Below are 57,671 nucleotides of genomic sequence, written 5' to 3'. Positions count from 1 at the left end.
CAGCCTCGTGGACTTCATCCGCGCTGGATTCATCTCCTCCGAGCCGGTGCTCAAGCGATATGCCGCCCAGTACGGGCCCACGTTTCGCCTGAAGTCGCCGAACGGGATGCTGACGATCACGGGCGATCCGGAGGCGATCCGCGCGATCTACACGGCGGATCCGGACGTGTTCGACGTCTGGGCCGTCGAGCTCACGGAGCCGGTCTTCGGGAGGTCGTCGGTGGTGGTGACCACGGGCGCGAGGCACCGGCGCGACCGCAAGCTGCTCGGGCCGCCGTTCAGCGCGGGCGCGATGCGGGCGCATGGCGCGACGATCGCGGACATCGCCCTGGACGTCGCGTCGCGGTGGCGGCCGGGTCGCTCGTTCTCGATGCTCGCGGCGACCCAGGCGATCGCGCTCGACGTCATCGTCCGCGTCGTCTTCGGCGTGCGGGGCGACGAGCGCGTCGGCAGGACTCGCGCGGCGGTGCTCCGGCTCGTCGAGTCGCTGAGCCCGAGCTTCATCGTGATCCCCGCGCTCCGGCGCGAGCTCGGCGGGTTCGGCCCCTACGCGCGCAACCAGCGCGCGGCCAGGGCGCTCGACGCGCTGCTCGTCGAGGAGATCCGGGCGAGGCGCGCGTCGGGGGACGACGCGCAGGACATCCTCGGGCTCATGATGAGCGCTCGCCATGACGACGGTGGGGGCATGAGCGACGCGGAGATCGCGGAGCAGCTCCGCGCGATCCTGTTCGCCGGCCACGAGACGACGGCGATGTCGCTCGCGTGGGCGATGTACTGGCTGCACCGCGAGCCGGCCGTCCGCGCGCGGGTCGTCGACGAGATCGACGCTCTCGGCCCGGCGCCCGCGCCGGAGGCGCTCGCGTCGCTCCCCTACCTGGAGGCGGTGTGTCTCGAGGCGCTCCGCATCCACCCGCCGGTCGTGGACGTCGCGCGCGTCGTGAAGAGGCCGTTCGAGCTCAAGGGCTACACGATCCCGGCCGGCGAAGCGGTCGCGGCCTCTCCGCTGCTCGTGCTCGGCCGCGAGGATCTCTACCCGTCGCCCGAGCGATTCCAGCCTTCCCGCTTCCTCGAGCGGAGGTTCTCGCCCTTCGAGTTCATCGCCTTCGGCGGCGGCGCCCGCCGGTGCCTGGGCGCGGCGTTCGCGATGGTCGAGATGAAGGTCGTCCTCGGCACGATCCTCGGCAGATACCGGCTCCGGCTCGAGCGGAATGCGCCCCTCCGGCACGTGCGCCGGGGGCTCACCATGGGGCCGCGCGGGGGAGTCGCGATGATCCTGGAGGGAGAGCGGGAGAGGCGCGCCGTGGGCGAGCGGGCTGCAGCGGCCCAGGGCAGCCAGGCGGAACCGGCGATAGAGCACGTCGCTCCTGGGCCTGCGGCGCGGTGCCCCATGGGCTTCTCCTGAGCGCCGTTCGCCGCCGCGCCGCCAGCCGGGAGCGCGCCTCGATCCTCACCCGGCTGCCGCGTGATCCCGGGGGCGTCGATCCGTCTTGCTGCGCCGCTCGACGAGGATCGGCAATCCATCGCGCGGCACGAGCGGCCGCCGGCCGCCCACCCCCGCCTCGTAGCCCGCGGGCAGCTCGAACCGGAAATCGCGCACCAGCGCGGCCAGCATCAGCTTCATCTGCAGCACGGCCGTCCGCTCGCCGATGCACTTGCGCATCCCGAGCCCGAACGGGATGAACGCCGCCGACGGGCGCTCCTCGTGCCAGGGGGAGCCCGGCAGGAAGCGCTCGGGGAGGAACTCCTCCGGTCGCTTCCAGTACCGCGGAAGCCGCTGCATGACATAGGGGCTCACGAGCACCTCGTTCCCAGCGCTCACCGTGTGCGGCCCGTGGCAAAACTCCCGCCGCGCCTCGCGTGCCAGCACCCACACCGGCGGGTGGAGACGCAATGTCTCCATCACGACGGCGGATAGCACCGCGGCGCGCTCCACCGCCGCTCCCTGCGCGCCGAGCGCGTCGAGCTCCTCCTCGAGGCGCGTCCGCACCTCCGGGCGCTGCGCGAGCTCGTGGAGCGCCCAGGCCGACGCCGCGGCCGTCGGCACGTGCGTGACGAGCATCATGACGACCTCGTCGATCATGGCCTGCTCGTCCATCAGCCCGGCATCGACAGCGCGCACGAGCGGATCCAGCAGATCGGTCGCGCCGCGGCTCCCGGCGGCCCTGCGGTGCTCCGCCGCCGCCACGATGGACGCCGCGAGCGCCTCCCTCGCCTTGTCATAGGCCGCCTCGTCGTCGGCGGCGTGTCCCAGCCACGCCTCCACGCGGGGCAGCTCGGTCGCGATGCGCTCCACGACCCGCTCCCCCGCGTCGCCGAGGAGCAGCATCGACGCGCTCCGCAGGGCCACGTCCTCGAGCACCGGCAGCACCGCGCGCGCCTCGCCGGTGCGCAGCCGCCCGAGCCCCTCGCGCACCACGCGCTCGGCGGCTTCGACACGCGCGAAGACCGCCTCCCGCTGGAACGCCGGCGCGAGCGCCCTCCGGCGCTCGAGGTGCTCGGCCCCCTCGAGGCGGGCGACGCTCCGCGGATAGGCGTCCTGCATCCGGTGCGGCGGCGTCCTGTCCGTGAAGCCTTCCCGGTCCGAGAACACCTCGAGGATCGCAGCCGGATCCGAGACGGCGAAGCACTGCTGGAGCCCCAGCCGGAACCGGAAGAAATCCCCGTACGCGAGCGTGCCGTCGAGCAGGAACGCGAGGGGATCCGCACGGAACTCCGGCCAGGAGCCGTGCAAGGGGTGCCCTTTCGGACCGGGCGATCGGATCATGACTGTCCTCCTGAGCGCGCAGAGCGCTCGACGTGGTTCAGGAAGACAGCAGATAGCTCGCGTCCGAGGGCGCGCGGAGGCTCAGGTACACCGCCGCGTGGCTCAGGTCCGAGGGCGCGCGGAGGCTCAGGTAGACGATCGGATGCCCGAAGTCGTAGGCCGAGCCGCCGGGCTCCGCGCGCACGTGCTCCTCGTACGCCCTCACGAGCTCCTGCGCGGTGCACGAATAGCCCGCCTCGGCGGCGATCGCGAGGATGCGGGTCATGTCCCCGTCGGCCTCCGCCATCTTCTCCGCGAGCTGCTCGTCCGCCTCGGCCCGCGCCAGGAACGCACGCGCGTCGCTCCTCTTCACATCTCCTGCGCTCGTTCCCTCGGCCATACGAGAGACACCGGTCGTCGCGAGTTGTCCGTTCATGGGGATGAGACCTCCTTCATGGGGCCACCGGGGGCGTACGGGCCGCCGCCGGCGACATGCCGCGCGCTGCCCGCCGCCTCCCGGTGACTCATCGCACTCGCGCGCCGTCAGAGCAGATCCCGCGCCAACGCCGCGAGCGCGCGAGATCGCCGGCGATCGCCGCGCTCGGGGCACGTGCCAGGCGCGAGATCGCGCGAGCTGAGCGAGATCCTGCGCAATCTGAGCAACCGGCGCATCCGCTCCTGCTGGACCGGCTGGGCCGGCCGCGGTACTGCCGGCGCGTGCTCACCGACGAGGGAAGAGGATGAAGACCGAGAAAGAAAAGATGCTGGCGGGCGAGCCCTACGACTTCCGCGATCCGCAGCTCTGCGCCGAGCGGCGCCGCGCGCGCGATCTATGTCAGGCGCTCAACGCGACCCGCGACGAGCAGCAGGACGAGCGCGCCCGCCTGATCCAGGAGCTGTTCGGCGCCCCCGTCGTCGCCTGGATCGAGCCGCCGTTCCACTGCGATTACGGCACCAACATCTCGCTGGGCGAGCGGGTGTTCTTCAACTTCAACTGCGTCGTCCTCGACGTCGGGCCGGTGCGCATCGGCAACAACGTCCTGTTTGGCCCCACGGTGCAGATCTACACCGTGAACCACCCGATGTCCGCGGCGGAGCGGCGCACAGGGGTGGAGTTCTCCCGCCCGGTGGACATCGGCGATGACGTGTGGGTCGGCGGCGGCGCGATCCTCTGCCCGGGCGTGCGGATCGGCGCCGGCACGGTGATCGGCGCCGGCAGCGTCGTCACAAGGGACATCCCGGGCGGCGTGTTCGCCGCCGGCAACCCGTGCCGGGTGGTGCGCCAGCTCGACCCACAAGGGGCGTGAGCCGAGCCGCAGGACGCTGATCCGGCGCCGCGGATGCCCGCCGCGCCGGAGGCCGAGCGGGGCGCGTCAGTCGTCGTGCGGGTCGCGGGGATCGAACTCGTCCTCCTCGACGTCGAGGTCGAGCTCGTCCGCGATGTCCTCCCAGCCGAGGAGCTTGAACTGCGTCGAGCCGTCGTACTCGAACCCGTTGACCGGATCCTCCGAGGACGGCCCGCTGGCCTGCCCGTTCTGAACCACGAAGAGCCCGTACGGGAAATCGCTGCCCGCGCGCACGTTCACGACGTCGTGACCGTCGGTCTCGCCCGTGCCCTCGATCTGGAAAGCGGCGATATGGTCCGTCGGGTCTTCGCGATCGTACACGTGAAACGTGTCGTCGCCCTGGCTCGACACGAGCAGATATCCCTCCTCGTCCTCGCCGTGATAGATCGCCAGCCCCTCGACGTCCCTCTCGAGGTGCAGCCCTCCCGCCGAGAGGTTGCCGGGCGCCGCGATCGTCCCGGCGACCGGGGCCCCCGGCGCCGAATCCTCGCACGCGTACTCGCCGTCGTCGGGGACAGCCCACCACGGCTCCCCGAACGAGCGGACCTTCTCGATCAGCCGGCTCGCCGGCACGTTGACGGTCGCCGGCAGCGCGTCGCTCAGCGGCACGCGCCAGATGCCGACCACCTCCTGCGCGGCGAAGAGCACGCCCTCCTGCTGGTCGACGACCAGCCCCTCGAGCTGCGGATCGCGTTCGGGCACCTCGCGGCAAGGCGTCCACTGGATCGACGGGCTCCCGCCGCTCGTCCCGGGGACGGTGAAGACCGGGTTGAACCGGAGCTCGCGCACCCTCGTGTAGGAGACGTGGCCGCCGCCGGCGGCGTACAGCTCGAGCTCGGCGACGACGCTGCGGCTCTGCTGCGTCACGAAGGCGCGGTATCCGTCGTCGCCCTCCAGCCGGTGGAGCGCGAGCCCATAGGCGGTGTTCTGGTCGTCCAGATCGTTGTCGTGGACCCCGGGCGACGCGCCGGTCGGCTGGAGCGAGGACGGCTGCACGAACCGGGTCGGGAAGACGCGCGGCGCGCTCGGCGCCGTGATGTCGATGAGGGGGCCGCTCGAGCTCTGCGGCTTGATGGCATAGATCCGGAGCCGATCGCAGCCCCGATCGGTCACCACGGCGATGTCGACCTTCTCTTTCGAGCCGTTCGCCTTGATCAGCTCGAAGCCGTACTGCACATCGACGTTGTTGAAGCGGCTGTAGGTCTCACCCGATTCGCTCTCGGGGCACGCGCCCGTGCCGCTCTCGGGCTGCGCGCCGGGCACGGGCGGGTCCGCTGCCGTGACCGCCGGCCGGTACGGGGGGAGGATCGTCTGCACGACGTTTCCTTCCAGGTCGTGGACGTGGAGCCCGGCGTTCTTCAGCACGCCGATGACCAGGCCTTCGCCGGAGGCGCTCGGGTTCACCCAGATCGCCGGGTCGTCCGCGTCCGGCGTGCGGGGCGCGTCGTCATAGCCGTGCAGCGCCGCCGTCTCGAAGCGCGCCTCGATCACCGGCGCGGAGGTCGCGCGGCTCTGCGCGCTCACGTGTTCGTTCAGGTGCTGCGAGCAACCGAGGGCAAAGGGCAGCGCCCAGGCGGACAGGATGGCGGATCGAACGGCTCTCATCGAGGGGGCTCCTTTCGGGCAGCCACGGGCGTTGGCGTGCCCGCCGGCGCACCGCTGTTACCGTGCGCCCTCCGAGCTCGCGCCACGGCCGCATGAACTTTGGGTGAGCTTCCCGTGAAGCGCCAGCATCGCTGCGACACGGCGAGGAGGACCAGGCCCCCTGCTCGCCGCGCGTCGGGGCGACGTGGGGACGCTCGCCAGCAGCGACCCGCCGACACAGGTTCAGTCAGGCTCGCTTCGCGCGAATCCGCGAGCGGGCGGCGGTCTTCGCGCCCGTGTCCTTCGAGCAGCCCCCGACCCGCGCGGAGCCCGTCAGCTCGCTTCGACCCGAGCCGACAGCGGGTTGCACGAGCACGCCGCCTTGAGCACCTCGGTGCTTTGTCAACCGCAGCCGTCAACTCGTGTCAATCGCCGGTTGACGGTTCTCCTGGATGTCCCTGCGGCGAGCTCCCGGGCTCGTCCCCCTCCGAGCCGACCGGCGTCTCACCGGCCGGCCACCTCGCATGGCGATGGATCGTCGTGTGCATGGATGCGTCCAGCGCTCGACGTCATGAGCTGCTGATGAGAGGAACTCGTGAGCATCAAACAAATCAAGTGCCGTGTCGGTGTCGCCATGAGGTCAACGACGTACGCAGCCTCCGTGGCGTTCGGATGCGTGGCGCTCCTCGCCGCGTGCGGCGAGAGCGCGACGGACGACGGCGCGGATCCCGAGCCGGAGAGCGGCGTCACGCCCGGCGGCTCCTCGTCGAGCGGCAGCCCTGGCGCCGGCGCGACCTCCGGCGGCGGCTCGGGCGCCACGCCCGGCAGCGGTTCGGGCGGCGGGGCCGGAAGCGGCGCGGGCGGCGGCCCGGGCACCACGACGTCCGGCAGCGGCGCGGGCGGCGGCCCGGGCACCACGACGTCCGGCAGCGGCGCGGGCGGCGGATCGACGGGAGATCCCACCCTGGTGGGCTTCGCCGCCCACGGCGCCGATGGACTCGACACCACGACCGGCGGCGCGGGAGGCGAGGTCGTGACCGTGACGTCGTACGCGGAGCTGGCCGCCGCCGTCGGCGATCACACGCCGAGGGTGATCCGGATCTCGGGCACCATCGCCGGCCCCGGCGAGGTCGAGATGCTGGACGTCGGCTCGAACAAGACCCTCATCGGCCTGGGCACGAGCGCGACGATCGACGGCTTCGGCTTCGACATCAACGGCTGGACGCCGGACCTCGTCGCCGCGCACGGCGTCACGTGCGACCCCGACAAGGCGTCGCTCTTCACGCATGTCTCGAACGTCATCATCCGCAACCTGACCTTCATCAACTCGACGGACGACTCGATCAACGTCCAGTGCTACTCGCACCACGTGTGGGTGGATCACAACACGTTCCACGAGAGCGCCGACGGCTCCGTCGACGTCAAGCGCGGGTCGGACTGGGTGACGGTCTCGTGGAACCATTTCGTGGAGACGGACAAGACCATGCTGCTGGGCCACGACGACAGCAACGGCCCGCAGGACACGGGGCGCCTGCACGTCACTTACCATCACAACTGGCTCGACCACACCGTCCAGCGGAACCCGCGCGTGCGGTTCGGCCAGGCGCACGTCTTCAACAACTTCGCCAACGAGCTCAGCGACTACTTCATCGGCGTCGGCGCGGGCGCCTCCGTGCACGCGGAAGGCAACTACGTCGACAAGGTGAAGCGCACCTCAAAGGATTACGGCGGGACCGATCTGACGTGGACAGACACCAACCTCGTGGGCGAGACGCTGCACGGTGGGGTGGAGAACGGCAAGGGGTTCGACCCGACGGCGTACTACGCGATTCGCGCTGATCCTGCAGCCGACATCCCGGCCATGGTCATGAGCCAGGCCGGCGCAGGGAAGCTGACCGGGATGGAGTAGTCCTGGAGCAACAAACGGGTTGAGCCCGCCTGAAACGAGCAGAGCTTCGAACCGCCAAGGCGCCAAGGGCGCCAAGATATCGTCTCCTTCTTGGCGTCCTCGGCGCCTTGGCGGTTCATCTCTCGCTCGATCAACGTGATCATTATTCGAGGACGTGTCCCCGCGCGGCAGCTCTACGGCCGCGCCCGCCTCGACCGGCGCTTCGACGTCGCGGGGCGGCGCGGTGGCGGGCTCGGCGGCCAGCGGGCCGGCGCGCCGCCCCGGAGAGCCGGAGACCTGGAGAGCTGCGAGCTGGCCGGCTTGTGATCCGGGCGAGCGGCTCCAGGATGTCCTTCCATACCCACGGCGCGAGGAGGCGCGAGGAGAGCCATGCTGCAAAAGCCTATCGAAGGGGGTGCGTGTTTCCTGTGCGGGGCCAGCTCGGCGCGATGGAACGACCCGGCGGCCGCCGGGGATCCGGCGCAGGCGGGCAACGAGACGGAGGGGCTCGCGAGGCGGCTCGACGAGCTGAGGGGCGGCAAGTGCACCCCCGAGGCTCTCCGGGCCCACCTCCTGGAGATGTGCGCGATGTGTCAGAAGGTGCTGATGGACGTGGGCGAGGGCGCGACGAAGGAGGAGGTCATCTCCCGGCTGGAGTACCGCGTCGCCCGCCTCCGGGACGTGGCGCAGGCGGAGGGCGCAACGGCGCGCTGAGGCCGCCGGCCGGTCCGCGCGCGGCCGCGCGGCGGATCAGAAGCTCACCTGGAGCGTGCTCTTCAGCGCGGCGTCGAGCGGGGCGACGCCCGCGGGCGGCGCGGCGTCGTAGGCCGAGCCGAACGACATCTTGAGGGAGAGGTGCTTCGTCGCTGTCGCGAGGATCGATGTCTCGCTGAGCACGCGCACGTCCCCGGGACGGTCGAGCCGCGGCTGAACGTAGAAGGTGTTGCCGAGCTTGAGGTGGGGCGTGACCGACGACGAGAGGACGAGGTAGGCCGACAGCCGCGCGTCGGTCACCCGCGCGCCCGCGTCCGGCTCCGGGCCCGACGCGAGCTGCTCGTGCTCGATCATGAGGGCCACGCTGGCGGCGGCCTCGAACCCCTGGAAGGGCGCGACGCGGAGCCGCGGCCCGGCGCCGACGAGCGCCCGCAGCGCGAGCCGCCGGAAGTCGTCCCGGTCGTGCTGGACGAACGCCTCGGCCTCGAGCGGGCCGGTGATCGAGATCCGGTACCGGAGGTGCTCGAGGTCCTTGTCGACGATCGGGTCGCCGTTCTCCTCGGAGAACTCGGCGCGGGCCATGAGGAAGACCTGGTGCCGGCCAGCGCGGTACCCCGCGATGGTGCTGCCGCTCAGCGCCGTGAGGCGCGTGTTGCCGGTCCGGATGTCGGCCGAGCCCTCGACGGTGACGGCGAGCCCGTCCTTGCCCCCGTTGGCAGCGACCAGCGGGTGGACGTTGACGATCTGGGCGCCCGCCGGGGAGGCGAGGAGCGCGAACGAGAGGGCGAGCGGCGCGAAAGCGAGGCGACAAGGACGGACCACGGCGTGCGTTCTAAACGATCTCGTGCAGCACGCCGAGGGCGCTCGGGTGGTCCGGGCTCCGTGACGACCGCGACGGCGCCCACGGCGCGACGCTGCGCGAGGGCGCGCCGCCCGGAGCGGTAGCGGGCGAGCGGCGCGGGGAAAATCGCGTGCGAGGAGGTCGGCTCACCCTCTACGCTGGACGCCTCCTCGAACCGCGAAGGTTGCCATGAGCGATGACATCGTCGAGCTGACAACGAAGCACACGTACGGCACCTGGCGCGCCCAGCGCGGCTGGAAGCCGATCCACGTCACCCGCGCGGAGGGCTGCGCCTTCTGGGACGCGGCCGGCAAGCGCTACCTGGACCTGTCCTCCCAGCTCATCTGCTCGAACCTCGGCCACCAGAACGAGGCCGTGATCGAGGCCATCTGCGCGCAGGCGAGGCAGCTCGCCTACATCAGCCCCGCGCACACCTGCGAGGTGCGGGCCAGGGCGGCGCAGAAGCTGCTCGAGGTGATGCCGAAGGGGCTCGACAAGTTCTTCTTCGCGACGTCGGGCACCGAGGCGAACGAGGCGGCGTTCAAGATGGCGCGGCTCTACACGGGCAAGCACAAGATCATCGCGCGCTACACGTCGTACCACGGCTCGACGGCGGGCTCTGTCGCGGCGACGGGCGACTTCCGCCGCTGGTTCATCGAGCCGGCGGGCAAGATCCCGGGCGTCGTGTTCGGCCCCGAGGTGAACTGCTACCGCTGCCCGCTCGGCCGGACCCACCCCGAGTGCGGCGTCGCCTGCGCCGACTACCTGGCCTACATGATCGACCACGAGGAGAACGTGGCGGCGGTGCTCGTCGAGCCGATCGTCGGCACGAACGGCGTGCTCATCCCGCCGGCCGACTACCTGCCGCGGATCGCGGAGGTCGCGCGCAAGCGCGGCGTGCTCCTCATCGCGGACGAGGTGATGAGCGGCTGGGGCAGGACCGGAAAGTGGTTCGCCGTCGAGCACTGGGGCGTCACCCCGGACATCCTGACGACCGCGAAGGGCGTGACGAACGCGGCCGCGCCGCTCGGGGTCGTCGCGACCTCGCGCGCGATCGCGGACTACTTCGACGACAACATGTTCGCGCACGGCCACACCTACGAGGCCCACCCGCTCACGCTGGCCCCCGTGATCGCGGCGATCGACGAGTATCGCCGGCTGGATCTCCTGAACCGCGCGACGAAGATGGGGGCGATCGTGGGCGAGAAGCTCCGCGCCCTGAAGGAGAAGCACCCCTCGATCGGCGACGTGCGCGGGATCGGCCTGTTCTGGGCGGTGGAGCTCGTGAAGGATCGCGCGACGAAGGAGCCGTTCAACGTCCCGCAGGACAAGGCGGCCCGGCGGCCGCTGGTCGTCGACGCGGTGGTCGCCGAGGCGGCGAAGCGCGGCGTGTCCGTCATGGGGTGGGTGAGCCACCTGCTCGTGGCGCCGCCGCTCATCATCAGCGAGGCGGAGATCGACGAGGGGATCGCGGCGCTCGACGCGGCGCTCGACGTCGCGGACCAGAAGCTCGCGGCCTGAGGCGCGCCGGGGGCGGGGCGGCCTCCCGCGGGCCGCCCGGACCGGCGTGCCCCGGGCCGCCGCGCGCGGGCCGGGGCGGGGCGCGTGCTATGCTGGCGGCCATGACGGCACGTACGAACGGCTTGCTGCCCCGTCCGCCCCGCGACACGGGGCCGATCGAGCTGCGAGACTTCGGCCCGACCGGCCGGCGGCTGGGCACCGAGGCCGACTGCTACGACGGCAGCCCGTGGGAGCTGCACCGCGGAGAGCTGATAGAGCAGATGGGGAGCAAGGATATCCACGGCATCGTGATGGCCCTCATCGCCGCGCTCTTCCGGACGCACGCGCGCGAGGGGCTCACGGTCATGACGGATGTCTATTGCGACCTCAGCGACCCGGGGGGGCCGTCGCTCCGGGCGCCGGACGTGGTGGTCGTCGGCGACCTCTCGTCGCCGCGGAACGACGCCTACCGCGGCACGCCGGTGCTGGCCGTGGAGATCCGGGGCACGCAGTCGCGGCGCTACCTCGAGGAGAAGGTGAAGCTCTACCTGGAGCACGAGTGGCCCTGGGTGTGGATCGCGCACGCGGAGCGGCGGGAGCTCGAGGTCGTGCGGCCGGGGACGGCGTCGATCACCTACCGGCCGGGCGCGGAGGTGCCGCTCCTGCCGGAGCTGGGCAAGCACGGCCTCGGCGCCGTGCCGGTCGCGGCGCTGTTCGAGGAGCGCGACGCGTCGCGGTTCACGGACGAGTGGGTGGAGGCGCGCACGCAGGCGCGCACGCAGGCGCGCGCGATCCTCGCGGTGCTCTCGGCCAGGGGGCTCGCGGTGCCGGAGGCGGTGCGGGCCCGGGTGCTCGCGTGCGAGCAGCCGGCGGCGCTGGAGCGCTGGCTGACCAGCGCGGCGACGGCGGCGAGCGCGGAGGCGTTCGCGGCGGCGGTCGATCGCGGCTGATCCGCGGCGCCGCTGCCCGGCGGGGCGGCGGCGGCGCAGAGCCCGCCTCCCGGGGGCGCCCCCTCGGGCCGCGCGCCTCGGTCACCGCGGCGGCGCTGCCGGGCCGCGCGCGCACCCGGCGGCGCGCTCGAGGAGCAGCGCGCGCTCGCGCGCGTTGCGCGTGAGCGACGCCGCCCGCTCGAACTCCGCGCGGGCCTCGTCGAGGCGGCCGAGCTTCGCGAGCAGGTCGCCGCGCACGCTCGGCAGGAGGTGGTAGCTCGCGAGGGAGCGCTCCGACATCAGCGCGTCGACGACCGCGAGCCCCGCCGCCGGGCCGGACGCCATCGAGAGCGCGACGGCGCGGTTCAGCTCGACGACCGGGGACGGCGTGACGCGGGCGAGCGCCGCATAGAGCGCCGCGATGCGCGCCCAGTCCGTCTCCTCCGCGGCGCGCGCGCGCGCGTGGCACGCGGCGATCGCGGCCTGGAGCGCGTACGGGCCGAGCGCGCCGCCGAGCGCCTCGGCGCGCTCGAGGGCCGCGAGGCCGCGGCGGATGAGCAGGTGATCCCAGAGCGCGCGGTTCTGCTCCAGGAGCAGGATGGGCTCCCCCGACGGACCGACCCGCGCCCTGGACCGCGACGCCTGGATCTCCATGAGCGCGACGAGGCCGTGGACCTCGGGCTCCTTCGGGACGAGCTCGGCGAGGATGCGGCCGAGCCGGAGCGCGTCCTCGCAGAGCGCGGGGCGCATCCAGTCGTCGCCCGCCGTCGCCGAGTAGCCCTCGTTGAAGACGAGGTAGATGACCTGGAGCACCGACGACAGGCGGGGGGCGAGCTCGTCCCCGCGCGGGACCTCGAAGGGGACGCGCGCCTCGGCGAGGGCCCGCTTGGCCCGGACGATGCGCTGCGCGACGGTCGGCTCCGGGACGAGGAACGCGCGCGCGATCTCGTCGGTCGTCAGGCCGCCGAGCAGGCGGAGGGTGAGCGCCACCTGCGCCTCGGTCGAGAGGACCGGGTGGCACGCCGTGAACACGAGGCGCAGGAGGTCGTCGCCGACGTCGTCGTCGAGCGCGGCGTCGAGATCCGGCGCGGCCTGCGCCTGCTGGGCCTCGATCGCGTGGCCGAGCTCCTCGTGCTTGCGCTCGAGCCGCTTGTTCCGGCGGAGCTCGTCGATGGCGCGGCGCTTCGCGGTGGCCATGAGCCAGGCGCCCGGGTTGTCCGGGACGCCCGACTCGGGCCACCGCTCCAGCGCGGCGACGAGCGCGTCCTGCGCGAGCTCCTCGGCGAGGCCCACGTCGCGCACCATGCGCGCGAGGCCGGCGATGAGCCGGGGCGATTCGATCCGGAAGACCGCGTGGATCGCGCGATGCACCTCGGGGGCCGTCACGGCGACCGATCAGAGCACCATCCGCCGCGGGCGCAAGCCCTCTGTCCGCCGGGAGGCCTCTCCGCGGGCGGGAGCCACCCTGCGCCGGCGCGACGCCGCGCGCCGAGGCTACTGCTTGCCGGACGACTCCGCGCGCAGGCGCTCCTCGGTCTGCGCGCGCAGGCGATCCTCCTGCTCGCGGAGCTCGGGCGTGAGCGCAGGGCCGAAGTCGTCGGCCGTGAACACCTGGCGAATCTCGATCTCGGAGTCCTCGAGCATCGGGTTCGGGCAGCGCTTCACCCACGCGATGGCCTCTTCCTTCGACTTCACCTCCCAGATCCAGTAGCCGGCGATCAGCTCCTTCGTCTCGGCGAAGGGCCCGTCGATGACGGTCCGCTTGTCGCCCGAGAACCGGACGCGCGCGCCCTTCGCGCTCGGGTGGAGGCCGTCGCCCGCGACCATGATGCCGGCCTTGACCAGCTCCTCGTTGTACTTCCCCATCTCGGTGAGGAGCTGCTCGTTCGGCATGACGCCCGCTTCGCTGTCCTTCGTGGCCTTGACGATGATCATGAATCGCATGGTCGTGTCTCCTTGGGTGGGTGTCTGGAGCTGGGCTCCGGAGGGTCTCTGGCCCGGGGTGAACCCTGGCTTCACCGTCACGACGAACGGGGGTACGCGGGATCGACACGCGGGGCGATCTTTTTTGCGTTTGCCAATAAGTGGCGGAAATGATTGAAGATCGAGGCTGCCTGCCCGCCCGCCGCGCAGGCCCCGGCGCTCAGAAGCGGCTGCGCAGCAGCGCGCCGCCGCCGCCCGGCAGGATCGCCGGCGCGAGGGCGACCGAGGTGCCCTGCTCCGGCGCCGTGAGGAGGAGCACCACGCCAGCGCCGATGCCGGCGAGCCCGAGGACGCCGAGCACGGTGCCCGTGGTGGTGAGCGTCTGACCCCGTGACCTGAGGGACATGCCGTGGTCGCTGCACTGCGACGGCGTCGGGCATTCGTCCTCGAGCTCGCCCTTCGTGCCGAGCGCCAGCCCGCCCGTGATGAGGCTCCCGCCCAGGGCCGCGACGCCGACGCCGCCGATCACGAAGGCGAGCGTGCGCCTCCCGCTGGAAGGGGGCGCGGGCGCGGTATGCGGGGGAGGCGAGGGGGCCTGCGGCGCGGCGGACATGTCAGGCGTCGTCGGCGGCGGCGCGGCGGCGGCCGGCGGCGGATCGAGGTGGACGTTCTCGCGCGCCCCTTCCTCGAGCGACACGCGCGCCTCGGTCTGCCGGCCGTCTGCCCACCTGACGACGACCACGTGGTCCCCGGGATCGACCGGGAGCTCGGCGCCGACGCTGCCTTGCGGCAGCGGCGCTCGGTCGATGCGCAGCTCCGCCGGCGCGGGCGCGCCCTGCGCGAGCTCGATGACGAGCCTGGGCAGCCGCGGCGCGAGCGCCGTGAGCTCCTGCTTCGTGCTGGGCAGGCGGGGATCGCCGGGCTGCAGCTGCGGCAGCAGCTCGTTGAAGTGCCGCCATGCGCTCGCCACCCGCCCGATCTCCCTCTCGCACAGCGCCAGGTTGTACAGGGTGCCGCGGGCCGGATGGATCTCCTGGCTCTTGAGGAAGAGCGGAATCGCACGCGGGCAGTCGCGCGCCTCCGCCAGCGCGACGCCCTGCTGGAAGAGCTCGTACGCCTCGTCCTTCGGGGCTTTGGGCTGCTGCGCGGACGCCGCGCCGCTCATGGCGCCGAGGACAGCGAGCGACAGCGCGCAGCGTGCTGCGGCAAGGTCTCTTGTTCGTCTCACTCGTAGATACCCCGAGGGTTGCTGGGCGTCTTGGGTGGGCTGTTCGCCGGAGGAGGCTGTCTCGGCGGAGTCGGCGCCTTGACGATCGCCGTCGGCTTCGCCTTCACCGGTGCTGGCTTCGTGGACGGAGCCGCCGGCGTCGGCGCGGGTGCGGCAGAGGCGCTCTGGGTGGGCTCGGGGTTCGCCGGAGGCGCAGGGGGCGCGGTCTCGGTGGGGGTCACCGTCACCGGAGCCGCCGCGGCGGGGGACGCCGACGCGGCCTCGGGCGCTGCGCTCGACACGACGGGCGCGCCGCCGCCCACGGACACGCTCGTCGTGAGGCGCCACGCCAGGAAGAACCCGGCCACGACGAGCGCGCCGGCGGCGCCGGCGAGCAGCGCCACGCGGCTGCGGGGCGCACGGCTCCGCGTTGTGTTGCCCCAGGAAGCGTGCGGCAGCGTCGCGTGCGCAGTCCCCGCCGCCTCGCTGCTGGGCGACGATGGCGCGCCCGGGGGAGCCGGCATGGGAGCGGTCGTGGCCTCGGGCACGACGGGCGCTTCGCCCCACGAGGGCGACGACGCGCCGAGCGCGCCGGGGGACCCGGGGGCCGGCGGGTATCCGGCGCGGGTAGCGGGCTCCGGCAGGATCCGGTCGATGCTCTCGAGCGAGAGCCTCGCGCGATGCGTGCCGAAGGGCGCGAGCACTCGGGCGATCTCGGTCACGCTCTGGACGCGGGCCGCCGGGTCCTTCGCGAGGCACCGGCTCACGAGCGCCCCCACGGCCTGCGGCAGATCCGGCCGCAGCGTCAGGACGGGGGTGGGCGTGTCCATCATGATGGCCGCCGTGACCGCGGTGATGCTGTCGCCCTCGAATGGGTGCCGCCCGGTGAGCATTCGATACAGGATCACGCCGAGGGCCCAGATGTCGGTGCGAATATCCGCATACTTCAGGCTGCGGATCTGCTCGGGCGACATGTAATGAATGGAGCCCATGATGAGGCCCGTCGCGGTCAGGCTCGCTTCCTTGACGGAGTCGCCGGTGGCGATGAACTTCGACAGACCGAAGTCGAGGACCTTGAGGAGCGGAGTCCCGTCGGGGCGGCGGGTGAGGAAGAGGTTCTTCGGTTTGAGGTCGCGGTGGATGATGCCGCGCGCGTGGGCCTCGGCGATCGCCTCGCAGGCCTGGAGGAGGTAGTCGGCGGCCTCGGCGAGCGGGAGGGGGCCGCGGTTCTGGAGCACCTGGCCGAGATCGTCGCCGGTCAGGTACTCCAGGACCATGTAGGCTGCGCCCGAGTCGAGCGTGCCGACGTCGATGACACGCGCGATGTGCTGTCCGTCGAGGGCGGCGGCGGCGCGGGCCTCGCGGAGGAAGCGGGCGCTGGCGTCGGGCAGCGCGGCTGCCTCCGGGAGGAGGAACTTGACGGCGACGCGGCGCTCCAGGACGAGGTGCCACGCCGCGAGGACCACGCCCATACCGCCGGCGCCGAGGACGCGCTCGATGCGGTACTTGCCCGCGAGGACGTCGCCGGGAGCGGGGACGCCGGCGGGGACGACGGGCTGCTGCGGCATGGTGGGAGGAGAGGGTAGCCGGGCGGTGGCGCGGAGTACAAGAGGCGGGGGACCTTCGGAGTACGGGACGCGGGCGACCTTCGAAGTGCGCGGGGCGGACGGTCCTCGGAGAGATGGCCGGGGTTGCGGCGCTGCGGTGGTGGGCGGGGCCGGACGGCGGCCGCGGAGCGCTGGGAGGAGCCGTGATGCCGGCGGAGCGATCGCGACGGGAGGAGCGATCAGGGAGGGAAGGGCGCCTGCCGCGGGCGCGGCGCCGGGCGGTGCGCCGGCTTCAGAGATCCCTCGCGCAGCGGACGCCGTGGTAGGTGTCCGCGGAGCGCGCAAGCGCATGATTGCGCCTGACCGCCCGTGCGCTCAGTGCGGATGCCTTGTAGCTCCCGCCACGGTTGACCCGGTAAGGGGCATCAGCGAGCTGGGCGCAATCGGTGCACGGGTTCGTGTAGGAAGACAGCGCCGGGATACCAGGGTCGTACGAGTCCAGCACCCATTCCCGCAAGCTCCCCGCCAGATCCGATTGACCCCATAGCCCATCTCCATCCGTGGATTTCGATCCAACCTCCAGCAGGTCGCCTCTCGTGCACGCAGCGCCGAGATCCCCATCTCCGCGGCAGCCGTACAGCGCGCGCGAATCGCCGATCCCCGAGCCCCACGGGTACTGCCGCTGCGCGTCCCCTCCGGCCGCCGCGTAGGCCCACTCCGCCTCCGTCGGCAGGCGTCCCCCATCCCAGACGCAGAACGCGAAGGCCTCGTACCACGTCAGGCAGCTGATTGGCCGTTTCTCGTTTGGTCCGGGGGTATCCGTCCATGTCCACAGGCCCGCATCCGGGGCGTTGCACATGAGGCTATCTTTCAAATCCCCCGTGCTCGCCGGAAGGTGCATGTTCCATGCTGACTTCCATCCACTCCGTGGAATTCTCGGGTGTGTTCCGTCGCCTTCCGATGGTGCGGTCGCCCGTGTTCCTCGCCCCGCATCCACGAATGCTCGAAACCGCTCCACGGTGACTTCGAACCTGTCCAGGTAATAGTCGCCGACCGTCGCATGGTCCGGCCCGCCCCTCCCGTCATCGTAGGTGCGAGCGAATGTGCCGCCATCCACTTTCCGGCTATCGCAGCAGCTCGTGGAGTCTTCGCGTCCGCACAGCGGCCCCGTACCGGACTCGCTCGCGCCGCCGCAGCTCGGCGGCAGCGCTCCCGGGCCGGAGCCTCCTCCGGCCGCCGCGGAGCTTGCGGCGGCGGAGCTCGTTGCGCCGCTGCCCGGCCCGGCGCCGCCGTCGCCCGCCCCGCCGCTACCGGGCCCGGCGCCACCTCCGCTTCCAGAGCTCTCTCCGCTGCTCGATCCGGTGTCGTCCCTCCCCCCGGTGTTTGTCGTTCCGCTGCTCGGTCCCACGCCTGCGCTGCCGTCGCCCAGCGTATAGCCGTCCCAGTCCGCCCCGAGGATCTGCGCGCACCCTCCGCCTACGACAGCCGCAGCTAGCACGCCGGCCCATCCGGCGTTCGTCCAGGTCCTGCTCAGCATCTCCTACAGCCTCACTCCCCTGCGCTTCTGCTGTCAAGCCACTCCCCTGCGCCGCTCCTGCATGGCGCGTGGGGGACCGGTGGTGAGTGGGGCACCAGGAATGCGACGGTAGGCCCATGGAGAGGGAGTCCGTCGTGCGGCGCGGGTGATGGGCCCATGGTTGAGCCCAGTCGATCTTCATGCTCCGGCAAGGCCGGAGCATGAAGATCTCAGTCGAGTCCGGCGGGGCCCCCGCGCCGCGCGACGGACTCCCTCTCCATGGGCCGGGCAGCTCTGCAAGACGTCCCGGCCGGCCCTCCGAGCCCTCGCCTACGGCTCGGCGCCGAGCCGCTCGGCGCCCTTCTTCTGCTGGAGCCGGTGCTTGACGGCCCCGAAGATGACAGGCGCCACCGAGATGAAGATGATCAGGTAAACGACCCGCTCGATCTGCTTCGCGTCGAAGACCTTGCCAAGGAAGTACCCGAGGAAGGTCATCGAGGAGACCCAGAGCACGCCGCCAACAACGTTGAAGATCGCGAAGCGGCGGTAGGCCATCTGGCCCACGCCCGCCACGACCGGCGCGAACGTCCGGGCGAACGGCATGAAGCGCGCGAGGATGATCGTCTTGCCGCCGTGCTTCTCGTAGAACTTCTGCGTCGCGATCAGGTGATCCTTGCGGAACAGGAGCGACTGCTCGCGCGTGAAGATCTTCGGCCCGGCGCGCCGGCCGATCGAGAACCCCACCGCGTCGCCGATGATCGCCATGGCCATCAGCGTGACGTTCATCAGGAGCAGGTTCTGGAAGTTCGTCAGGTTGAGCGGGTTGATGAGCCCCGCGTTGACGAGCACCCCGGCGGTGACGAGCAGCGAGTCGCCGGGAAGGAAGAACCCGATGAGCAGCCCCGTCTCGGCAAAGACGATGATCATCAGGACGGGGTAGCCGCCCCACTCGAGGAGCGACTCGAGCTCCCTCAGCCTGCTGAAAAATTCACGGAGGAGTTCCACGCCCGCTCGATAGCTCACCTCGGCGGCCGCGTCGAACCCCGCGTGCACCCCCGGCGCCGCGGCGCTCCCGCGCGCACCCCCGCGCCGCGGCGCTCCCCGCGCGCACCCCCGCGCCGCCGCCGCCGCTCCCCGCGGCCCCTCTGCGCCGCCGCCGGCCCCTCTGGCAGCGCCGCCGCCCGGCGACGCACCCCGTCGCGACGGCGGCGCCGGCCCCCGCGGGCCAGCCCCCGCGCCGCACGCCCCGCGCCTGCGGTGGGCGCGCACGCTACGGCGCATACCGCGCCAGGTACTCCTTGAGGTGCAGCTTCCGGGCGGTGTTCTCGGAGGACATGTACCGTACCGTGCCGAAGATCTCCCGCTCGGGACCCCAGGCCCGATCGTAGCGCCCGAGCACCCAGAAGATCCCCGAGGTCGAGTTCGGATCGCGGCCGTCGAGCGCATACCGGTCGTTCAGCTCGACCATCACCGCAAGCGCCTCGCGCGGCGTCGGCGACCACTCGAGGATCTTCTTGCCCCAGAGCATCCGCAGGTAGTTGTGAATCCGCCCCTCGCGGAGGAGCTCGACCTGCGACGCGTTCCAGATCCGGTCGTAGGTCGCCGCGGCCGCGAGCGCCTCGAGCGAATAGACGCGCGGGCGCCTGTCGCGCTCGTGCTTCTTCAGCGTCGCGAGCGCCCAGTCCGGGAGAGACTCGTAGTCGGTCGGGTCGCGCTTCCACGAGAGGCGCGGCCCGTCGCCCTCGGTCGCCCCGAGCGCGAAGGCGTTGAACCCGATCTCCCGCCACGTGACGAGCTGCTCGAGGAACGCCTCGGCCGAGGGGCTCATCCCCCAGAACCCCTCGCGGCTGCCGCTCGGGCGCTTCTCGCGGTCCTCCGCGTCACCGAGCCGATCGAGCCGGAAGCGCTCGCGTCGGGCGACCGCGGCGAACACCTCGTGCGCCGCGAGGTGGCCGAAGTGCAGGTACGGCGACAGGCCGCTCGCCGCGCCGGCGTCCGGGTGATCGCGCTCCTCCAGGTAGCGCGGGAGCCGCTCCGCGACGAAGCGCGCGAGCTCCTCGCCGGCCGCCACCGGGCCGCCCCGGCGGGGGACCGGCGGGACGGCGTGATCGATGGGGAGCGCGGCGAGCGCGGCCGGGTCGCCCCCGAGCAGCGCCGGCGAGGCCGCGGGCCACCGCCGCGCGATGGCGCGGGGGAGGGGGGCCGCCGGCCGGAGGCGCGCCTTGTCCAGCGGATCGGCCGCGGGCAGCGCGCCGAGGTGATCGCCGATCACCCGCTGCCAGAAGATGCGGAACGAGCGCGCCGTCGTGAACACCCGATCGGCCGCGCGGACCGGAAGGAGACCGTTCGAGTCCACCTGCTCCAGGCGGACCGGCACCTGCCGCGCCGCCGAGGCGACCATCCGGGGGAGAAAGAAGCACGGATAATCGTCCGTCACCACCACGCACGCCCGCGCCGCGAGCGCGCCGAGCAGGCCCTTGCCGGCGCCGTCGGCGGGCTCGACGTAAGGGTGATACAGCGCGCCCGCCGCCGCGAAGCGGCGCGCGTTGTCGGCCATGCCGTCGATCACGAAGCGATGGAGCCTGTCGCTCGCCCAGCGGTAGCCGCACCGGAGCGCCTCGAGCACGACGAGCGGCCGATCGAGCTCCGCCGCCCAGGCGATCGCCCGCTCCAGGCCGAAATTGTGGCGTGTCCGGCGACTCGCGATCATCCAGTAAAGGACGTGATCGCCGCCCTCGCGCACGGGCATGGCGTTGCGGGTGCGGATCCGGAGATCCGGGACGCTGCTCGAGATCACCCAGGGCTCCTAGCACGGCCCGGCCCGGAGCGCGCAGGACGACCCGGAATGACGCCATCGCGCAGGGCGCGGCGCGAGGGCGGGTCGATCTGCCGACTCGCGCGCGTCCTCTGCGCGATCCGCGCGCTTGCGGTGCGGTGACGGCGGCCTCAGGTACCGGCTCAGCGGTCGCTCGCCGAGGTGCGGGCGCGACGCGCGAGGAGGGGCAGCATGGCTCTTGATATCCTGAAGGAGCGGGGGACTCCGCTCGACCGTCAGGCGTTCAACTGGCGCGATCTCGTCCAGGTACCGTACAGCAAGCTCGACGATGACGCCTTCAGCCGGATCCGCGTCATCCTGATGAACGGCATCGAGCTCGAGAGCGTGCGGTTCCTGCACAGCTTCGCGCGCGTGAACCGGGATCTCCGCCGCGTGCTCGCCCAGGTGCGGCGCGTCGACCACCACCAGGTCACGCTGGTGAACTGGCTCAACCCGCCGGACCAGTCGCCGCTCGAGACGACCATCGGATACGAGCAGGTCGCCATCGAGATCACCGCGCACGCCGCCCTGTCCGAGCCCGATCCGTACCTCGCGCAGGTGTATCGCTTCGGCATGCTCGAGGACTACGACCACCTCTATCGCTACTCGGCGCTCCTCGACCGCCTGGAAGGCAAGGACTCGAACAACCTCCTGCAATCGTACACCGACGTGACGGCGGGGCGCCCGACCGCGGTGGAGCACCGCGCCCCCGAGGACGACGTGCGCGCGCCGTACGACCGCAGGACCGCGAGCCCGATCACGAAGCTCAACGCGCTCACGATCATGGCCGCCGAGCAGCAGACGCACAACTACTACGTCAACGTCGGGCCGTTCTTCACCGACCCGGTGGCGCGGCTGCTCTACGCCGAGATCGCCTCGATCGAGGAGCAGCACGTCACCCAGTACGAGGCGATGATCGACCCCGACGAGACCTGGCTCGAGAAGTGGGTCCTCCACGAGGCCAACGAGGTCTACAACTACTGGAGCTGCCTCCAGCAGGAGCAGAACGCCCACCTCAAGCGGATCTGGGAGCGGTTCCTCGATTACGAGCTCGGGCAGCTCCACGTCGCCATCGAGCACCTGGGCCGCATCGAGCGGCGCGACGCGGCCGAGATCCTGCCCGCCTCGCTGCCGGATCCGGTGTCGCAGAAGAGCCACCGCCAGTTCGTGCGCGACGTGCTCTCGCGGGAGGTGCACCTCCGCGCCGTCGGCGAGCACATCGTCGATCCGAACGTGATCCCGGAGAGCGCCGCGACGCTCGCTTACCGGCAGCAGATGAACTCCGCCGGCTCTCCCTCCGAGATCGTGGCCGCGGGCTACCGGTACACGCCGGGCACCGAGCTCTCGCGGCGCGCCGAGAAGATCGACGGACAGAAGGAGGCGACTCCATGAAGCAGATCACGATCGGGACCAACATGACGGGCATCGCGACCTCGCCCCTCGACAGCAAGGAGCTCATCGAGGCCGCGCAGGCGATCCCGCCGAGCTCGCCAGGGAGCGAGGCCGACGCCGCGGCGGTCAGGACGGAGTACGCGCGGGAATCGGGCACGGTCGGGAGCGTGCCGCCGCCGACGAGCCTGAAGGGGATGGTCAAGGCGGCCGGGGAGCTCATCCAGGGCAGGCCGCCGGCGCTCCTCATCGACAAGCTGGGCGAGCGCCTCCAGTTCGAGCGGTCGGGTACGCGCCTCTACGAGGCGCTGATCGCCAAGTACGACGCGGAGGGCGGCTTCGAGGGAGGCCCGAGCCGCGCCGATCTCGAGGCGATCCGGGACGACGAGCTCAGGCACTTCGACCTGCTCCGGCGCGCGATGGAGCGGCTCGGCGCCGATCCGACCGCGATGACGCCCGGGGCCAACATGATCGGCCTCGCCTCGTCCGGCGTGCTCGCCGTCGCCGTGGAGCCCAGGATCAGCTTCGGCCAGAGCCTCCAGGCGCTGCTCGTCGCGGAGCTCACGGACAACGACAGCTGGCGCATGCTCATCGACCTGGCGACGGCGTACGGTCAGGACGAGATGGCGGCCGAGTTCCGCGTGGCCGAGCAGCACGAGGCGCGCCACCTCGAGCTTGTGCGAGCGTGGCTGTCGAGCAAGCTCGCGCTGGACGCGCGCGGGGCGCCCACCTCCACGACGCCGCAGAAGGCCGCCTGACGCGGCCACGGGCGGCGCGCGAACGCGCCGCGGCGCGCCGCGGCGCGACACGGCGCGACGCGGCGATGGACCGGCCCCGGGGATCTGGGTATGACGCTCGGCGCGCGGACGCGGCGCATGTGGGGTGCCGCCGGCGGATCCGCGCCTCGGGTGAACCCATGAACCTGCCCCAGAAGCTCCGATCGCTGTTCCTGCTGCCCCTCGTCGCGCCGCTCGCCTGCGGCGGCGCCCCGGCGCCGGCGCCGGCGCCGCCCCAGCAGGCCGCCGCGCCGCCCCCGGCAGCCCCGGCCGCCACCGCGCCCCCGGCGCCGGCGAAGGACGCGCCGCGCGCCGACGCGTCGCTCATGCCCCGGCGCCTGCTCTTCGGCAACCCGGAGCGCGCGTCTCCGAAGATCAGCCCGGATGGGAAGCGGCTCGGGTTCCTCGCGCCCTCCGAGGGCGTGCTCAACGTGTGGGTCGGCCCGGCCCAGGACCCGTCGGCCGCGAAGCCGGTCACGAAGGAGAAGAGCCGCGGCATCCGCACCTTCCTGTTCCCCTACGCGAGCGACGTCGTCCTCTACCGCCAGGACCAGGGCGGCGACGAGAACTGGCATATCTACGCCGTCGACCTCAAGACCGGCCAGACAAAGGACCTCACGCCGTTCGAGGGCATCGCCGCGCAGATCGAGGGGGTGAGCCAGAAGATCCCGAACGAGGTCCTGATCGGCATGAACGATCGGGACAAGAAGCACCACGACCTCTACCGCGTCGACCTCCGCACCGGCGAGCGCAAGCTCGTGCGGCAGAACGACGGGTTCGCCGGGTTCGTCACCGACGACGACTTCAAGGCGCGGCTCGCGATGCGGCTGACGCCCGACGGAGGCCAGGAGTACCTCGACATCACCGGCAAGGAGCCGAAGCCGTTCGTCGCGTTCGGGCCGGAGGACGCCTTGACGAGCGGCCTGGTCGGCTTCGACGCGACCGGCAAGACGCTCTATTCCCGGGACAGCCGCGGGCGCGACACCGCCGCGCTCGTCACGCTCGACCTGCGGACCGCGAAGCCCACCGTCGTCGCCGAGGACGCGAAGGCCGATGTCTCCGGCGTGATCGTCCACCCGAAGACGGAGAAGGTCCAGGCGGCCGCCTCCGAGTACGACCGCAAGCGCTGGCATGTGGTCGACAAGAGCATCCAGCCGGACCTCGACGCCCTCCGCGCGGTCGCCGACGGCGAGCTCGACGTGCTGAGCCGCTCGCTCGACGACAAGCGGTGGACGGTCGGCTTCACCGTCTCCGACGGGCCGGTGCGGTACTACCTCTACGACCGCGGCGCGAAGAAGGCGACGTTCCTCTTCTCGAACCGGCCAGCGCTCGAGTCGCAGCCGCTCACGAAGATGCGGCCCGTGGTCATCAAGGCGCGCGACGGCCTCGATCTCGTGAGCTACCTGTCGCTGCCGCGCGCCGCCGACCCGGATGGGGACGGCAAGCCGGACAAGCCGCTCTCGACGGTGCTCCTCGTCCACGGCGGCCCCTGGGCGCGCGACACCTGGGGCCTCAACGGGATGCACCAGTGGCTCGCGAACCGCGGCTACGCCGTGCTGAGCGTCAACTACCGCGGGTCGACGGGCTTCGGGAAGAAGTTCATCAACGCGGGCAACCTCGAGTGGGCCGGCAAGATGCACAGCGACCTGCTCGACGCGGTGGAATGGACCGTCGCCCAGGGCATCGCCGACAAGGCCCGCGTGGCGATCGTGGGCGGCAGCTACGGCGGCTACGCGACGCTCGTCGGCCTGACGTTCACGCCCGAGACCTTCGCCTGCGGCGTCGACATCGTCGGCCCGTCGAACCTCGTGACCCTGCTCGAGTCGATCCCGCCCTACTGGGCGCCGATGCTCGAGCTGTTCGCCAAGCGGGTCGGCGACCCCCGCACCGAGGACGGCCGCGAGCTCCTGCGCTCGCGCTCGCCGCTCTACCTGGCCGACAAGATCAAGCGGCCCCTCCTCATCGGCCAGGGCGCCAACGATCCGCGCGTGAAGCAGGCCGAGAGCGACCAGATCGTCAAGGCCATGACGGGCAAGGGCATCCCGGTGACGTACGTGCTGTACCCCGACGAGGGCCACGGCTTCGCCCGGCCGGAGAACGCGCTGTCGTTCAACGCGATCGCGGAGACGTTCCTCGCGCAGTGCCTCGGCGGCTCCTACCAGCCGGTCGGCGACGACTTCAAGGGGTCGAGCGTCACCGTCCCCGTCGGCGCAGACGTCGTCCACGACCTCTCCGCGGTGCTCTCCGCGCGCTGATCCGACGCCCGCCGCGCCTCCGCCCTGGGCCCGCGGCGGCCCCGGGGCGGGGCCGCCGCGCCCTGGCCCGCGCTACGTCTGCTGCGTCGACGCGTTCCGCGCGCGCCGGCGGGACCCGGGCTCGCTCGCCGCGGGCGCGCTCGAGAGGTCGTCGAGCGTCTCGAGGAGCTGCTCCAGGTCGAACGGCTTGTTGATGATCCTCGTCGCGTCCGGGTGGTTCGGGTCGATGCAGAAGCCGGGATCGCTGAGCGCGGTCACGAGCACGATCGGCACCGCCATCCCCTCGGCCGCGAGCGTCTCCATGAGCCGGGGCCCATCCATGAACGGCATCACGCAGTCGAGGACGATCGCGTCCGGGGGCGCCTGGGAGCGCAGCCGCTCCAGGGCCTCGAGCGGATCGGTATAGCCCTCGACGTCGTACCCCTCCGCCAGCAGCACCTCTTCCAGTGTCTCGACGATCGCGTCGTCGTCGTCGACGATCACGATGCGCCGCCTCCGCCCTCGTTCAGCGTCTCCTTGCTCGTCGCTCACACTCACCTCGGTGGAGAACTCCGGTGTCACTTCTGGGACCGGCCGCTGTCGTCGTCGACCCTCGGACGTCCCGTCTGTGCGAATTGTTTACAGGCTCTCCCGGTGCTCGCTCCAGCAACCCCGGTCTCCGCCGGCTCTCCGGCGCTCCCCGGCCCGTGCGCCCGCCCACCGTGGCCGAGGGCGAGCGACCTCAGCTCCTCGGTTGAGGCTGCTCACCCGCGGAGAGGAGGTCCGGAGAGCTCCCCATCTTCGTGTGGAGCTGGACGGGCCTCTGGCGCAGCCGGAGGCGCATGTTGACGAGCTCGACGCCGAGCGAGAACGCCATGGCGAAGTAGATGTAGCCCTTGCTGATGTGCTGGCCCATGCCGTCGGCCACGAGCACCACGCCGATGAGGAGCAGGAAGCTCAGCGCGAGGATCTTCATGCTCGGGTGGCGGTGGATGAAGGCGCCGATGCGACCGGCGAAGACGAGCATCACGCCCACGGCGATGAACATCGCCACCATCATGATGGAGACGTGCTTCGCCATGCCGACCGCGGTGATGACCGAATCGAGCGAGAAGACGATGTCGAGCACCACGATCTGCGCGATGACGGAGGGGAATGACGCCTTCACCTTCGGCTGGCCTTCCGCGGCGTCGTCGACCTCGAGCTTGTCGAACATCTCGTGGGTCGACTTGCCGATCAGGAACACACCGCCGCCGAGCAGGATCAGGTCACGCCCGCTGAAGTCGTGGCCCAGCAGGCTGAACAGGGTGGCCTTGAGCCCCATCACCCACGAGATCGCGAGCAGGAGCAGCAGCCGCATGCCGAGGGCGAGCAGCAGGCCGATGCGGCGCGCCACCGGCTGCTGCTCCGGCGGCAGCTTCGCCGTCATGATGGAAAGGAAGACGATGTTGTCGATTCCGAGGACGATTTCCAGCGCGCTGAGGGTCGCCAGCGTGATCCAGCCATCAACGTGCAGAAAGGCGCTCATGTCGGGCATTTGGGTGGCCCTTTGTAGCATGAGGCGCCGCGGCCGCCCGCAACGTCGTCGTCACGACCGCTCCGCTCCCCGCTGGAGCGCCCGCTGGATCCCGGGCGAATCTTGATCCCGTGTTCAGGAAAACTCGCCACCATGAATCTTACGAGGGCGCGAGGGCACGAGGGCAGAACGGAGACGTGCGAGGAGGCGCGTGTCCCGGGGGCCGCTTGACGTGGGATGTTTCGATCCTGTACACATGATAGGGAAGTACGATCAAGTGGATCTGCCTTCTTCTTGGCTTTCAGGCGAGCTCCTCAGGGGTGTTGGCGAGCTCGCCGGTCGACGCCTTGCCGTCGCCCTGTCACGCGGGCGAGGCGGCGGGGACGCCTGCTCCTCGCGCGGAACAGGTAGTCTCGGGGCGGAGGGGGCGACCTCGTGACCGTGGTACCGAAGCTCGGCTTTGGGCGGGGGGAGCGCTGGGCTGACCGCGACGACGGCGAGGCGCCGTCCATGGAGCGGGCGCGCTTCCACGACGATGGGCACGACGACCCGCCGACCGAGGTGCCGCTGGCGTGCTGGCTGGATGGGGACGCGGTCTGGCTGCAGATCGAGGGGCTCGACAGCGGCCATCCGGTCGTCCTGCTCGGCGCGATGGGCGCGTGGATCGAGCCCGATTACCGGACCTCGTTCCCCTTCGGGAGCGTCGTCGGCGTGCGCCTGTACTTCCGCGGGGCCGAGATCGGCCCGCTCCCTGCCCTCCTTGTCTTGCAATCGATGGGCCTGCGAGGGCCGCTCGTCGGGCTGTCCTTCCAGGAGGTGCCGGCGCGCGCGGCCGGCCGGATCCGCGGCGCGCTGCGCGCCCTCGTCGACGCCGGCGCGGCGAAGGCCGCCGCCGCGAGCCTCTTCCGGCCCGCGGCCTCGGAGGCCGGGCAGGTGCGCGAGATCATCGACGACCCGGGGCGGGTGCGCGACATCCTGAGCGTCCTTCTGCGCAAGAAGGGCGTCGTCCGCCGCGCCGGCGAGGGCGCGCCGTCGATGTGCGTGATGCTCAGCGAGGTGGGGGCCGGGTCGGTCCGGTGGTCCGGCATCGAGGGCTGGAGCGAGGCCGCCGCGGTCGAGATCGCCGGGCACAGCTCCGTCTTCCGGTTCAACATCCGGGCGGAGCAGGTGCGCCCGGGTGAGGTCGTGTCCGCGCTGCCGACCCGGGTGGAGCGCGTCCGCCAGAGCCTCCAGCAGCGGGGCGTCGAGGTCGAGCTCACCGCGCGCTTCCTGCACCCCCACTGGCTCCACCTGCCGCCGGTCGAGGCCGAGGTGGTCGACGTGTCCTTCTCGAGCCTGCGGCTCGCGCTCGGCCAGGGGCAGCCCCCGCTCGAGCCGCGCCTCAAGCTCGCGCTGGAGCTGCCGGACGGCGACGACGGCGTCGTCCACCTGAAGGGCGAGGTGCGGTCGGTGGTCGCGGGCGAGGGCGCCTCGGCGCAGCTCTGCGCCGTGCACGTGGTGGCGGCGAAGCGCGAGGACGAGCGGCGCTGGCTGCGGCTCGTGTCGCGCATCCTGCACGCGACCACCTACGGGGGGACGGCCTGGCAGGCGGAGTTCTGGGACCTCTTCGCCTCGTCGGGCTACTTCAACCTGTCCGGAAGGCGCCCCGAGCACTTCGAGTCCATCAAGCCGAGCTTCATGAGGATGGCGCAGCGGGCGGCGGCGGTGCCGCACCTCTTGCACAACGTCACCTGCCTGTCCGAGCACGGCATCGAGGGCAACTTCTCGGTGATGAAGCCCTACCACGCGACGTGGATGTTCCATCAGCTCGCGAAGCGGCCGAGGAGCGCCTCGAACCTGAGCTCGCGGCAGGTGCTGCGCGACATCTTCACGCGCTGCTGCGAGTACGCCCTGGCCGACAGGGAGTGCCGGTGGGTCATCGTCTACGCCGAGGCGCACGTCGCGTGGAACGAGCGGTCGTTCTTCGAGTTCGCCCGCCGGCACGAGGCGACAGGGCTCGTCCTCGCGCTGCCGTTCCGCCTGATGGGGGTCGACGTCCCGCCGCCCCCGGGGGCCTCCTGGGCGGGCGACCGGGCCGGCGGCGCGCCGTTCGAGATCGGCGAGGCGACCCCGGCGGAGCAGGCGGCGCTGCTCGGGCAGCTCTGCGCCACGTCGCCGCGCCTGTACGCGGAGGCGCTCGATCTCGTGCCGGGCAGGCTCGCGATGGGGCCGTGCGTCGAGCGCTGGCGCAGCGCGGGCCTCGAGCGGGAGCGCGCGGTGCTCGTCGCGCGCCAGGGCGGCGAGCCGCTGGCGGCCGCCGTCCTCGAGCTCGGCGAGCTCGGCACGAACCTCTTCCGGCTCCTCGACTCGGTCCGCCTCATCCCCCTGCGCCCTGGCGGGGACGCCGCGCTCGGCCCGCTCCTCGACGCGGCCTGCGGCTGGTTCCAGCGGCACGACCGGACGTCGTTCATCTACTTCGGCGAGCGCGGCAAGCTGTCCTACGCCGGCCCCGCCAGCCTGAGCGACCTCGGGGAAGGGCGGCTGTGGATCATCGCCAGAGAGCTCGTCCCCGAGTTCGTGGAGCACGTCTACGGGCTCACCGAGCCGAAGCCGCCGCGCCGGTGATCCCTCGACGACGACTCCCGGTCTCGACTCCGGATCTCGAACTCCGCTCCCCAGGCGAGGAGGCATGTACCAGCTCAAGATCGACAGGATCAACGCCCTCATCGAGGTCACGTTCAAGGGCGTGGTGCGCGCGGAGGAGGCGCAGGCGTACGCCCTCGAGTACAGGAAGGCGCTCGGCTCGCTCTGCGGCCGGAAGATCCGCGTCCTCGTGGACTTCCGCGGGTTCTCCATCGCGTCCGAGGAGGCGACGGAGCTGCTCCGCGACATCGGGGCGACGTCGGCCGCCGAGGGGGTGATCCGCACCGCCGAGCTCGTCCACAGCGATCTCGCCGCGCTCCAGGCGAGCCGGATCGCGCGCGAGGCGGGGATGTCGGATCTCGTGCGCATCTTCAAGGACGAGGGCGCCGCGCGCGCCTGGCTCCTCGAGGGCCGCGCCGCGCCCTGAGCCGCGGCCGTGAGGGCGCGGCGGCGGCGCGGCTCAGCGCACGAGCAGCACGTCCTCGAGCGGGCGGCGGAGCGAGCGCGTCGACGGCGGGCCCGCGATCGACAGGCGGAAGAGCAGGATCTCCGCCGTCGCGTCGGTGACGTCGAACAGCCGGAGGTACCGCGCCCGGAGCTCCCGCGCGGCCTCGATGGTCTCCGGATCCATCCCCTCGCCGCCGCCCCGGACGAGGCGCGCGAACAGGTACGGCAGCGTCGCCATCGGGTAGACGGCGATGCCCCGCTGCGTCGCTGTCAGCCACGCCCGCTCGAGCGCCCTGCCGCCCTGGAAGTAGTCCGCGAGCCCGGCGCGCGGCATCGTGATCAGCGCGACGGCCATGGCGCCGTCGATCGCCTTGCGCGCCGTCTTCTCCAGCGCCCTGCCGCCGCCCCAGCGCCGCACGAGCTCCATCGCGCGCCAGTCCCGGCAGACCCGGAAGCCGGCGAGGTCGGCGGGCGAGAGCTCGAACGCGCCGACGAAGATGCCGTCGCGGCGCGCCTCGGCCTCGGCCTCGGTCCAGCGGATCTCCTTCATCAGGTCGGCGTGCGTGCGCTCCACGAGCAGCCTGGCCCGGTCGCCGGCGCCGAGGAGCGCGGCGATCTCCTCGAGTTCCGCAGGCGACTCGAGGAGCTGGAGGTCGGCCCCGGGGACGGACCGGACGGCGGCGGCGAGCGCGGCCCGGTGCTCGTGTGACAGTGCGGCCCGATCGCCCTGGCGCCGGTTCGTGTGCCGGAGCCCGATGGCGTCCACGAGGCCGTCCATCGCGTGGCCCTCGGCGCCGCTCACCGGCGCGCCGAAGAAATCGAACGTCGCGACGAGGTCGGCGTCGCCCTCGCGCGGGAAGGGCGCGACGCGCACGCCGAGCCCCTCGCGGTGCGCGGCGAGGACGACGTTCTCTGCGGCCGCGCCGAGCGCGACGACGCCGCCCGTCCCCTGGAAGTCGGCGAGCGACTCGGAGCGCGCCCGGTCGTGGAACAGCCCGAGGCGGCGCCCCTCGAAGACCCAGCGCCACGGCTGGCAATTGCCGCCCGAGGGCGCCGCGACGCCCGCCGCGACGATCCGCCGGAGCCGCTCCGGATCGAGCGCCACGGCCCCGTCCGCGCCCCCGAGCGGGCGTGCGAGCGACGCCGGGTCGAGGGCGGGCCCGCGCGCCTCGAGCGCCGGCCCGCGCACCTCGCGCGCGCGCCGCGCTTCCGCCGCGGGGCCGCGCGCCTCCTCGGGCCCGCTGATGATCTGCTCCAGGTCGACGTAGTACCGGCCCGACCGCACCGGCTCCCCCAGGGCGAGCCGGCGCGCCGTGTCCGCGGCCGCCGCCCCGCCGTGGACGACCGCCGACCCGAGCTGGGGCCACGTGCTCACCGTCTGCTGGATCTCGAGCAGCGAGGCGGCGAACCGCGTGGAGAGCGTGTCCTGCCCGATGATCTGCATCACATAAGGCACCTTGTCCTCGGTCGACAGGCCGCGGATGCGGTCGGGCGTCAGATCGCCGACGAGCCCGTGGAGGATCGGCCGATCCGGCTCCAGATCGAAGCGCTCGACGTCGATGAGCCCCCGGTCGCTCGTGTCCATCAGGACGGGGATGCGGAGCGCGCGCGCGCGGAGGCGGAGCTCCAGCTTGATATCGAGGCTGTCGCACTCGTCCACCACGATATCGAGCTTGCCCTCGCCCTCATCCTCGTCCGTTCCGAGCAGGAAGCGATCGATGTTGTCCGGAGTGACCCCTTCGGAAAAGCATTTTACTTTGAAGAACGGGTCGAGCTCCGCGATGTCGCGCGCCGTGGCGACCACCTTGGGCACGTCGAGGTTGTGCACGCCGGTCCGGATCCGGTTCATGTTCGAGAGCTCGAGGTCGTCGAAGTCCGCGATGCGCAGCTCGCCGGCGCTGCGCTCGAGCGCGATGGTCAGCGCCACCGACTGGCCGACGGAGAGCCCGACGACGCCGATCTTCCGGCGCGCGAGCGCCGCCTGCTCCTCGGCGCTGATCTTGTACTTGTTGCGGTTGGTCCTGAGCTCGACGAACTCGGCCTCATCGAGCAGGTGCACGAGGCGGCGCGACCACGGGTAGTGGACCCAGACGCCGTACGCCTGCCGCGGCACGCCGCCGAGGTGCGCTTCCACGCGCCGCGCGATCTCCTGCTCTCCGAGCGTCCGGCTCGGGTGCCGCGTCTTGACGAGATCGGCGAGCTGCCGGTCGATCGCGTCGAACACCTGGAGGCCCGGCTCGTCGCGGAGCAGGCGCCCGAGCCGCTCGGCGTCCTCCTCGCGCGTCGGCCGGAAGAAGCTCGGCCGCCACCCGGTCGACTCGGCGCCTCGTTGCGAAGACTGCGAGATGAGCTCTTGCCAGCCGGTCTTTGTCATGGTGGTTCCGGTGTCTCCCCTGCGCCCGCCCGGACGCGGCCGCCCGCGCTGCCCGACCCTCGATGCGCCCCCGGATCAGCGCGTCGCGCGGGGCGCCCGGCCCTCGATCTCGAGCCTCATCTTCGCGACCTTGTGGTGCACGAGGGCGGCCTCGGGCCCGCTCACCTCGAGGTAGCGGAGCGCCGCCGCGACGTCGTTGCCGCGGAACGACCTGACCCGCGGGTTGAACCAGCTGAGCGCCGTGGAGATCTGCCGCACGAGCAGCGCATCGGTGCAGATGGCCACCGTGAGCGTGTGCTTGCTCACAAAGTCGTTGATGGACGCGCGCTGCTTCGCGTTCGGGCCGCCGCCGGCGGTCACCACCAGCGTCCTGGAGCACGAGGGCGGGAGCGCGAGCACCGTCTGCATGTAGCTCTCCCAGTCCTCGTCGCTCGGCGGCTCCCTGCCGTGGACGGCGATGAGCACGTGCTCCGTCGTGTCGAACAGCATGGTGGGATGGGTCATCGTCTCACCGAGCGCTCGCAGAGCTTACGTCCTCGCGCCGCCAGGCGGCCAGATCGCGACGGCTTCGCCTTGGATGGCCGTGCGCCCGGCGACCGGGCAGGGGATCGCGAGGTCCATGCCCTGCACCTAGGACGGTTCGATTGACGCAGCAACGACCTGGAGCGACTTTCGACGCGGCGCCGGCGCCGTGCGCGGCGCGGGTCCCGAGGGCCTGCGCGCGGTCGACCGACGCCGCGCTCCTGCGCGCTCCGCGGCGTGGGTCGACCCGGCGCGCCGCGCGCTCACCGCGCCGGGCCAGCCCCGCGCGCGCGGGCCGCGGCGGCTGACGCCGCCCGGGCGGGGCTCGCTCTCGGGCCCTGGTTGCGCCCAGGGCGACCCCGAGTTGTTTCCAAAGGATTTCATGACGTGCTGCTGGGCAGTTGCACCGGGGGCTGACTGCCACGCTGTGGTCTATACTACGGAATGTGCATGAGGGGTCTTCCTCACTCGACCGCAGCGTATGCGCTGTTGCACCGAGGCTTGACGGAGGACCCCGACCACATGTAGCGCTCGATCGGTGGGTTGTATTGTCCAGCAGACGGGGCCGGCGCCCTGGCTGCTGCGGTCGTCAATGTGACCACCTCGCCGGGGGAGGGTGATTTCGCGATGCGCGTGCTGGAAAACTTCATCGGCGGCGCCTGGTCTCGCTCTTCGGGGAAGACGCACCTCGAGGTGAAGAACCCGGCGACCGGGGAATCTCTCGCGAGGGTCCCGCTCTCGGCCGCGGCGGACGTCGACGCGGCGGTGAAGGCGGCGCAGGCGGCGTTCCCCGGCTGGAGCGCGACGCCGCCGGTGCAGCGGGCGCGCTACCTCTTCAAGCTGCGCGAGATCTTCGACGCCCACCGCGACGAGATCGCGGCCATCTGCACCTCGGAGCACGGCAAGACGCTGACCGAGGCGAGGAACGATTTCGGCCGCGGCATCGAGAACGTCGAGCACGCGGCCGGCATCCCGGCGCTCATGATGGGGCAGGGGCTCGAGGACGTGGCGTCCGGGATCGACTGCCACACGATCCGCCAGCCGCTCGGCGTCTTCGCGGCGATCACGCCGTTCAACTTCCCTCCGATGGTGCCGCTCTGGTTCCTGCCGTACGCGATCGCGACGGGGAACACGTTCGTCCTCAAGCCCTCGGAGCAGGTGCCGCTCTCGCAGCAGCGCATCTTCGAGCTGATCGAGCAGATCGGGCTGCCGCCCGGGGTCGTGAACCTCGTGCACGGCGGGCGCGACGTGGTGAACGCCTTCTGCGAGCACAGGGACATCGCGGGCGTGTCGTTCGTCGGCTCGTCGGCTGTCGCGCGCCACGTCTACAGGAGCGCCGCGGAGGCCGGCAAGCGGGTCCAGGCGCTCGGCGGGGCGAAGAACTTCCTCGTCGTCATGCCGGACGCCGACCGGCTGAAGACGGTGACCAACGTGGCCGAATCGATCTTCGGCTGCTCCGGCCAGCGCTGCCTCGCCGGCAGCGTCGTCGTGTGCGTCGGCGACACCCACGAGGCCGTGCGCGAGGCGCTCGTGCGCTACGCGAGGGCGATCGTGCTGGGCGACGGGTCGAAGCCGGGCGTGACCATGGGCCCTGTGATCTCGGCGGCGCACCGGGACCGGGTCGTCTCGTACATCGACAAGGGCGTGAGCGAGGGGGCGACGCTCTTGCTCGACGGCCGCGACGCGAAGGTCGAGGGGTATCCGGACGGCAACTGGGTCGGGCCCACGGTCTTCGACGACGTGCGGCCGGGGATGGTGATCGCGACCGAGGAGATCTTCGGCCCCGTCGCCTGCCTGATGCGCGCGGACGACCTCGACGAGGCGATCGCGATCGCGAACCGGAGCGAGTACGGCAACGCGGCGTCGATCTACACGTCGAGCGGCCGCGCCGCGCGCGAGTTCCAGCACCGCGTCGCCGCCGGCATGGTCGGCGTGAACGTCGGCGTCGCGGCGCCGATGGCCTTCTTCCCCTTCGGCGGCCAAAAGGGCAGCTTCTTCGGCGACCTCAAGGCGCATGGCCCGACGGCCATCGACTTCTACACAGAGCGCAAGATCGTCATCACGAGGTGGTTCTGATGGCACGAAATGTACTTGGCGGGCTGATCCAGTGCTCGACCCCGGTCCTCGACGAGGGCGCCTCCGTCACGGCCATCCGGGACGCGATGTTCGAGAAGCACCTGCCGCTCATCGACGAGGCGGGGAAGAAGGGCGTGCAGATCCTGTGTCTGCAGGAGGTGTTCAACACGCCCTATTTCTGTCCCTCGCAGGACGCGACGTGGTGCGACGTGGCCGAGCCCGTCCCCGGCCCGACGGTCGAGCGGCTGACCGCCTACGCGAAGAAGTACAAGATGGCGATGATCATCCCCATCTACGAGCGGGAGATGGCGGGCGTCTATTACAACACGGCGGCCGTCGTCGACGCCGACGGGACGTACCTCGGCAAGTACCGGAAGACGCATATCCCGCACACGAACGGCTTCTGGGAGAAGTTCTTCTTCAAGCCGGGGAACCTCGGGTATCCCACCTTCCAGACGCGGTACGCGCGGATCGGCGTGTACATCTGCTATGATCGCCACTTCCCGGAGGGGGCGCGGCTGCTCGGCCTGAACGGCGCCGAGATCGTGTGGAACCCGTCGGCGACGGTGGCCGGGCTGTCCCAGTACCTCTGGAAGCTCGAGCAGCCGGCGCACGCCGTGGCCAACGGCTACTTCATCGCCGCGTCGAACCGCGTCGGCACCGAGGCGCCGTGGAACATCGGCAAGTTCTACGGCACGAGCTACTTCTGCGACCCGAGGGGCAGCTTCCTCGCGACGGGGAGCGAGGACAAGGACGAGCTCGTCGTCGCCGAGATGAACCTCGACATGATCGAGGAGGTCCGGAGGACGTGGCAGTTCTACAGGGACCGCCGGCCCGAGAGCTACGGAGAGCTCACGAAGCAGCTCCCCTGACGGCCCACGGCCGCCGCGGGAGGACGGCGGCCGCGCAATGGCGCCATCGCGCGATGGCGCGGCCGCGAGCCGGCGGGCCCCGCCAGGCCCGCCGCGAAGCCACCAGCAGCGCCGGGGCGCTGGTCGCGGGCGGATCTCCCCCGGCGTTTCCCTCGCCATGGCGGCGCCGCCCCCCGCAGGGGAGCCGCCGCCCGGCGCGCACCCGCGGAGAGGCAACATGGGCATCCTGATCAAGAACGGCGAGATCATCACAGCGAGCGACCGGTTCGTCGGCGACGTCTACTGCGAGGACGGGAAGATCGCCGCGGTCGGCCCGGGGCTCGCGAAGGAGCGGGCGGGAGACACGGTGATCGACGCCTCCGGCCAGCTCGTCTTCCCGGGCGGCGTCGACGCGCACGTGCACATGGAGCTGCCGTTCATGGGGACGGAGAGCTCGGACGACTTCGAGACGGGCACGGCGGCGGGGGTCGCCGGGGGCACGACCTCGATCATCGATTTCGTGATCCCGAGCCGCGGGCAGTCGCTGCTCGACGGGCTCGCGATGTGGCACGAGAAGGCGAAGAAGGCGGTCGCCGACTACGCCTTCCACATGGCCGTCACCTGGTTCGGCGACAGGACCCTCTCGGAGATGGGTGTCTGTACGCGCGAGCACGGCATCCCGTCGTTCAAGACCTTCATGGCCTACCGCGGGGCCATCGGCGTCGACGATCCGGAGCTCATCCAGGTGATGGAGGCGGCCAGAGGGCTCGGCGCGCTCGTGACCGTCCACGCCGAGCACGGCGACGCCGTCGTGGCGCTCCAGAAGAAGCTCCTCAAGGAGGGCAAGACGCACCCGCGCTACCACGCCCAGAGCCGGCCCTCGCCGATCGAGGGCGAGGCGACGGGGCGCGCCATCATGCTGGCGCGGATGCTCGGCGAGCCGATCTACATCGTCCACCTCACCTGCAAGGAGGCGCTCGCCGCCGTCGCCGAGGCCCGGGGTCGCGGGCAGGTGGTCATGGCCGAGACGTGCCCGCAGTATCTGTTGCTCGACGACTCGGTCTACGAGAAGCCCGGCTTCGAGGGGGCGGCCTACGTGATGAGCCCGCCGATCCGGCCGAAGGGCCACCAGGACGCGCTGTGGGCCGCGCTCGCGTCGGGGCTCATCCAGACGGTGGCGACCGACCATTGCCCCTTCAACCAGGTCGGCCAGAAGGACATGGGCAAGGACGATTTCTCGCGCATCCCGAACGGCGCCGCCGGCATCGAGAACCGCCTCGCCCTGCTCTGGACCTACGGGGTGCTCGAGGGGCGCATCGACGTCCACCGCTTCGTCGACCTGTTCGCCACGCAGCCGGCCAAGATCTTCGGGCTGTACCCGCGAAAGGGCTCGATCGTGCCGGGCGGCGACGCGGATCTCGTCGTCTTCGACCCGAAGGGGACGAGCACCATCTCCGCGAAGACCCACCACCACCGGTGCGACAGGAGCATCTTCGAGGGCTTCGAGGTGAAGGGGAAGCCGACGAGCGTCATCGTGAACGGCCGCGTCCAGCTCGCCGACGGCAAGCTCGACGTGGAGCGCGGCGCGGGCCGCTACCTGCCGCGCCGGCTCGGCCCGACCCAGGGCTCCCCGGCCGTGTAGCCGCCAGCGTCTGTCGATGACCGCATGACCGCGCGAGCAAAGAGCATGACCCGAGCCCCAGTACGCCTGTTCTCCCTCCCGTCCGGCCGGATCGAAGAGCGATTCGAGGACAAGAACCCGAGGTACACCGACGCCGAGGCGTTCGCCGAGGCGACCCGGTGCCTCTACTGCGTCGACGCGCCCTGCATCAAGGCGTGCCCGACGGCCATCGACATCCCGACCTTCATCCGGAAGATCGCGACGGGCCAGGTGAAGGGCGCCGCGCGCACCATCCTCTCGGCGAACTTGCTCGGCCAGTCGTGCGGGCAGGCCTGCCCCGTGGAGGTGCTCTGCGCCGGCGACTGCGTCTACAACGCGTGGGGGCGCGAGCCGATCGCGATAGGCCGGCTCCAGCGCTACGCGGTCGAGTCGGCCCTCGCCAAGGACCCGGCGCTCTTCCGGGCGAAGCCGCCCACGGGCCGGAGCGTCGCGCTCGTCGGCGCGGGGCCGGCGTCGATCGCGGCGGCGGGCTACCTCGCCCTCGAGGGGCACCGCGCGGTCATCTTCGAGCGCAAGGCGATCCCCGGCGGGCTGAACACGCTCGGGATCGCGCCGTACAAGATGAAGGGGGACGAGGCGCTCCGCGAGGTCGCGTGGGTGCTGTCGCTCGGGGACATCGAGCTCCGCGCCGGCGTCTCGGTCGTCGAGCAGGCGGCCGGGCCGGGCGAGGTCTCCGCGCGCGACCTGCTCGCCGGGTTCGACGCCGTCTTCCTGGGGCTCGGCCTCGGCGACGACGCGCGCCTCGGCATCCCCGGGGAGGACGGCGAGGGCGTCGTGGGGGCCACGGCGTTCATCGAGCGGCTCAAGTCCGATCCGCGCCTCGAGCTCACGGGCGTGCGGCGCGCGGCCGTCGTCGGCGGCGGCAACACGGCGCTCGACGTCGCGCACGAGCTCGGGCTGCTCGGGATCGACGTCGCGATCGTGTACCGGCGCTCCGAGGCCGAGATGTCGGGCTACGCGCACGAGCTCGAGGGCGCGCGGAGCGCGGGGGCGCGGCTCATCGAGGACCGGGTGCCGGTCGAGGTGGTGCGCGAGGGCGGGCGGCCCGTCGCGCTGCGCGTCGCGCCGGCGGACGCGCGGCAGGGGGGCGCGCCGCAGGGCGCCGCGAAGGCCGCGGGGGAGCTCGTGCCGGCGGACCTCGTCGCGGTCGCGATCGGGCAGAGCCGGGCGACGCGGGTGGCGCTCGCGTTCGAGGGCGTGGCGCTCGACGCGAAGGGGCGCGTCGTCGTCGACCCGGCGACGCACCGCACGGGCAACCCAAGGGTCTACAGCGGCGGCGACTGCGTGAACGGCGGCAAGGAGGTCGTCAACGCGGTCGCCGAGGCGAAGATCGCCGCGCGCGCGATGCACGAGGCGATGATGCAGCGGGCGGGCGGCGCGGCGCCCGCACCGCGAGGGAGCTGAGCGATGGCCGACCTCTCTATCGACTTCGCCGGGATCAAGAGCCCGAACCCGTTCTGGCTCGCCTCGGCGCCGCCGACGAACACAGGCGATCAGGTGCGGCGCGCCTTCGACGCCGGGTGGGGCGGCGCCGTCTGGAAAACGCTCGGAAACCCCATCGTCAACGTGTCGAGCCGATTCGGTGGCATCGATCACGGCACGATGCGGCTCATGGGGCTCAACAACGTCGAGCTCATCACCGACCGACCGCTGGACGTGAACCTCCGGGAGATGCGCGAGGTGAAGCGGCGCTATCCGGGCCACGCGCTCATCGCGTCGCTCATGGTCGAGACGAAGGACGAGTGGCGCGAGATCATCCGCAAGGCGGAGGACACGGGCGCCGACGGGCTCGAGCTGAACTTCGGCTGCCCGCACGGGATGTGCGAGCGCGGCATGGGCTCGGCCGTCGGCAACGAGCCGGCCGTCCTCGAGGAGATCGCGCGCTGGGCCGTCGAGTTCGCGACGACGCCGGTCATCGTGAAGCTCACGCCCAACGTCGGCGACATCCTCGAGCCGGGCGAGGCGGTGCTCCGCTCCGGGGCGCACGGCGTCTCGCTGATCAACACGATCAAATCGCTGATGGGGGTCGATCTGGAGCGGATGGTCCCGCTCCCGCGGGTCGGCGGCGCGTCGACGAACGGCGGGTACTGCGGGCCGGCGGTCAAGCCGATCGCGCTCCACATGCTGAGCCAGCTCGCGCGCCACCCCGAGGTAGGCCGGCTGCCCATCTCGGGCATCGGCGGCATCTCGAGCGCGCGCGACGCCGCGGAGTTCATCGCGCTCGGCGCGACGAGCGTGCAGGTGTGCACCGCGGTGATGCACCGCGGCTACCGCATCGTCGAGGAGATGATCGAGGGGCTCAGCGACTGGCTCGACGAGCACGGGATGCGCTCGGTGGGCGAGCTGCGCGGCAGGGCCGTCCCGCAGGTGCAGGAGTGGGGGGATCTCGACCTCTCGTACCGCGTCGTGGCGGACATCAGCCCCGAGAGGTGCATCGGGTGCCAGCTCTGTTATGTGGCCTGCATGGACGGGGCGCACCAGTGCATCCACCTGCCCGGCAGGACGGAGGCGGAGGCGCGCGCGGCGGGCCACACGCACATCCCGAAGGCCATCCCGGATCGCGCGGTGACGGCGGACCCGAGCGGGGTCGCGGCGCCGTCGCGCGTGCCGTTCGTCGACGAGGAGGAGTGCATCGGCTGCAACCTGTGCGCGCTCGTGTGCCCGGTGGCCGGGTGCATCACGATGAAGGAGGTGCCCTCAGGCAAGCCGCCTGAGACGTGGAACGACCGTGTCCAGAAGGGGACGGACTTCGTGCCTGGCGGGCTGGAAGCGACGGCCCGCGCGCGGAGCTCGTGATCCAGGGCTCCTGACCCGCCGGCCCGGAGCCCACCGACGATCGCCGGCGCGCTCGCGCCGGCGGAGCTGGCAGGAGGAGCATCGATGTCCTTGATCAACGAAGATCTCGCGCCCACGCCCGAGGCGGCGCGCACCTGGAAGCTGGGGCATTACGCGGCGCTCTGGATCGGCATGGCCGTGTGCATCCCCACGTACACGATGGCCTCGGGGCTCATCGATCAGGGGATGAGCTGGCAGCAAGCGCTCGCGTGCGTGGCGCTCGGCAACGTCATCGTGCTCCTCCCGATGATCCTGAACGCCCACGCGGGCACCCGGTACGGCATCCCGTTTCCGGTGTTCGCGCGCGCGTCGTTCGGGGTGACGGGCGCGAACGTGCCCGCGGTGCTGCGCGCGCTCGTCGCCTGCGGGTGGTTCGGCATCCAGACGTGGCTCGGCGGACAGGCGCTCTGGCAGCTGCTCGTCGCGCTCCTGCCCTCCGCGGAGGCGCCGCTCACGTCGGCGGCGTTCAAGGGGGCGATCGGCATCCACCCCGGCGAGCTGCTCGGGTTCGCCGTCTTCTGGGCGATCAACCTGCATTTCATCCTGAAGGGCACGGAGTCGATCAAGTTCCTCGAGACGTGGGCGGCGCCTTTCCTCATCGTGATGGGCCTCGTGCTGCTCGGCTGGGCGTACGCGCGCGCGGGCGGGTTCGGCCCGATGCTGTCGCAGCCGTCGAGGATCCCCGAGGGGCAGCTCCTCGGCGTCTTTGCGCCGGGCCTCACGGCGATGGTCGGGTTCTGGGCCACGCTCTCGCTGAACATCCCGGACTTCACGCGGTACGCGCGCAGCCAGCGCGATCAGGCCGTGGGGCAGGCGCTCGGGCTGCCGGCGACCATGGTGCTGTTCTCGTTCATCGGCGTCGCGGTCACGTCGGCGACGCCGCTCCTCTTCGGGGAGCTCATCTGGGACCCGGTGAAGCTGCTCGCGCGCATCGGCGGCGCCTTCATCATGGTCCTCGCGATGGTGGGCCTGTCGGTCGCCACGCTGTCGACGAACCTGGCCGCCAACGTCGTCTCGCCGGCCAACGACTTCTCGAACCTCTCGCCCCACCGCATCTCGGCGAAGGCGGGCGGCGTGGTCACGGCGATCCTCGGGGCGGTGATCCTGCCGTGGAAGCTCATCGAGTCGTCGAAGGGGTACATCTTCACGTGGCTGGTCGGCTACTCCGCGCTGCTCGGGCCGATCGGCGGGATCATGATCGCCGATTACTTCGTCCTCCGGAGGACGCGGCTCGAGGTCGACGACCTGTACCGGCGCGGCGGAGCCTACGAGTACCAGGGCGGGGTGAACTGGCGGGCGATGGCCGCCCTCGCGATCGGCGTGCTCATCAACCTGCCCGGCTTCCTCGCCGAGGCGATCCCGTCGATGAAGGACGCCGTCCCCGAGGTGATGCGCTCGATCTACACGTATGCGTGGTTCGTGGGGTTCCTCGTCTCGGGAGGGCTCTACGTGCTGCTCTCGCTGGCCGGCCGGGCGGCGCCCGCGGCCGCGCCCGCGGCGCGCGGCGCGTCGCCGGCGCGCTGACGCGGCCACGGGCGGCGCGCGAACGCGCCGCGGCCGATTTCGTGACAGGCGCGGCCGGGTGACCGGAACAACCAACAGCGAGGGCGAGGTGCCCTCGCTGGAGGTCCCATGGTTCTGGAACATGCAGCGACGAACGATCCGCCGGATCGCGGTCTCACGACGAACGCCACGGAGAAAGGGCAGGCCGAGCATGTCGGATCCCTCTGATCACGACGAGCGGGTCGAGGTGCTCGAGGACCACCGCGCGGAGCTCGCGCGGCTGCTGCGCGGCCATCCCAGGCGGAGCGGCTCTCCCTCGTCGCTCTCCGGGTATCTCCTCTCCTTGCGGGAGCCGACGGGCTACCTGGTCGCGATCGGCCTCCAGCAGCGAGACCCGGGCCTCCAGCCCGAGCACACGCTCCGCGTGGCCCTGGCCTCCGGCGAGCGCGCGCCGATCCTCGTCGGCGTGATGGCGCGCTCGGCGCTGGCCGACATCATCGCCCCGCTGGCGCCGGTGACGCGATCGGTCGCCGCGGAGCTCAGGAAGGCGGTTCCCGCCGGGTCGGTGCGCGTCCTCGTCGCGGTGGCCGGCGGGGCGGAGGTCTTCACCGTGAAGCTCTCGGACCTGCCGCCCGGCTGAGCGAGCGGCCCCCCGTGGCGCGCCGGGGCAGCCCCCGGCGCGCGTCTCGGGGCGCCCCTTGTGAGGGCGCTCCGATGAAACGCGTCCGGTCTGTGCGCGCTCACGCGCTCACGCGCTCACGCGTTCGCGTAAACGCGCCGCTCGCTCGAGTCGAGCCCCAGGTACACGACGCGGCGGTCCAGGCTCGCGCCCCCGCGCTCCGCGTCCTCCGGCGCGGGCCGCCGGTCCGCGGCCTCGTCGTTCCTGCGCAGCGCCTCGTACTCGGCGACGGAGGCGTGGCGGCACCCGTCGAGCGGGGCGTCGATCTCGAGCTTCGCCACGAGCGCCCCGGCCTCGGGCCGGACCCTGCCCGCGAAGAACTCGGCGCAGCAGCCCGAGCCGTAGCTGAACAGCCCGATGCGCTTGCCCTCGAGGGCGCGAGCCTCGGCGTTGAGCAGCGACGCGAGCGCGAGGTAGAGCGAGCCCGTGTAGATGTTGCCTATGCGCGCCGGCAGATCGAGCGAGGGCTCCACCTCGACGGCGAAGCTCTCGTCGGCGGCCTGCTCCGTCAGGCCGTCCATCATCCGCCGGTGCCTGTGGGCCTTGCGGGCCATCTTGCCGTAGGGGACGTGGTAGCAGGTGCGCGCGAGCGGCTCGCCGTCGCCGCCGACGCGGCGCCACTCGTCGTAGGCCCCGGCGAGCGCGTCGAGGTAGCACTGCACCGAGAAGTGGCCGTCGACGAGCGCCTCCTTGTGGTGGAGCGGCCGCCAGAAATCGTAGACGTCGCGCGCGTACGTGCCGGTGCGGCCGACCTCGATCTCGAGGAGGCGCGGCCGCTCGCGCACGAGCAGGGCCACGGCGCCGGCGCCCTGGGTCGGCTCGCCCGCCGAGCCGAGCGCGTAGCGCGCCACGTCCGAGCAGACGACGAGGGCGGCGCGGCCGCGGGCCGAGCCCGAGGCGATCCAGTCCACCGCGTTGAGCAGGCCCGCCGTGCCCCCGAAGCAGGCGTGCTTGGCCTCGAACACCCGGCACGCGCTGGGCAGCCCGAGCAGGCCGTGGACGAAGGAGGCCGCCGGCTTCGAGTGATCCACGGCCGTCTCGGTGCCCACGACGCAGAGCCCGATGTCCGCCGGGCTCGCGCCCGAGCGCTGGAACAGGCGGCGGGCCGCGTCGGCGGCGAGGGTGATCGGATCCTCCTCGGGCGACGCGATCGCCATCCGGCGGGTGCCCAGGCCGGTCAGGTACTTGGACGGCGCGACGCCCCGGGCCTCGGCGAGCTCGGTGAGCTCGACGAAGCGGCGGGGGACGCCGAGGGCGATCGCATCGATGCCGATGGGGGGAAAGTCAGGACGTAGGCTCATGCCTGCATCCTAGGGGCGCATTGTGCAGAGACCATCGAGCCCCCGCGGAAGCTCGGAGGAGCCCGCCGGCCCGCCGCCCCGCGGCGGAGCTCGCTCGCGACCGCGGCCGAGCGCGCCGCGCGCGTCGATGCAGCGCTCCCGCCCCGCTGGGGCCGCGCGTCGATGGTGCGCTCCCGCCCGCGTCTCCGCCGCGCCGGCGCCGCGCACAGCGTCCCTCACAGGACACATGTCATGAGACAGCCACCGGGAAAAAATCGCGCGCGGTTCAAATTCGTCACCACATCTCGTTGCACTTGTGCAAACTAGTTATCGCGCGTTCGTGCGCCCTAGCGCTCGAGGTTCATGTGAAGCTCTCCCGGTCTACCATGGTGGTTCGGCTCCTTGGGTTGGGTGTTCTGGCGATGAGCGGCGCTGCGGGGTGTTCCTGCAGCTCCGGAGAAGGCGACGCAGGTGCGACGGCGGGAGAGAGCGTCGGTGGGGCCGGCGGGGCCGGCGGCGGCGAGGGCGGCGCGGGCGCGGCCGGCGGCGGGGACGGCGAGGGCGGCGGGGGCGACGGCGGCGACGACACGATCGGCTCGGGCAGCGGCAACAACACCGGAGGTGCTCCGCCGGTGACGCCGGACACCGCGTGTGTCGCCACGGTCGCCGAGGCGACGCTCACGAAGCGGCCGGTCGACATCATCTTCGTGATCGACAACTCGGCCAGCATGGCGAACGAGATCATCAGCGTTCAGAACAACATCAACGAGAGCTTCGCCTCGATCATCGGCGCGAGCGGCATCGACTACCGTGTCATCATGATCTCCGCGCACGGCACCGCGCAGGCCGACGACTCGATCTGCGTCGGCGCCCCGCTCAGCACGGCGAGCTGCGAGCCCGTCCCGGAGCAGCCGGGGAGCAACCCGCCCATCTTCTACCATTACAGCCACGAGATCCGGAGCAACGACGCGCTCTGCGTCCTGCTCGGCAGCTACAACGCCGTCCAGCCCGACGAGTTCGGCCTCGCGCCGAACGGGTGGTCGGAGTGGGTGCGCGAGGACTCGCTCAAGGTGATCACCGTGATCACCGACGATCATGTGGGCTGCCAGTCGACCCACCTGCCGCGCAACATCTATATCGACGACACCCGGCAGCCCTGGGAGGACGTCGCCGACGACTTCGAGGATCTGCTGTTCGGCCTGGAGCCGGCGGTGTTCGGCGACGCGGAGGCGCCCAATTACGTGTTCCACAGCATCGTCGGTCTCCAGGAGAACACGCCGGCCACGGACGCCTATGCGCCCGACGCCGACGTCGTCGAGTCGACGTGCGGCACCGCCGTCGCGCCGGGCACGGGGTACCAGACGCTCAGCAAGCGGACGGGCGGCCTCCGGTTCCCGCTCTGCCAGACGAGCTCCTACGACGTGGTGTTCCAGGCGATCGCCGAGGGCGTGATCACCGGCGCGGTCGTGCAGTGCGAGTTCGCGGTGCCGGACTCTCCGCCGGGGGAGGTCATCGATCTCTCGACCGTCGTCGTGCAGTACACGCCCGGCGACGGGGGCGAGGCGCAGTCGTTCGACCAGGTGGAGGACGCCGAGGCGTGCGCCGCCGGCTCGTTCTACATCGAGGGCGACATGATCAGGCTCTGCCCCGACGCGTGCCAGGCGGTCCAGGCCGACCCCTCCGCGGCCGTCGATGTCCTCTACGGCTGCGACCCCGAAGCCGCGAAGTGATCTCTGCGGCCGGGCGGCGGCGCCGGTGAGCCCGGCCGCCGCCCGAGCGGGCGCCGCGCTGACATGTGTGCGCGCCGGCGTGCCAGGGTGTCGCGCGGACACGTGTGCGCACCGACGGGGGGCGCGCGCGTCCGCCCGCGTCATCTGAGGCTGCCACGTGCCCTCGGAGGTCGGATATCCTGGCAGCATGATGAAATTTCGCGGGCTTGCGGTCGCAGCGCTCGTCGGCCTCTCGGCCTGCAAGGCCCAGGAGCGCAACTTCAGCGGCGCGGGCGGAACGGGCGGGACGGACGGGACGGGCGGTGAAGGTGGTGCCGGGGCGGCGACGCATTCCAGCGCGAGCACGGGCATGAGCACCACGACGGGGTGTACGCGATCAGAGGACTGCTTCAACGGCGCAGACGATGACTGCGACGACGCCGTCGACTGCGCGGACCCGGACTGCGCCGAGGGCGCGGTCTGCCTGGCGGCGCCCACGAACTTCCAGCCCGGCGTCCTCGTGGACGCGACAGAGCCGTGCCCCGACGGCTTCACCGCCGAGGAGACGCTCCTCTTCCGCGGCCTCTCCGGCAGCGGGTGCGAGGGCTGCGGCTGCACGCCGAACCCGACGGATTGCGCGGCGGATCTCTACCTCTACGCGAACACGACGCAGTGCGAGGCGGACGGCGGCCTCACGGGCGGCACCCTGGCGAAGCGGGTCGGGTTCACGTGCGACGAGGTGCCGATCAACAACGGGTTTGTCGTCTGGGGCGGTGTTCGCGTGGCCCCCTTCGAGGTGATCCAGAGCTGCACGCCGACAGGCACGGCGATCCCGGCGCCGGCGCGGTGGGCCGAGTCGAAGAAGCTCTGCCACGCGAGCGCGGGCGCCGGCTGCGGCGCCGGCGAGGTCTGCGTCCCGAAGCGCCCCCCGGCGGAGCAGTGCGCGCTCGTGTCGGGCAGCGCCGCCTGCAGCGGCTACGGGCGGCGCGAGAGCGACTGGTTCCGGGGCTACACCGACACCCGGACGTGCTCGTCCTGCTCCTGCACGGCGAGCGGCGGCGACTGCAACTACGTGCACGTCGAGCTCGGCAACGACTACGCCTGCTTCAATCACGCGCGGATATCGCAGGGCGACCGGTTCTGCGAGTACGCCTACTCGCCCCCGGCGCACCTCGTCGGCACGCCGACCGACTCGACCTGCACCGCGCGCACGAGCCTCAGCGGCTCGCTGGATCCGACCGGGCAGTCGACGCTCTGCTGCGTCGAGTAGAAAAAAATCTCTCGCGCTGTCGATCCCGACGGCGGTCGTTCGTCGCCCGAGTGAAGCCAGGGTCGCCTCGATCCCGGCCGCGCTCGGCGTCGTGCTCGGGCTCATCGCATGGGCCCGCCGGGGTCACCCTGCCGCGTGGCGCATGACACGTGCAGGAGCCGTCGATCGAGGTCAATGAGCAGCTTTCCGTCGAGGAGTGTGTGATGATCGGATCGAAATTCAGCCGTGTGTCGACCGTCGGAGCATGGATGTTGGCCGTCGCCGCCGCCGGCTGCGGCGGTGACGACGAGGCGCCCGTCGCGAGCTGGACGGCCGCGTGGGGGACGACGATGCAGGGGGCGGACTCGCCGTTCCCCGAGCTGGGGCCGCGGAGCTTCGACGACGAGACCGTGCGCCAGAGGATCGTCGTCACCGCCTCCGGCGATCGGCTCCGGCTGCGGCTCTCGAACCTCTTCGGGACCCAGCCGCTGGAGCTCGCCGAGGTCCGCGTGGCGAAGGAGGCCTCGCCGTTCGTCGCGGCGCCGGGCACCGACCGGCGGGTCCAGTTCTCCGGCGAGCCGAGCGCGTCGATCCCGCCGGCCAGCGAGGCGGTGAGCGACGGCGTGGATCTCGCGGTGAGCCCGGGCGACCGCCTCATTGTGAGCATCTACAGCGCGGCGGCGTCGGAGCCCGCGACGTGGCACCCGTTCTCCCTCACGACGCACGCGGTGGCCGGGGGAAACCAGGCGGCGAGCGAGACGTTGACGTCGCCGACGAACATCACGTCCGCGTACTGGCTCGCGGGCGTCGACGTCGAGTCCACGGAGCCCCGGAAGGTCGTCGTCACGTTCGGCGACTCGATCACGGACGGCTCGAGCTCGACGATGGACGCCGAGAAGCGATACTCGGATCGGCTCTTCGCGCGGCTAAAGGCGGATCCGGAGACGCGGAGGGTCGCGGTCGTCAACCAGGGGCTCGGCGGCAACAGGCTGCTCCGGGACAGCATAGGGCCGAGCGCCGTGTCGCGCTTCGAGCGCGACGTGCTGGGCACGCCGGGGGTGACGCATGTCATTGTCTTGATCGGCATCAACGACATCGGGATGCCGGGGTTCTCGGGGCCCGCCGAGGCGGTGACGGCGGACCAGATGATCGACGGGCTCGAGGCGCTCGCCGACAAGGCGAGGGCGAAGGGGGTCAAGGCGTTCGTCGGCACGCTTCTGCCGTTCGAGGAGGCGTTCCCGCCCTACTACACGCCCGAGGGAGAGGTCATGCGCCAGGAGGTCAACACGTGGATCCGGGGCAACACCTCCTACGACGGGGTGATCGATTTCGAGGCCGCCGTGCGTGACCCGGAGCATCCCACAAGGCTCCTCGCCTCGTTCGACAGCGGCGATCACCTGCACCCCAATGACGCAGGCTACGAGGCGATGGCGAACGCCGTGCCCCTCTCGATCTTCAAGTAACGAAGAGCCAGCATTTCACGGCCATGCCGGAGCGGACTGGCGTGCGCCCTCGGCGCGCCCTTCAACGAACGACAGCAGGCTGTCCCGTCGTGCTCCGGGGTCGCCTGGAGCTCGGCGTCCCGTGAACAGGCGGTTTCCTCGCCGTCGCCCCGCGGAGTCGTATAGACTGCACACATGAGCCACGTCGTGATGCAGGCAGCGGAGTTCGCGACGGTCGCCGCGGCGGAGCAGGCCGAGGCGGAGCTGCGGCGGCTCGTCGCGGACTACGTCGCCTACGAGAAGACCGCTGACGCGCCGTGGAGCGAGGGCGCCGTGCCCGCGCCGCTGGTCGAGTTCGGCCGGCGGCACGGCGTGCCGTGGCCGGGCGACGCAACGTCGCGGTTCATGCTCAAGGGCCTGTTCGACGACGAGGCGAACGTGCTCAGCGTCGATCGCCTGGTGTTCTTCTGGGGCGGCGGCTTCGATCTCGGCGGCGCGTGGCTACGTGCGGTGCTGCTGCGCGGGCTCGGCGCGGTGCACTGCACCGACCTGCCGCGGCTGGCGGTGCGCGTGGACGATCCGCGGGCTCGCGCGGCGGCGTCGGGCGAGTTCCTCGTCGAGGAGGACTTCGAGGAGCAGTTCACGACGACGACGGACGACGCCGCGCTCGACGGTGCGCTGTTCGCCATCACGTTCGAGCGCGACGGCGACCGCGTTCACCTGACGTTCGACGACTCGGGCGACTGGGCGTTCGTCGCGATGCTGCCCCAGCTCTCGGGCGACGACCCCGCGCTGCGCGCCCCCCCGCTGGGCCTGCACGCGAGCGGGGTCGATGGCGGAGGGGCGCTCGGCTGAGGGCTAGAGCGACAAACGGGTTGAACCCGCCTGAAACGAGCAGAATTTCGAACCGCCAAGGCGCCAAGGACGCCAAGACATTGTCTTCTTCTTGGGTCCTCGACGTCTTGGCGGTTCATTTCTCGCTCGCTCAACGTGATCGCTGTTCTAGAACTCGGCGCAGGAGGGAGCGCACGACGAGGCGCCGCCCCGTTGCCGGGCCCAAGCCGAGCCGCGAAGCGGCTTCCGCTTGAATGGATTGTCAGGCCGCAACATGTGCGAACGATTCGAGACGACCGCAGTCCTTGCAGCGGTAAGTGACGATAGGCAGCGTCCTGTTGCCGGATTGGACGGCAGAGAACCGCCAGGGTGAGGTGTTGGGAACACCGCTCGCCCAGCTGGCTTGGCTGCCGATGCCACTGTCACCATGGTCGAGTATGAAGCCCTTCTCCAGCTCTCCATCACATCGAATGCATCTGTCCATGATAACCTCGATATGTTCCGAACGGCCTGACCATCCGTAGATCTGTCAACCGAAGCCGCCGGCCCAGGTCTGTCCAGCGCGTCGCCTCTCGTGGCCTCCCTCACGGAAATTTTCACGGATCGGCTCTGCGCCGCAAGGCGCAATTGCTGTCCAGCGCCACAGGGTAGATCCGTCGAGCTCCGGCGGCAGTCGCCTCTTTTCCGGGGGGTCGGGGGCGCATCGAGGGGGCGCGGTCGACGGACGGGCTCTCTCGTTGGCATCGGCGCAACGCTGGTGAAAGGACGCCTTGAGCTCGAGCCGTCGAAGGACGGGATCAAGCCGCAAGACATCTCCATCCTGCCAGGGCGTGTCGGCAGACGCGCGCAACCACAGGCGGACAGCGCCAACGTGCTCATGGACAGGTCCTGTGCGCCTCGCTCCTCGTATCGGGTCGCGACGCGGCGGGCCTGCTTCGACCTGTCTTGCCCTGGACAGCGCGCCTCGCCGGGCCGCGCGGCTGTTGCGGACGCGATACACTCCGTGCTGCTCGAGCGACACCGCGACAAGGCTGCCACGGGCCACGCGAGCGCCCGCGCACGCCCGCAGGCGGACCAGCGCGGCCGGGGGCCCAGGGGAGCGATGGCGGACTCGTGATCTCGCATCGGACAGGCCAGCGCTGCGGCGCCCGGCGGCGCGCCGCAGGAACACGACGCACCTGGCACAGCGGATGCTCCAGGGCTCGACATGCGCTCACTTCGATTGATCTCGCCTGGATTGCTCGCGACAGCCCTCTTTCTTTGCGCCGAGACGGCCAGCGCGCAGGAGGGCAGCGCCCCTGGCGTCGCTCCTGCGCGCAGGCCTGCGCCTGGCATGGATTTCAACATGCAGGTGGGCGCCGGCACCTACTCGAGCTCGGACAGCGATGGGCTGCACCTCAACCTCGCGGTCGCGTACCGCATCAGCGTCATCGAGGTGGGGGGCTTCGTCGAGACAGGGGGTGAGCCCCTCGGGGAGAGTTTCAGCGGCGTCGGCGTGACCGCGGGCGTCGCGTGGCGATCGCCGGTTGGGCTTCGACTCTCGCTCGCGGGTTCCTTCGGGCAACATGCCTACACGGGGGTGGGATCGCCCGGCTGGGACGACGGCCCCGGCGTCGACGGTGACACGCTTTTCGTCGGGGCTCGCGCCGGGGCGAGCTGGGTCTTCGGTCCAGGCCCCGTACACTTCGAGCTCGGCCTCGCCGTCGCCGTCGAGCACGACGTGACGAAGGAGCGAGTCCCCTACTCATCCATTCATGACCCCGAGTACATGGGCGAGACTCGGATCCTCTCCATCGGAACCACGCTCGTGCCCGTGTCGCTGCTGCGGCTCGGCATCACCTTTGACGGGCCCTGACGCGCCCCCGCGGGGCCGCCGCGGAGCGGCGCAGGAGTCCGGCCTCCCCGGCCGGACTCCTGGCGGGCGGAGCTACAGACAGCAGCGGAAGCCGATGTTCGGATCGCTCTCCAGGCGCCCCCTGGAGGCCGGCGGCTCCTTCGGTTCCCCGCCCACGGACGGCTTCACGCCGCAGAGGAGGTGATCCTCGCCCGAGATCTGCGAGCCGCCACGGACGAGGCAGTTGCCCGTCGCGTCGCAGGAGTTCTCCCACTCGGCCACGTTGCCGCTCATGTTGTACAGGCCCGTCACGCCGCCGTCGCACGTCGGGATGGGCGGGGAGGGGTTGGGCGGGCCGGGCTTCTTCGAGATTCCACTGATCGAATCGGCGCCCACGCACCTCTCCGGCAAATAGTCGTCGCCGTACGGGTAATCGTTCGCCCCCTGCCCGGAGCACGCGTTGTACCACTCGCTCCGCGTGGGGGTGTCGAACTCGGCGACCGCGTTCTCGCCTCCGCCGATCCTGCCGCAGAGGTGCTTGCCGACATATGCGCAGTACGCGTAGGCGTCGCACCAGTCGACGTGGGTGACGGGCTCTCTCCCCTCCGTGTAGGGCCACCCGCTCGACGGCCGGTAGATGTTCCCGGAGCACGCGGCGGGCAGGCCGGAGAGCACCGGGTTTGCCTGGACGAAGATGTCGTATTCCTGCTTCGTCACCTCGTACTGATCGATGCAGTAGCTCCCGCCGCCCGCCACGGGCGCGATCACCATCGACGCGGGGCAGGTGCAGATTCGGGTCGTGGAATTGCAGATCGACGTCGCGCAGTCGGCGCCGCCGGAGCAGCGCTGTCCCGCAGGGCACCGCGTGCTGCACGCCGTGCCGCCGCAATCGATGTCGGTCTCGCCGCCGTTCTTCACGCCGTCGCTGCAGCTCGCCGGCAGGCACACCTCGTCGACGCAGACGAGCTCGCGGCAGTCGGTCGACCGGGAGCACGCCGCGCCGGGCATGCAGGCGGCGCAGAGCCCACCGCAGTCCACGTCGGTCTCCTGGCCGTTCCTCACGCCGTCGCTGCAGCTCGGCGCCAGGCACCTGCCGGCCACGCAGCTCAGCGACTCGCAATCCGTGCCCACCGCGCAATCCTGGAGGTCCTCGCACGGCGGGCACGCGGGGTTGTCGCTGTGCGTCGCGTCGCCGCCGCCGCCGCCGCCGCCGGTGCCGCCGGTGCCGCTGCCGGTGCCGCTGCCGCCGCAGTCGACGTCGGTCTCGTCGCCGTCCCGCACGCCGTTGTCGCACAGCGCTACCGCGCACGTGAGCCCGGCGCTGCTCGCGCTGCCGGCGTTCTCCTCGCACCGCCGCGAGAAGCAGTCCTCGGGCGCAGCGCACGCCCGGCCCGCGCGGCAGGGGGCGCAGGGGCCGCCGCAGTCCACGTCGGTCTCGCGGCCGTCCTTCACGCCGTTATCGCAGTCCGACACGACGTCACCACCGCCGCCGCCCTGTCCGCCGCCGGCGCCGCCGGTGCCGCCCTGTCCGCCGCCGCCGCCCTGCCCGCCGGCGCCGCCGGCGCCGCCCTGTCCGCCGGTGCCGCCCTGTCCGCCGGTGCCGCCGTCGCCGCCGGTGCCCGTCGTGGCGCTGCCCGCGGGCTGATCTCCGGGCTTCGGAGGTCGGTGCGGCTCTTCGCTGCTGCACGAGACAGCGACGGCGAGGGCCACGAGAGGAATCAAGACGACGGACGACCGGATCATGGAGCTGCCTCCCTGCGTTCGAACACGAGGACAGAAATCAGGCTCAGCTTACTTGCGACGTCGCCTGTCCAGCGCGACAAATTCTTGCCTCCGCCGACCCACCGGGACGACCGCCGGATGTGGGCTCCTCGCGCCGTGCCGGGCTCTCGCCGCGGGGCGGCGGGCGCCTGCGCGGGCGCCTCAGCCCTCGCCCCCGTCGAGCCACCCGTGCGCGAGCGCGAGGATGCGCGCGTTGTCCGGCACGTCGCACAGGAAGCGCTCGCGCCAGGCCGGATCGCTGATCCTCCCCGCCCGCACGAGCAGCCCGTTGCGGGCCAGCGCGATGGCGCCCCTGGCCTCGGCCGCCTGCCCCGCCGCCGCCAGCGCCTCGGCGTGGACGAGGCGCACGAGAAAACCCTCCTCCTCGTGCCGGTCGGACTCGAGGAGCGACAGCGCCCCCGTCGTCGCCGCGAGCGCCTCGCCGGCGCGCCCGAGCTCGAGGAGCGCGCGCGCCCGGACCGCCATCGCCGCGGGCAGCCGCTCCGGCACCGCCCTCGCGAGCGCCTCGGCCGCCCGCGACTCCGCCTCGGCGAGCGCGGGCTCGCCCGCGAGCAGCAGGACCCGCGCGAGCTGGAGCCGGCTCTCGCACTCCCGGCGCCGATCGCCCCGGCGCTCCAGCGCCTCGATCGAGCTCCGCAGCGCCGCCTTCGCGGCGTCGACCTCGCCCGCGTGCGCCAGCGCGAGGCCGAGGTTCTGCAGCGCGTTGGGCACCCGGTCGTCGAGCGCCATCCGCTCGGCCTCCTCCAGCCCGGCGCGGAGCACCTCCGCCGCCGCCTCGAAGTGCCCGAACTGGACGTAGCAGAGCCCCATGTTGAGCCGCGCGCGGCACGCCTCGCGGCGGTCGCCGACGTCCTCGAACGCGGCGAGCGCCGCGCTCATGCTCGCGATGCACGCGCTCGGATCGCCGTTGTGCTGGCGGAGCAGCCCGTGCAGGTAGAGCAGCTTCGCCTCGGTCATGAGATCGGCCGCCGACGCGTCCTCCGTCGCCTGCTCGACCGCGTCGATCAGCGCGTCGACGCACGCGTAGCGGCCGCCGAGCAGGAGCACGATCGCCCCCTCGAGGAGGCACGCGTTCCTCGCGATGAGCGCGCCCGCGAGCGGCTCGGTGCCGAGCACGACCATCATCCAGCGCTCGACGCGCTCGTAGTGGCCCTGCTTGTGCCCCGCCCCGGCGAGCTGCGTGAACGCCCTGAACCACGCCACCGACCCCGGCGCGAGGTGCCGCGTCGCCTCGATCCCGCGCTGCTCGGCGAGCGCGGGCTCCCCGCGCCAGAGCAGCGCCTCGGCCTCCACGAGGCGGAGCGCGCCCACCGTGGCCGGATCGGGCGCGCACGCGACGCCGCGCTCGGCGCAGGCGATCGCCGCGGCGAGGTCGTGCCCGTGCAGCGCCTTGTCGGCCGCGCGCAGGTACCACTCGGCGGCCTTCTCGGCCTCCTCGCCGCGCTCGAAGTGCTCGGCGAGCACCATCGGGTCGCCCTCGCCCGCCGCCTCGAGGAAGCTGCCCGCGAGCGCGTGGCCGATGCGGAGGTCGCGCGCCGTCAGCATGCCGTAGGCGGCCTCGCGCACGAGCGCGTGGCGGAAGGAGTACTCCGCGTGGTCGCGCCGCCGCCCCTCGCCCCGGCGCACGATCACCTCGCGCCGGAGCAGCTCGGAGAGCAGCGGCGCGATGTCGACGCTGCCGAGCAGCGCCGCGACCGCGCTCGCCCGGAACGTCTCGCCGAAGATGCTCGCCGCGCGCAAGAGCCGCCGCGCCTCGGCGTCGAGCGTCTCCAGCCGCGCCTGGACCATGGCCACCACCGTCTCCGGCTCGCCCTCGCTGTTGCCCTCGGCGACCGCGCGGATCTGCTCCTCGAGGAAGAACGCGTTGCCGTCCGCGCGCTCGACGAGCCGCGCCACGAGGTCGTGCCGCGCGTGCGCGCCGAGCGCCTCGCGCACGAGCCGCTCGCTCGCGCGGCGCGGCAGCGGCGTGAGGTGGAGCTCGTGGCCGAGCCGGCCCTCCCAGAGCCTCGGGAAGACGCGGTGCACGTCGGGCCGCCCGAGCGCGAGCACGAGCAGCGGCATGTCCCGGAAGAGGCGCAGCGCGCCCTCGACCATCGTGACCGTGGGGAGGTCGCCCCACTGGAGGTCCTCGAGCACGAGCAGCACGGGCCCCGCGCGGCACGCCCCGCCGAGGAAGTCCTCCCAGGCGAGGCGGAGCTGGTCGCCCATGAGCGCGGCGTCGCGCCGCGCGAGCCTTAGCTGCACGTCGTTCTCGTCGGGGAACGGCGCGCCGACGAGCTCGCCGAGGAAGGCCGTGACGCGGGGCGCGTCGAGCCCGTCGTGCTGCGCGACGCGGCCGCGGACCTTTCGCTGCCGCGCCTCGAGCGGCTCGCCCTCGGCGATGCCGAGCGCGTGGCGGAGCGCGCTCGCGAGCAGGCCGAAGGCGGCGCCGGCGCCCATGGGGTCGCCCTGGCCGATCCAGATCTCGATGCGGTCGCCGCGCGCGCGGAGCTTGCGGATGAGCTCCTGGCGCAGGCGCGACTTGCCCATCCCCGCCTCGGCGGTCACGAGCACGGCGCCGGCGGCGCCCTCGTCGATGCAGCGGTCGACCTCCGCCTCGAGCATGGCGAGCTCGCGCTCGCGGCCGACGTACGTCGTCGGCTTGCCGAGCAGCTGCGCCGTGCGCTCGTCGCGCGCGCCGTGGAGGACGCGCCCGGCGGCGTCCTCCGTGACGTCGAACCGGCCGCCGATGAGGCCCGCCGTCACCTCGTCGATGCGGACGCCGGCGAGGGGGAAGCGGTCGTCGTCGGCGGCGAGCATCTGGAAGGCGCGGTCGATCAGCTCGCCGACGGGCACGCGCGCCGCCATCTCGGCGCGGCCGGTGGCGAGCGCGACGGGCGCGCCGCCGAGCAGCTCCTTGAGGGCGAGGGCGCACCGCGCGGCGCGCGCCGCGAGGTCGGTCGGCGTGCCGGCGCCCGACAGGACGATGATCGGCGAGCGGCCCTCGAGGAGCTCGAGCTCGCCGCGGTACTGCTCGGCGACGTCGTGGAGCTGCCAGAGCTGCGCGCGGCGCGGCTCGTCCGGCGCGTCGCCGTCGGCGGGGCGCTCGCGGGTGACGACGAGGCACATCACGCGGCGCTCGCCGGTCGTGAGCTCCACCGCCCGCGGCGGGAAGGAGCGCGGGCCGCCCAGCGGGCTCTCGGGCGCGCCGCTCGCGGCGATCGCGGCGAGCTCGGCGGCGACGGCGTCGCCGTCGGCCGGGCGATCCTGGGCGGACTTCGCGAGCATGCGGGCGACGAGATCGTCGAGCGCGGCGGGGATGCCGGGCCTCATGTCGCGCGCGCGGGGCGGGTCCTCGAGGAGGACCTTCATCAGGACGGCGAGCCCGGCGTTGCCCTGGAAGGCGGCGCGGCCGGTGAGGCAGCGGTAGAGGATGCACCCGAGCGCGAACACGTCGACGCGGGCGTCGACGCTCAGCTCGCCGCGCGCCTGCTCGGGGGCCATGTACCCGGGGGTGCCGAGGACGAGGCCCGCGGCGGTGAGCGGCTCGTCGCCCGTGGCGCGGGCGAGCCCGAAGTCGATGAGGGTGACGCGGTCGAGCGCGCCGTCCTCGAGCAGCAGGTTCGTCGGCTTCAGGTCGCGGTGGACGAGGCCGAGCCTGTGGACGGCGCCGAGCGTCGTCGCGACGTGGAGGCCGAGCGCGACGGTCTCCTCGAGGGTGAGCCCGGTGCGCGTGAGCCGGTCGGAGAGCGTCTCGCCGTCGAGCCACGCCATGGCGATGTACGGCTGCCCCCACGCCGTCGCGCCGTGGGCGACGTAGCGCACGACGCCGGGTACGCGGGCGGCGGCGAGCGACTGCGCCTCGCGCGCGAAGCGGCCGAGGTGCTGCGCGCCCTCGGCGGTGAGGAGCTTGACGGCCACGGCCTGGCCGGTCTCCAGATCGCGGGCCCTGTAGACGGCGCCCATGCCGCCCGACGACGCCAGGTGCTCGATGCAGAACCGGCCGTCTATGATGTCTCCTGCCTGCATCGCTCGCCGGGGACCCTGCGGAGGGTCCTCACCGGCGGCCAGCCTGCCAGCGGGGCGCGCCGTGCGTCCAGTGCTCATTCGATGGCGCGCGGCGCGCGCGCCCCGCAGCGGCCCGGGCCGGGCTGGGGGCGCTCGCGGCGCGCGGTGGAGGCGGGAAATGTTCGAGAAACAGAGGGGCAGCGGGGGAGCGCGGCGGGAAGGTCGGCGCGCCCGGGTGGGGTTGCCAACGGGCGATTCGAACGTGAAGAAGGCCTGGTCACGGGAGGAGCGATCATGGCGACCATGACTCAGTTTCATCAGCAGCCGACCGGGGACGGCCGGCCGGGGCCCGAGGCGCAGCCGATCTTGCGCCAGCGCGGGCAGGAGATTCAGCCGTACGGGGCGCTGGCGCGCTATCCGCTCGGGCTGAGCGACGACGTGCGGGCGGCGAGCGTCAAGGCGCTCAATCAGGTCCTCAGCGACACGATGGTGCTGCGGGACATGTACAAGAAGCACCACTGGCAGGTATCGGGGGCGACCTTCTATTCGCTGCACCTGCTCCTCGACAAGCACTATGAAGAGCAGGCGAAGCTCGTCGACGAGGTGGCCGAGCGGATACAGACGCTCGGCGGGGTCGCCATCGCGATGCCCCACGACGTCGCGGAGATGACGAAGATCGAGCGGCCGCCGCGGGGGCGCGAGGAGGTGCCGGTGCAGATCTCGCGGCTCCTGGAGGCGCACGAGCAGATCCTCATCGAGGCGCGCGAGGCGGCCGGCAAGGCGGCCGAGGCCGGGGACGACGGGACCGACGACCTGCTCGTCAGCCAGGTCGTGCGCGTGAACGAGATGCAGGTGTGGTTCCTGTCCGAGCACCTGGTCGACACGCCGCTCGTCAAGGCGCGGTGAGCGCAGCTCGGTGTCGCGAGAGCTCGCCCCAGTCGTGCTCTGCGAGCGCGCCCCAGTCGTGCTCTGCGAGCGCGCCCTCATCCGCCTTGCCGATCCAGGCCGGCGGGCTCTTGGGACGCAGATAGGCTGTCTCTTCCGGGCACGGGACGTCGAGCGCCGGGCCAGGCGCCGAGGGCCCACGGGCGGGCGAGCGGCGCGGGGCCGCGATCTTGCGCCGTGATCGGCCCTGCGCGATGCTCCCGCCATGCGATTCTTCGAGGTGCAGGGGAGCGGCGGTATCGCCGAGGTCGTGTTGAACCGGCCCAAGGTCAATGCCATGAGCCAGGCGGTGCTCTGCGAGATGGCCGACGTCTTCGGGCGGCTCGCGGGGGACGACGCCGTGAGCGGCGTCCTCGTCCGCGGCGCGGGCAATTGCCTGTCGGCGGGGCTCGATCTGCGCGAGGTCGCGTCGCTCGATCGGCAGGGGCTCCCGGGGTTCCTCGACGCGTTTGACGCCGCCTTCGGGGCAGCGTTCCGCTTCCCGAAGCCGTTCGCCGCCGCCGTGCACGGCCACGCGATCGCGGGCGGCGCGGTCCTGGCGATGTGCGCCG

At 72.0% G+C, this 57,671-nt stretch carries 44 protein-coding genes (2 of these 44 cut by a window edge); 26 read left to right on the top strand and 18 right to left on the bottom strand.

The window, feature by feature from the left end; translation table 11 throughout:
• Positions 1 to 1,402 carry the 3' portion of a cytochrome P450 gene (locus tag WMF24_RS33635; protein WP_437731528.1) on the top strand. It extends 32 nt beyond the left edge of the window, so 1,402 of the gene's 1,434 nt are visible here — the last part of the coding sequence; the start codon falls outside the window, past its left edge; it ends in the stop codon at positions 1,400 to 1,402.
• 45 nt (positions 1,403 to 1,447) lie between these two features.
• On the opposite strand, the gene WMF24_RS33630 is transcribed toward WMF24_RS33635, so the two are convergent.
• Both WMF24_RS33630 and WMF24_RS33625 read right to left on the bottom strand, forming a co-directional pair.
• Entirely contained in the window at positions 1,448 to 2,764 is a 1,317-nt protein-coding gene (locus WMF24_RS33630; RefSeq protein WP_437731527.1) for a cytochrome P450, read from the bottom strand.
• A 37-nt stretch (positions 2,765 to 2,801) separates the two neighbouring features.
• Positions 2,802 to 3,179 carry a Nif11-like leader peptide family natural product precursor gene (locus WMF24_RS33625; RefSeq protein WP_437731526.1) on the bottom strand — a complete coding sequence of 126 codons (378 nt, stop codon included), beginning with the start codon at positions 3,177 to 3,179 and terminating at the stop codon, positions 2,802 to 2,804.
• 304 nt (positions 3,180 to 3,483) lie between these two features.
• Here WMF24_RS33625 and WMF24_RS33620 point away from each other — a divergent pair, with 304 nt between their 5' ends.
• Positions 3,484 to 4,050 carry a sugar O-acetyltransferase gene (locus WMF24_RS33620; protein WP_437731525.1) on the top strand — a complete coding sequence of 189 codons (567 nt, stop codon included), beginning with the start codon at positions 3,484 to 3,486 and terminating at the stop codon, positions 4,048 to 4,050.
• A 66-nt stretch (positions 4,051 to 4,116) separates the two neighbouring features.
• Here the strand turns inward: WMF24_RS33620 and WMF24_RS33615 are convergent, their stop codons facing one another.
• On the bottom strand, positions 4,117 to 5,694 hold the full coding sequence (locus WMF24_RS33615; protein ID WP_437731524.1) for a phytase: 1,578 nt from the start codon (positions 5,692 to 5,694) through the stop codon (positions 4,117 to 4,119).
• Positions 5,695 to 6,307: 613 nt separating this feature from the next.
• Between WMF24_RS33615 and WMF24_RS33610 the strand changes: the two genes are divergently transcribed.
• From WMF24_RS33610 to WMF24_RS33600, 3 genes are all read left to right on the top strand, one after another.
• Positions 6,308 to 7,582 (top strand): pectate lyase family protein, encoded by a 1,275-nt coding sequence (locus WMF24_RS33610; protein WP_437731523.1) that lies wholly within the window; start codon positions 6,308 to 6,310, stop codon positions 7,580 to 7,582.
• Between the two features lie 135 nt (positions 7,583 to 7,717).
• A complete protein-coding gene (locus tag WMF24_RS33605) occupies positions 7,718 to 7,888 on the top strand; it encodes a hypothetical protein (protein ID WP_437731522.1) in 171 nt (56 codons plus the stop codon).
• A gap of 63 nt (positions 7,889 to 7,951) precedes the next feature.
• Complete coding sequence (locus tag WMF24_RS33600; protein ID WP_437731521.1) at positions 7,952 to 8,275, top strand: hypothetical protein; 324 nt, start codon at positions 7,952 to 7,954, stop codon at positions 8,273 to 8,275.
• 36 nt (positions 8,276 to 8,311) lie between these two features.
• Here the strand turns inward: WMF24_RS33600 and WMF24_RS33595 are convergent, their stop codons facing one another.
• Complete coding sequence (locus tag WMF24_RS33595; protein WP_437731520.1) at positions 8,312 to 9,097, bottom strand: DUF481 domain-containing protein; 786 nt, start codon at positions 9,095 to 9,097, stop codon at positions 8,312 to 8,314.
• A 208-nt stretch (positions 9,098 to 9,305) separates the two neighbouring features.
• On the opposite strand from WMF24_RS33595, the gene WMF24_RS33590 reads away from it, so the two are divergent.
• Together WMF24_RS33590 and WMF24_RS33585 are read left to right on the top strand one after the other, a co-directional pair.
• Complete coding sequence (locus WMF24_RS33590; RefSeq protein WP_437731519.1) at positions 9,306 to 10,637, top strand: aminotransferase family protein; 1,332 nt, start codon at positions 9,306 to 9,308, stop codon at positions 10,635 to 10,637.
• A gap of 101 nt (positions 10,638 to 10,738) precedes the next feature.
• Entirely contained in the window at positions 10,739 to 11,566 is an 828-nt protein-coding gene (locus WMF24_RS33585; protein ID WP_437731518.1) for a Uma2 family endonuclease, read from the top strand.
• An 81-nt stretch (positions 11,567 to 11,647) separates the two neighbouring features.
• On the opposite strand, the gene WMF24_RS33580 is transcribed toward WMF24_RS33585, so the two are convergent.
• From WMF24_RS33580 to WMF24_RS33550, 7 genes are all read right to left on the bottom strand, one after another.
• A complete protein-coding gene (locus WMF24_RS33580; protein WP_437731517.1) occupies positions 11,648 to 12,931 on the bottom strand; it encodes an RNA polymerase sigma factor in 1,284 nt (427 codons plus the stop codon).
• Between the two features lie 108 nt (positions 12,932 to 13,039).
• Positions 13,040 to 13,489 (bottom strand): YciI family protein, encoded by a 450-nt coding sequence (locus WMF24_RS33575; RefSeq protein ID WP_437731516.1) that lies wholly within the window; start codon positions 13,487 to 13,489, stop codon positions 13,040 to 13,042.
• 199 nt (positions 13,490 to 13,688) lie between these two features.
• Positions 13,689 to 14,633: a tetratricopeptide repeat protein gene (locus tag WMF24_RS33570; RefSeq protein WP_437731515.1), complete on the bottom strand. Its 945-nt coding sequence runs from the start codon at positions 14,631 to 14,633 to the stop codon at positions 13,689 to 13,691.
• A gap of 59 nt (positions 14,634 to 14,692) precedes the next feature.
• Positions 14,693 to 16,243 carry a serine/threonine-protein kinase gene (locus WMF24_RS33565; RefSeq protein WP_437731514.1) on the bottom strand — a complete coding sequence of 517 codons (1,551 nt, stop codon included), beginning with the start codon at positions 16,241 to 16,243 and terminating at the stop codon, positions 14,693 to 14,695.
• 271 nt (positions 16,244 to 16,514) lie between these two features.
• The gene (locus WMF24_RS33560; protein WP_437731513.1) at positions 16,515 to 17,759 is read right to left on the bottom strand and encodes a formylglycine-generating enzyme family protein; all 1,245 of its coding nucleotides are present in this window, start codon (positions 17,757 to 17,759) and stop codon (positions 16,515 to 16,517) included.
• A 309-nt stretch (positions 17,760 to 18,068) separates the two neighbouring features.
• Positions 18,069 to 18,791 (bottom strand): VTT domain-containing protein, encoded by a 723-nt coding sequence (locus tag WMF24_RS33555; RefSeq protein ID WP_437731512.1) that lies wholly within the window; start codon positions 18,789 to 18,791, stop codon positions 18,069 to 18,071.
• 217 nt (positions 18,792 to 19,008) lie between these two features.
• A complete protein-coding gene (locus WMF24_RS33550) occupies positions 19,009 to 20,535 on the bottom strand; it encodes a deoxyribodipyrimidine photolyase (protein ID WP_437731511.1) in 1,527 nt (508 codons plus the stop codon).
• A gap of 210 nt (positions 20,536 to 20,745) precedes the next feature.
• Here WMF24_RS33550 and WMF24_RS33545 point away from each other — a divergent pair, with 210 nt between their 5' ends.
• The 3 genes from WMF24_RS33545 to WMF24_RS33535 all read left to right on the top strand — a co-directional run bounded on the left by WMF24_RS33545 (position 20,746) and on the right by WMF24_RS33535 (position 24,973).
• Positions 20,746 to 21,945, top strand: coding sequence for a hypothetical protein (locus WMF24_RS33545; protein ID WP_437731510.1), 1,200 nt, complete (start codon positions 20,746 to 20,748; stop codon positions 21,943 to 21,945).
• The gene (locus WMF24_RS33540; RefSeq protein ID WP_437731509.1) at positions 21,942 to 22,700 is read left to right on the top strand and encodes a ferritin-like domain-containing protein; all 759 of its coding nucleotides are present in this window, start codon (positions 21,942 to 21,944) and stop codon (positions 22,698 to 22,700) included. Before WMF24_RS33545 ends, WMF24_RS33540 begins: the two co-directional genes overlap by 4 nt.
• Positions 22,701 to 22,858: 158 nt before the next feature.
• Entirely contained in the window at positions 22,859 to 24,973 is a 2,115-nt protein-coding gene (locus tag WMF24_RS33535; RefSeq protein WP_437731508.1) for an alpha/beta fold hydrolase, read from the top strand.
• 72 nt (positions 24,974 to 25,045) lie between these two features.
• On the opposite strand, the gene WMF24_RS33530 is transcribed toward WMF24_RS33535, so the two are convergent.
• Both WMF24_RS33530 and WMF24_RS33525 read right to left on the bottom strand, forming a co-directional pair.
• Entirely contained in the window at positions 25,046 to 25,504 is a 459-nt protein-coding gene (locus tag WMF24_RS33530; protein WP_437731507.1) for a response regulator, read from the bottom strand.
• 190 nt (positions 25,505 to 25,694) lie between these two features.
• Positions 25,695 to 26,480 (bottom strand): TerC family protein, encoded by a 786-nt coding sequence (locus tag WMF24_RS33525; protein ID WP_437731506.1) that lies wholly within the window; start codon positions 26,478 to 26,480, stop codon positions 25,695 to 25,697.
• 423 nt (positions 26,481 to 26,903) lie between these two features.
• On the opposite strand from WMF24_RS33525, the gene WMF24_RS33520 reads away from it, so the two are divergent.
• Both WMF24_RS33520 and WMF24_RS33515 read left to right on the top strand, forming a co-directional pair.
• Positions 26,904 to 29,072 (top strand): hypothetical protein, encoded by a 2,169-nt coding sequence (locus tag WMF24_RS33520; RefSeq protein WP_437731505.1) that lies wholly within the window; start codon positions 26,904 to 26,906, stop codon positions 29,070 to 29,072.
• Between the two features lie 64 nt (positions 29,073 to 29,136).
• Positions 29,137 to 29,517: an STAS/SEC14 domain-containing protein gene (locus tag WMF24_RS33515; RefSeq protein WP_437731504.1), complete on the top strand. Its 381-nt coding sequence runs from the start codon at positions 29,137 to 29,139 to the stop codon at positions 29,515 to 29,517.
• A 33-nt stretch (positions 29,518 to 29,550) separates the two neighbouring features.
• Here WMF24_RS33515 and WMF24_RS33510 read toward each other — a convergent pair whose 3' ends face one another.
• Both WMF24_RS33510 and WMF24_RS33505 read right to left on the bottom strand, forming a co-directional pair.
• Positions 29,551 to 31,911 (bottom strand): Rv1355c family protein, encoded by a 2,361-nt coding sequence (locus WMF24_RS33510; protein ID WP_437731503.1) that lies wholly within the window; start codon positions 31,909 to 31,911, stop codon positions 29,551 to 29,553.
• A 75-nt stretch (positions 31,912 to 31,986) separates the two neighbouring features.
• Complete coding sequence (locus WMF24_RS33505) at positions 31,987 to 32,415, bottom strand: hypothetical protein (RefSeq protein WP_437731502.1); 429 nt, start codon at positions 32,413 to 32,415, stop codon at positions 31,987 to 31,989.
• Positions 32,416 to 33,060: 645 nt separating this feature from the next.
• Between WMF24_RS33505 and WMF24_RS33500 the strand changes: the two genes are divergently transcribed.
• The 7 genes from WMF24_RS33500 (at position 33,061) to WMF24_RS33470 (ending at position 42,019) form a co-directional block, all read left to right on the top strand.
• The gene (locus WMF24_RS33500; RefSeq protein WP_437731501.1) at positions 33,061 to 34,509 is read left to right on the top strand and encodes a CoA-acylating methylmalonate-semialdehyde dehydrogenase; all 1,449 of its coding nucleotides are present in this window, start codon (positions 33,061 to 33,063) and stop codon (positions 34,507 to 34,509) included.
• Positions 34,509 to 35,381: a nitrilase-related carbon-nitrogen hydrolase gene (locus WMF24_RS33495; RefSeq protein WP_437731500.1), complete on the top strand. Its 873-nt coding sequence runs from the start codon at positions 34,509 to 34,511 to the stop codon at positions 35,379 to 35,381. Before WMF24_RS33500 ends, WMF24_RS33495 begins: the two co-directional genes overlap by 1 nt.
• A 217-nt stretch (positions 35,382 to 35,598) precedes the next feature.
• Entirely contained in the window at positions 35,599 to 37,002 is a 1,404-nt protein-coding gene (hydA, locus tag WMF24_RS33490) for a dihydropyrimidinase (RefSeq protein WP_437731499.1), read from the top strand.
• Positions 37,003 to 37,047: 45 nt separating this feature from the next.
• Entirely contained in the window at positions 37,048 to 38,445 is a 1,398-nt protein-coding gene (locus WMF24_RS33485; protein WP_437731498.1) for an FAD-dependent oxidoreductase, read from the top strand.
• 3 nt (positions 38,446 to 38,448) lie between these two features.
• Positions 38,449 to 39,837 (top strand): NAD-dependent dihydropyrimidine dehydrogenase subunit PreA, encoded by a 1,389-nt coding sequence (gene preA, locus WMF24_RS33480; RefSeq protein WP_437731497.1) that lies wholly within the window; start codon positions 38,449 to 38,451, stop codon positions 39,835 to 39,837.
• A gap of 84 nt (positions 39,838 to 39,921) precedes the next feature.
• Positions 39,922 to 41,400, top strand: a complete 1,479-nt coding sequence (locus WMF24_RS33475; protein ID WP_437731496.1) for an NCS1 family nucleobase:cation symporter-1 — start codon at positions 39,922 to 39,924, stop codon at positions 41,398 to 41,400.
• A 190-nt stretch (positions 41,401 to 41,590) separates the two neighbouring features.
• Positions 41,591 to 42,019 (top strand): hypothetical protein, encoded by a 429-nt coding sequence (locus WMF24_RS33470; protein ID WP_437731495.1) that lies wholly within the window; start codon positions 41,591 to 41,593, stop codon positions 42,017 to 42,019.
• A gap of 116 nt (positions 42,020 to 42,135) precedes the next feature.
• Here WMF24_RS33470 and WMF24_RS33465 read toward each other — a convergent pair whose 3' ends face one another.
• Complete coding sequence (locus WMF24_RS33465) at positions 42,136 to 43,359, bottom strand: hydroxymethylglutaryl-CoA synthase family protein (RefSeq protein ID WP_437731494.1); 1,224 nt, start codon at positions 43,357 to 43,359, stop codon at positions 42,136 to 42,138.
• Positions 43,360 to 43,760: 401 nt separating this feature from the next.
• Here WMF24_RS33465 and WMF24_RS33460 point away from each other — a divergent pair, with 401 nt between their 5' ends.
• From WMF24_RS33460 to WMF24_RS33440, 5 genes are all read left to right on the top strand, one after another.
• Positions 43,761 to 45,068: a hypothetical protein gene (locus WMF24_RS33460; RefSeq protein WP_437731493.1), complete on the top strand. Its 1,308-nt coding sequence runs from the start codon at positions 43,761 to 43,763 to the stop codon at positions 45,066 to 45,068.
• Between the two features lie 187 nt (positions 45,069 to 45,255).
• Positions 45,256 to 46,317, top strand: a complete 1,062-nt coding sequence (locus tag WMF24_RS33455) for a hypothetical protein (protein WP_437731492.1) — start codon at positions 45,256 to 45,258, stop codon at positions 46,315 to 46,317.
• 203 nt (positions 46,318 to 46,520) lie between these two features.
• Entirely contained in the window at positions 46,521 to 47,759 is a 1,239-nt protein-coding gene (locus tag WMF24_RS33450) for an SGNH/GDSL hydrolase family protein (protein WP_437731491.1), read from the top strand.
• A gap of 174 nt (positions 47,760 to 47,933) precedes the next feature.
• Positions 47,934 to 48,593, top strand: coding sequence for a hypothetical protein (locus WMF24_RS33445; RefSeq protein ID WP_437731490.1), 660 nt, complete (start codon positions 47,934 to 47,936; stop codon positions 48,591 to 48,593).
• A 1,186-nt stretch (positions 48,594 to 49,779) separates the two neighbouring features.
• On the top strand, positions 49,780 to 50,427 hold the full coding sequence (locus WMF24_RS33440; protein WP_437731489.1) for a hypothetical protein: 648 nt from the start codon (positions 49,780 to 49,782) through the stop codon (positions 50,425 to 50,427).
• 72 nt (positions 50,428 to 50,499) lie between these two features.
• Here WMF24_RS33440 and WMF24_RS33435 read toward each other — a convergent pair whose 3' ends face one another.
• Both WMF24_RS33435 and WMF24_RS33430 read right to left on the bottom strand, forming a co-directional pair.
• Positions 50,500 to 52,149, bottom strand: a complete 1,650-nt coding sequence (locus WMF24_RS33435; protein ID WP_437731488.1) for a formylglycine-generating enzyme family protein — start codon at positions 52,147 to 52,149, stop codon at positions 50,500 to 50,502.
• A 180-nt stretch (positions 52,150 to 52,329) separates the two neighbouring features.
• A complete protein-coding gene (locus tag WMF24_RS33430; RefSeq protein ID WP_437731487.1) occupies positions 52,330 to 56,196 on the bottom strand; it encodes a serine/threonine-protein kinase in 3,867 nt (1,288 codons plus the stop codon).
• A 273-nt stretch (positions 56,197 to 56,469) separates the two neighbouring features.
• Between WMF24_RS33430 and WMF24_RS33425 the strand changes: the two genes are divergently transcribed.
• Positions 56,470 to 57,081 (top strand): Dps family protein, encoded by a 612-nt coding sequence (locus WMF24_RS33425; RefSeq protein WP_437731486.1) that lies wholly within the window; start codon positions 56,470 to 56,472, stop codon positions 57,079 to 57,081.
• A gap of 244 nt (positions 57,082 to 57,325) precedes the next feature.
• Positions 57,326 to 57,671, top strand: partial view of an enoyl-CoA hydratase/isomerase family protein gene (locus WMF24_RS33420; protein ID WP_437731485.1) — the 5' portion only. 392 nt of this gene lie beyond the right edge of the window; only the first 346 of its 738 coding nucleotides appear in the window; it begins with the start codon at positions 57,326 to 57,328; its stop codon lies off the right edge, out of view.

The organism is Sorangium sp. So ce1335, assembly GCF_051521615.1.
Classification (GTDB): domain Bacteria; phylum Myxococcota_A; class Polyangia; order Polyangiales; family Polyangiaceae; genus Sorangium.
This window is presented reverse-complemented; position numbering and strand designations above follow the sequence as displayed.

Excerpts from the sequence above, each read along its gene's own strand:
- WMF24_RS33625 (WP_437731526.1), bottom strand. The coding sequence starts at position 3,179 with ATGAACGGACAACTCGCGACGACCGGTGTCTCTCGTATGGCCGAGGGA.
- WMF24_RS33590 (WP_437731519.1), top strand. The coding sequence starts at position 9,306 with ATGAGCGATGACATCGTCGAGCTGACAACGAAGCACACGTACGGCACC.
- WMF24_RS33545 (WP_437731510.1), top strand. The coding sequence starts at position 20,746 with ATGGCTCTTGATATCCTGAAGGAGCGGGGGACTCCGCTCGACCGTCAG.
- WMF24_RS33610 (WP_437731523.1), top strand. The coding sequence starts at position 6,308 with ATGAGGTCAACGACGTACGCAGCCTCCGTGGCGTTCGGATGCGTGGCG.
- WMF24_RS33465 (WP_437731494.1), bottom strand. The coding sequence starts at position 43,359 with ATGAGCCTACGTCCTGACTTTCCCCCCATCGGCATCGATGCGATCGCC.
- WMF24_RS33445 (WP_437731490.1), top strand. The coding sequence starts at position 47,934 with ATGAGCCACGTCGTGATGCAGGCAGCGGAGTTCGCGACGGTCGCCGCG.
- WMF24_RS33585 (WP_437731518.1), top strand. The coding sequence starts at position 10,739 with ATGACGGCACGTACGAACGGCTTGCTGCCCCGTCCGCCCCGCGACACG.
- WMF24_RS33515 (WP_437731504.1), top strand. The coding sequence starts at position 29,137 with ATGTACCAGCTCAAGATCGACAGGATCAACGCCCTCATCGAGGTCACG.
- WMF24_RS33600 (WP_437731521.1), top strand. The coding sequence starts at position 7,952 with ATGCTGCAAAAGCCTATCGAAGGGGGTGCGTGTTTCCTGTGCGGGGCC.
- WMF24_RS33450 (WP_437731491.1), top strand. The coding sequence starts at position 46,521 with ATGATCGGATCGAAATTCAGCCGTGTGTCGACCGTCGGAGCATGGATG.
- WMF24_RS33435 (WP_437731488.1), bottom strand. The coding sequence starts at position 52,149 with ATGATCCGGTCGTCCGTCGTCTTGATTCCTCTCGTGGCCCTCGCCGTC.
- hydA (WP_437731499.1), top strand. The coding sequence starts at position 35,599 with ATGGGCATCCTGATCAAGAACGGCGAGATCATCACAGCGAGCGACCGG.
- WMF24_RS33425 (WP_437731486.1), top strand. The coding sequence starts at position 56,470 with ATGGCGACCATGACTCAGTTTCATCAGCAGCCGACCGGGGACGGCCGG.
- WMF24_RS33430 (WP_437731487.1), bottom strand. The coding sequence starts at position 56,196 with ATGCAGGCAGGAGACATCATAGACGGCCGGTTCTGCATCGAGCACCTG.
- WMF24_RS33455 (WP_437731492.1), top strand. The coding sequence starts at position 45,256 with ATGATGAAATTTCGCGGGCTTGCGGTCGCAGCGCTCGTCGGCCTCTCG.
- WMF24_RS33440 (WP_437731489.1), top strand. The coding sequence starts at position 49,780 with ATGCGCTCACTTCGATTGATCTCGCCTGGATTGCTCGCGACAGCCCTC.
- WMF24_RS33475 (WP_437731496.1), top strand. The coding sequence starts at position 39,922 with ATGTCCTTGATCAACGAAGATCTCGCGCCCACGCCCGAGGCGGCGCGC.
- WMF24_RS33620 (WP_437731525.1), top strand. The coding sequence starts at position 3,484 with ATGAAGACCGAGAAAGAAAAGATGCTGGCGGGCGAGCCCTACGACTTC.
- WMF24_RS33460 (WP_437731493.1), top strand. The coding sequence starts at position 43,761 with ATGAGCGGCGCTGCGGGGTGTTCCTGCAGCTCCGGAGAAGGCGACGCA.
- WMF24_RS33570 (WP_437731515.1), bottom strand. The coding sequence starts at position 14,633 with ATGAGCGGCGCGGCGTCCGCGCAGCAGCCCAAAGCCCCGAAGGACGAG.
- WMF24_RS33470 (WP_437731495.1), top strand. The coding sequence starts at position 41,591 with ATGTCGGATCCCTCTGATCACGACGAGCGGGTCGAGGTGCTCGAGGAC.
- WMF24_RS33560 (WP_437731513.1), bottom strand. The coding sequence starts at position 17,759 with ATGCTGAGCAGGACCTGGACGAACGCCGGATGGGCCGGCGTGCTAGCT.
- WMF24_RS33575 (WP_437731516.1), bottom strand. The coding sequence starts at position 13,489 with ATGCGATTCATGATCATCGTCAAGGCCACGAAGGACAGCGAAGCGGGC.
- WMF24_RS33500 (WP_437731501.1), top strand. The coding sequence starts at position 33,061 with ATGCGCGTGCTGGAAAACTTCATCGGCGGCGCCTGGTCTCGCTCTTCG.
- WMF24_RS33505 (WP_437731502.1), bottom strand. The coding sequence starts at position 32,415 with ATGACCCATCCCACCATGCTGTTCGACACGACGGAGCACGTGCTCATC.
- WMF24_RS33525 (WP_437731506.1), bottom strand. The coding sequence starts at position 26,480 with ATGAGCGCCTTTCTGCACGTTGATGGCTGGATCACGCTGGCGACCCTC.
- WMF24_RS33535 (WP_437731508.1), top strand. The coding sequence starts at position 22,859 with ATGAACCTGCCCCAGAAGCTCCGATCGCTGTTCCTGCTGCCCCTCGTC.
- WMF24_RS33495 (WP_437731500.1), top strand. The coding sequence starts at position 34,509 with ATGGCACGAAATGTACTTGGCGGGCTGATCCAGTGCTCGACCCCGGTC.
- WMF24_RS33615 (WP_437731524.1), bottom strand. The coding sequence starts at position 5,694 with ATGAGAGCCGTTCGATCCGCCATCCTGTCCGCCTGGGCGCTGCCCTTT.
- WMF24_RS33565 (WP_437731514.1), bottom strand. The coding sequence starts at position 16,243 with ATGCCGCAGCAGCCCGTCGTCCCCGCCGGCGTCCCCGCTCCCGGCGAC.
- WMF24_RS33510 (WP_437731503.1), bottom strand. The coding sequence starts at position 31,911 with ATGACAAAGACCGGCTGGCAAGAGCTCATCTCGCAGTCTTCGCAACGA.
- WMF24_RS33630 (WP_437731527.1), bottom strand. The coding sequence starts at position 2,764 with ATGATCCGATCGCCCGGTCCGAAAGGGCACCCCTTGCACGGCTCCTGG.
- WMF24_RS33485 (WP_437731498.1), top strand. The coding sequence starts at position 37,048 with ATGACCCGAGCCCCAGTACGCCTGTTCTCCCTCCCGTCCGGCCGGATC.
- WMF24_RS33540 (WP_437731509.1), top strand. The coding sequence starts at position 21,942 with ATGAAGCAGATCACGATCGGGACCAACATGACGGGCATCGCGACCTCG.
- preA (WP_437731497.1), top strand. The coding sequence starts at position 38,449 with ATGGCCGACCTCTCTATCGACTTCGCCGGGATCAAGAGCCCGAACCCG.